Genomic DNA, 44,319 nt, shown 5'->3' with positions numbered 1-44,319 from the left:
GACGCTCCGGCTCTGGCGAAAGGCCAGCCCCTTGCGGGTCGCCGCAAGTACATCCGTGTAGGCTTGGGCGCGGCATCCATGCCGCGCACACCCGCCAGTGGCTAGCCTTCCACCCGCGCTGGAAGCCCCCCACATGGATGTGTTGCAGAGCGTGGCCTGCGCATAGAAAGGTGTCCTACTCTCCGGCTCTGGCGAAAGGCCAGCCTACGAACCAACGCGGTGCGTTGGTTACGAATGATTGCACTCACCGATGTCTTCGTTCCATATATCGGGGCGGGTTGTTATGAAGGTTTTCATCATATCGATGCATTCAGGATCTCGCAGTTCTACCACGTTAACGCCGGCTTCTCTGAGCCAGTCAAGATGGCCGTCGAAGTTAATGGCTTCGCCTACAACCACAGTGCCGATATTGAACTGTCGAATAAGGCCGGAGCAATACCAGCAAGGCGCCAAGGTGGTCACTAGGATTTTATCGCGATACGTTTTTTGCCGCCCTGCTTTACGAAAGGCGTCGGTTTCGCCATGAATAGAGGGGTCGCCTTCTTGTACGCGTCGGTTGCGCCCTTCTCCTAATAGCGTGCCTTGGCTATCAAACATGGCAGCGCCGACAGGTACGCCTCCTTCTTCAAAGCCTTTGCGAGCCTGATCGCGGGCAATTTTCAATAAGGCTTCATAGTTCATGGGCAGTGTCCTCTGGTATTATTTATTAGTTTTATCGTAAAGGCGCTTGGTGCAGTGGTGCGGTGTTCGGGTTATCATAGGGATTATAGCGTCAATAACGGAACGCGGTACGTTGGCGACGTCTATTACCAAGATATGAACCAACGCGATGCGTTGGCTACGTCTATTCCCAAGTCAGCGCGATGCTTTGGCTATTTATTTGATAACAAACAAACAACAATACATTTCTAAAAATCCTGTTATACTGCGCCACCTCTCAAAGATATGAGAGGTAAATGTTGACAGTGGTCCCCTATCTTGCAGGCGCTTACGTCGCCTGACAACACTAAAAACGACGTGTATCACAACACGCTCGTTCATTTGAGAACAGGGTCTAAGGGGCAGTTGTCGGTTGCATGTTTGGTAGTTTAACTATCGATCATGCCAATGCCCAGCCTTGGTCTACCATCGCAATATCGCAGGATGTTGCATGCACATTGCGTGCGCGATTTGTCTACCGAGTCTGATTATTTTGTAGTTTTCCGCCAAATATGGGCGGAGTCTAGATAGTGGGACAAATATGTCTGAATTTAATACTTTCTCTGCTTTGGAATTACCAGAGCCAATCTTACGTGGAATCCAAGAGCTTGGTTTCGACACCCCTACTCCTATTCAACAGCAGGCGATTCCTGCGTTGTTGGAAAAGAAAAACGTTTTAGGTGAAGCGCAAACCGGTACTGGTAAAACAGCTGCGTTCGGCTTACCTGCGTTAGCGAACATTGATACCCGAGTGCGTGGCGCTCAGTTGCTTGTTGTTGCTCCAACGCGTGAGTTGGCGTTACAAGTAGCAGATTCTATTGCTCAAATGGGTAAACATATGAAAGGCCTTAGCGTTGCGACCGTATACGGTGGCGCAGCTTATGGTCCTCAAATTAAGTTATTGCGCGGTGGCGCTCAAGTGGTTGTAGGAACGCCTGGCCGCTTAATGGATCACCTTCGTAAGAACACATTGGATTTAAGCAGCTTGAAAATGGCCGTGCTTGATGAAGCCGACGAGATGCTCAACATGGGCTTCGTTGAAGATATCGAGTGGATCATGGAGCAAGTTCCAGCAACTGCTCAGCGTGCTTTGTTCTCTGCGACTATGCCACCACAAATTCGCAAAATTGCGAACAAGTTCTTGGCAGATCCGGTGCATGTGAAAATTGCATCGACTCAAGCGAATAAAGCAAATATCACGCAGAAAGCGTGGAAAGTTCAAGGTATGACCAAGGATGCGGGTCTCGAGCGCTTGCTTGAAACCATCGAGTATCAACTTGCTTTGATTTTCGTACGTACGCGTCAAGATACCTTAACGGTAGCTGCACACTTGCGTGATCGTGGCTTTAAAGCTGCGGGCTTGAACGGTGATATGAGTCAAGATCAACGTGAAGCGACAGTCACCCAGCTAAAAGCGGGTAAAATCCGCATCTTGGTTGCGACTGATGTTGTTGCACGTGGCTTAGACGTCCCAGGCGTGACTCACGTTATTAACTATGATTTACCGCAAGATGCGGAGTCTTATGTACACCGTATCGGTCGTACTGGCCGTGCAGGTCGCTCAGGTGAAGCGATTTTGTTTGCGCGTCCTCGGGAACTGCATTTGCTGAAGCGCTATGAGCGTGCCACCAACGGTACTATCGAGATGATCGAAGTTCCACAAGGGCGTGAATTATCTAAATTACGGATTCAGCAGTTCCAAGGTAAGCTCGTTGAGCGTGCCGAAGGTACAGATTTATCTTCAATGCGTAGCCTGATTACGCAAATGGCAGAAGCAACTGAAATGTCGGTTGAAGACATTGCTGCGGCACTCTTGTTTGAAGCGCAGCAAGCACGTCCGTTAATCGTAAAAGAAGAGCCGAAGCCGAAGTTTGACCGTAAAGAGCGTCCAGCTCGCGCGGAGCGCAGTGATCGCTTTGATCGCGGTGCACGAGGCGGTAAGCGTGCCGATCGTAACGATCGTGGCGGCGACCGCAGCGAACGACGTGAGCGCAAGCCACGCCGTGATGCAGGTATCGAGTTTGACACCTATCGATTAGCGGTAGGTACTGAACACGGTGCCCGTCCAGGTGATGTGGTTGGTGCAATTGCAAACGAAGCAGATATCGATTCGCGCTACATTGGTGAAATCCAGTTGTTTGCAACTCATACAACGGTACAGCTACCGAAAGGTATGCCGCCACAAACGTTGCGTAAGCTGGCAAAAGCACGCATTCGTCAACAACCTATGGCGATTAGCCCAGTTTCTGATAAGCTTAACTCCTAAACATAGGAGGTAAGGCATGAAATTGAAATCATTGATTACTGCCGCTTCTGCGGCAGTTTTTTTAACTGCATGTAGCGGTGATCACGATGCTCACAACGTCCACGCCGAAGGCGAGCACATTGGTGAGCGCTCATTCAGTGCCATTCTCGAACCTACTGAAGGTAACGAAGGCGTACACGGATTCGTTATGTTTGAAGACACGCCAGAAGGTGTCTTTGTTCTCGCTCATGTAGAAGGGCTAGAGCCAGGTGGGGTACATGGATTCCATGTCCATGAATATGGCGATTGCAGTGCTCCAGACGCAACCTCGGCCGGTGGTCACTTCGACCCACATGGTCGCGATCATGGCGGGCCAGATAGCCACGAGCGTCATGCCGGTGATTTAGGTAATTTACAGGCTGACGATGCAGGCATGGCTCATCTTGAAATGATTGATACCAAGCTTGAGTTGAGCGGTCCCTATAGCATTTTGGGGAAAGCGGTTATTGTCCATGCGCAAGCCGATGATTTGGAATCGCAGCCAACCGGTGATGCCGGTCCGCGTATCTTGTGTGGTGTGATTGCTGATGCCGATGTGGATGAGCATCACGGCCACTAAAATATTTCATTTAAAAAGCCCCAGTAGACATGTGAAGTGACCCCCAATAGTTGGACATCCAATTACTGGGGCTTTTTTTATGTTGAATTATAAGCGGCCTAAACTACCGCTCAATGGTGTAAAACAGGTCAGCACCGCTGCGCTCCCCGCCTGTTTGACTCTCAAAGCTTAGGCTATCGGTTAAGCGGTAACGAATGAAAAATGTGGTCACGGGCTCGATTAAACCAATACCGTATTTCACATACAGCCGCGATGATAAATGCTTACCTATAAATAGACTGGTGTTTTCCAAGTTATCACCGGTGGCATCAAGCATGATCTCGTCAACACCGAGTGCTTGGCCAATTTGCTCACCAATTAGATTTCCACCGCGCATTCCTAACGCTAAGGTTGCCTGCGCAAACGCACTTTGCTCACCGGAGCCTTCCCCTGGGGAACGACCAAGAACAAGGTATGACAGCACCATACTGTCTTGCATAGCGGGTGTTGAGAAAAACGACAAATTGGGTTCGCGTAACGTGCCACCCACACTCGCACCAACCACAACATTCTCGGCCGGAATTCTGCGTGATACCCGCAAATCGAGACCTGGATTGCTAATGACACCACCGGTAAACACTAAGCTTCCGCGCTCAATATCTAGAGGTTGGCCAAAAATTTCATAGCGTCCAGTTGCCACGTTAATGTTGCCGACAGCCGTGGTTTGCTGGCCGGGCTGTTCAATCACGCGCAAGCGACCAGTTAAGCGACCTTCGAAGCCGAAGGCTTCCACGCGGACCTGATCGCCCAAACTCACCTGAACATCTGCATCAATAGGCAGATCACGTTCCTCGAATGCAAATACAGTTTCGTCGCCGCGCACAATGATGGTATCGCGGGAGGAGGTATCAATTTGTTCAATATCAGGAGGCGTGATCCGCGCGCGAGGAACATTCACCTCACCTCGAATCCGCAAACCCTCGGGGGTATAAACGATACGCAAATCTGGGCTTACGGCCACCGCCATATCGCGGGTTTGCATGGCTTGGAAATTACTACCAATCACTTGCAGTTCTGCTCGCGCGTTGAGGAAATCGTACTGACCTTCAAATTCAACCACACCATCGCCAGAACGTGCTGAGGCAACTAAGGTGAAGGGCTCGCCCTCATTACCAGAGCCGAGGATATTTACTTGTAGCTCAGTAACGTTAATACCAGCAGCGGGCACCTCGGCGCCTGCATCTAGCAGTTCTATCTGCCCTTCAATTGCGGGTGATGCGAGGGCTCCTTGATACGTTAATTCGCCCCGCACGCGCCCTACCACGGCCTGAAGTTGTGGCACAAGAATCGAGATAAACCCGAGATTATCGAGAGTAAGGTTGGAGCGTCCTTGAATTTGCGGGTCGTTGAGCGCGTTGGTAATGGTGGCTTGCCCTTCAATACCCCCATCGAGATCATCGGTTAGCAACTGGAACTGAAGGGCTAACTCGCGCTCATTGCCGCGGATACGGAACAATTCACTTTCTCTAAAACGCAGGGCGATATCTTGTTCCGGCAAGAGTACGTCGCTATCTGAAATCGTTACAAAACCGTCAATATCGAAGCGGTCAGGCATAATGTCTAAATTTGCCTGAGCATCGAGCACACCGTTAATTTGAACTTGTTCGGGCATTAATGGCTGTAGCAACGCCAATCGAATGGCTTGTGCATCGGCATTTAGGCGACCAGTATTCGACTCTAAATCCCAATCCATATCTAAACAGAACCCAGCATTTTGGCGAATGCGTTCGATACAAAAACGGGATACCTGAGCCCGTGCCGGACTAAATTGCATGGCACTCTCTCGTGTGGTTCGCCATTCACCGGCATCGGGATGGGTAATGTGAACTCGATGCAAGGTACCATCCCAGTGGTTATTCTCCCAGGTTCCAGACGTTTGCAGGGTAACTTCCGCTGCCTGCCCTGTGCCCATTACATCAAAGCTATAAAGATTGTCTGAACGCTCGGCGCTCAGTGTAAGGGTCTGTAACAGGATGTTCTCGTGCTGTGCTAAATCACGAATCGCGATTGTACCGACCGGAAGTTCATCAATACTCCAATCAATGCGAACATCCGCGTCCATTTCCGCCAAAGTCCAGTCGTCGAAAGCTAAGGAGGAACCATTGATACGGGCTGCGAGTAGGGTCTCCGCTAAATCGAGATCAAGCTCAATGAGCAGTAATGACTCATCCAAGGTCACGCGCAGATCTTGTGTATGCACGCGGTCGCCTTGCCAATTCACGCGCCCACTTGCATCGATGTTTCTGCCATTGACCATCCCGTCGAGGCGTCCAACAATTACCTCGAAGTCACCCTTGTCATGCCATGTTCCTTTGGACATTATTTCCGCTGCAATAATGCCGCTAATATTGTCGTGATAGCTGTCGAGCTGAACGTTTCCTACGATGGCATTGAGATCCCAAGATAAGCCGTCAGCCCAACCGAGGCGCCCAGAAAGGTTAATAGTGCCCTCTTCCGATTCGATGCGAGCTCTGAGGTCCTCTGCACTTTCAAGATCGCCTTGATAATCGAAGCGCACATCAACGGGCGGATAATCACCGTATTTTAGCGATCCGCCCATACTCGCCTGAATCATGCTTATCGTGGTTGTTCCATCGGCTTCTTCGGTGGTGATATCCGCTTGCCCGGTCCAATCGATCAGAAGCCCCAGTTGATCAGCGCGCACATAAAGGGTATCTAACGAGGCGACCTCGTCGGCGTAGTTCGCTTGGGTGTTGGCATTAAACGCACCATACTCATCATGTTCTCCCTCGATCCGCAAGGCACCCTGAAACGATGTCAAGGTTCCGGAGCCACGTAATTCTGCAAGAAAGTATTCGAGGTCTGGCACTGTGGTTTGAGTCCGGCTTTGCATCGCTCGAATGTCGCCTTGCCAACGCAAATCGGATGTTAGCGGATCGGACACTTCTACATTCACATCAGCGCTAATAAAGCCGCTGATGGTTTGCCGCAACTGCAAGGTATGTTGATTGCCGGTGAGCTGGCCTGTGACGGTAACGTCACCTTGTTCTGGTACGTGAAAACGAAGTAAATTGTTGATGCTCACCGCATAGTCACCTTGGGGTGTGAGCGTACCATGCAGTTGTACATGAAAGTCTGGTGTGGTCGCGACAAAGCTATGTAAGTGCAATGTGTCTCCGCGCGTGCGACCGCGCATACTCACACGTTCGACTACAAAGTCTTGCTCGCCTTGGCTTACAACCACGTTGGTTATTAGTGCCTGATCAATGCGCACTTGGAGCGGAAGCGAAATGTCAGGCAGCTGTTCCGGCCATTCAGTGGGCTCGGCTGGCGTTTCACCATCGGTGGCGGGCACAGCAATACGAATGTAGTCAGCGCTAAAGTCGCGAATGTGGAGTTTGCGAGCTAAAAGCTCCCAAGGCCGCCAACGCAAGTGTATATCACCCACTTCAATATCAATATCTTGGTTCGAATCACGATAGCGCACATCGCGCAGGGTAAAATCACGTAGGAGTGCGCCTGAATACTCACCGTATTCAAGCTCACCAGGGACAAAGTGATGCGCTTGGCTTAACAGCGCTCGGTTACCCAACTCGGTGGTTAAAACAAGGGTCATTAAGGTCGCGATAATTAATATCAGCGCGAATAATGTATAGAGTGAACGTTTTAACCATTTCCAGAACGTCATCATAAATCAGGTCCTATGGTTAAATGCAGTCGAACTGTATCTCCTGGTTCGGAAAAGCCATGAGCAAGATCAATGCGAATCGGTCCCACAGGGCTCTGCCAGCGGAGACCGAAACCCGCACCAACTTTAATAGGATCATCTAACTCGTCGAAGGCATTACCGACGTCGGTAAATACCGCGAATCGCCAGTTTGTTCGGAATTCATAATCGGCTTCGATACTGCCTGTAAACAGATGGCGCGCTCCTCGTGCATCACCTAGTTCGGTGCGCGGCCCAATGGAGCGATAGCCGTAGCCGCGCACACTGTTGTCACCGCCAGCGTAAAAGCGCAACGAGGTGGGCACTCGGTCAAAGTTGCCGCTCGCTGTTAAGCCAATCTCGCTGCGACTGAGAATACGTACCCGTTCGCTAAGGCGCGTAACGAATTTCCCGGATAAGGTGCTTTGCAGGAAATCAGTATCAGATAACAGATCGGTAGACGCTCCGCGAACGGTGAAGTTAAGTCGAAATCCACGATCCACATCCAAACGATTATCCGCATGAACCCGTGTCCAAGATGCGCTCGGCAACAAGAAATCGGAGCGTCGAGAAACGCCATCAAGAACATCGCGTTCAGTTTGCCAATCAAGCGCAATTACGCGCTGGGTTCGGGTAAGTTCAGTTTGCCAGCTCACCCCGACACTAAATAACTCAGACTGGGTGCTACTGGTATCTTCGTCGCGATAGAGGGCGCGGATGGCATACTGATCCGTTTGCGGCCGCGCGCCTGGGATAATATAACTTGCACCGACACTGTTAAGAATCTCAGAGAGTTGGATCTGACCATTCACTCGGTGGCCCCGAGAATTTACCCAGCGTTGGTTCACATCGAATCTAATCCGCGGGCCGGTATCGGTACCATACCCGATACCTGTCCGATAGTAGCGCCGTTTATTGGGCTCGAAGTTCACCGCAATAGGGACTTGGTAGTCATCATCGGCTTCGGCCCATAGGGGCTGAACCTCAACGCGGCCAAAATAATCGGTTCCGGCCATGCCTTGCTGCAGTGCAATAATCTCATTGGAGGATACAGGTTGACCTTGCTCGAATGTCACAAAGCGATAGAGTAAATCCTCGTCAAGATGGCCTTCATTAAAGGTAACGCGTCCGTATCGATAGCGAGGACCAGAGTCTAAAACCAACTCTACATGGGCTAAGTAACTATCCAGATCAATACGCAGCTCTTGTTTCACAAAGCGAGCCTGATAATAGCCACGCTCTGCAGCAAGATCGCGAATACGGTTTTTGGCGCTCTCATACTGGCTATGGCGCAATGCAGAACCGGAACGCAAATTCACCCGATTTCGAATATTGCGAAAGGCCTCATCTTCTTGCGCTTCACCCTGAATCTCAATAGATACGGTGCCGATGGGAATCGCGGAACCTAGGCGAATTTCATAGTGCGCATACCAATTGTTGTCGCGCTGCTCAAGGGAACTTTCTAACTCAAATTGATAGTAGCCATAGGGTGTTACGGCACGGCGGATATCACGATGGGCGAGTTCATGTAAATAGCGCACTCGTGCTGCGCCAGGGGCGCTTTGCTCGTGCAGGGCATAAATGCTTAGTAAGCTTCTGACATTATTGGCAACGCGCCCGTCGACACCTTCAATGGATACATAAACATTACCGTTGCTGGCGTTGTTCGCCACGCCAACGGAGGGCGCTAAAAATAGAATCGAGAGAACAAGGAGAGAAGCTAGGTACCGCATAGTTAGCTCCTAGCGCAAATTCGCGGCTTGGCGATAGGCTTGTAGGGCAGTTTCTTTCTGCCCCCCGGCGATGTAGGCATCCCCCAGTAAACGATAGGCAAGTTGTGACGGTTTCATAGAAATTGCTTTTTGCAGTGCCCGTTCAGCTAATCCGTAATCAGATTCTTGCATAGCTAAAACCCCTAACAGAACAAACCAATTGGGATGATCAGGGTGCCGCTTGATCTGTTTTTCAACCTGTTCGCGCAGTGCTTCAGTTTGTCGCCACTCGCGCATTTCAAATTGGAGTAGATCGCTCGCGGTAAACACGTTGAGTTCAAGGCCACGCGTGGCCACTTTGCTGGCGATAGCTCCAAGTCCCCGTTGCGTTAGGACATCAAGATAAGCCATGCGAACCGCAGGAGCCCGTCGAAGTTTCTTGGGTGTGTCTTTCCAGAAACTTAAGAGACGCTCGGAAGCGCTGCCCGCACTTTGATAAAGGGCACGGTAGCTGGCGCGCGTGAATTCTGCTAAACGAGCCCCGGGTACTATGTCCCGATCTTGGATTTGTGGCAGTAATTGCCGTAACGACTCAAAGTGTTGGTGTTTGTAATACGCTTCTGCTGTGGCGCGCAGAACGCCGCCGTGTTTTGGGTGATCTTGCAGCAGCTGTCGTGCGGTTTTTAGTGCCAGCGTACTGTCAGTCATTTGCTCGAGCTGCAGTAAGCGTACGTTTAAATCATCGTTGGCCACGTCGTAGGCAAGCCCTAACACGCGCTTTAACTCGTTCTGGTTACCCAACGCTTGCCATGCCGACGCCGCCAACAAATACCCGTGCTGTGGCTGCTTTAAAGAGGGCGCGGCACGTTCCGCCTGCGTAGCAGCTTCGCGATAATTTTTGGCAAGCCAGTGATGCATGGCCTGAGCCATTTGTTCCTCAGCCTTGCGCTGCTTACGTTTGTAAAACCAACCGAGGGTTACTTGTTTACCCGAGGAGAGTTTTCTGAAAATGGCTTGCAGCGTCCATAACAGGAGCAGCGCGGCGACCACGATCAGGGTTGCAACCACCAGACTCATTTCAATGGAGTAAGGCCCAGCCAGAATTAATACACTCCCAGGGTTACCCGACCACATTGGGCCGACGATAAGACCGAGCGCTAAGATTAGAATCAGAAGCAAAGCTTTGAGCACGTCCGTTTACTCCCCCTGGCTGTTAGAATGCAAATCGCTCACGCGATCTCGCAACATAGCGTGAGAAAGAAGCCGGGTTGGGTAATCGGGTTCTACGGGTAAATCGAGTAATACCGCTACTTCTGCTTTGAATTGGCGAACATCGGTATGCTCGGTGTTGAGATAGGTGTCAATCACCGTAGTTAGATCGCGTAAGGTGTTTCGATAGAGATCACCGTGATGGCGCAACGCGGCTTGTTGGGCGATTTGCAGGGCTAACTCCATTTGTCCCAAAATAAGCGTGCGCTGATCGTGATCGAGTCGCAATGGGAGTTCATCGTGGCGTTGTACTTTAATCATATCTTGACTAAAGCTCGACCAAGCGTTGGCCAAATTCTGGCGCCATTGGCTAATGTCGGAACTAATGTCTGCTTGTGCGTCGTCTTGCAGCTTCGCCGCGAACTCACTGCTAAATGGCAAGCTGCGAACACGAGGTTGTAATCGCTGCACATGGAGGGCGATGGCTTGAGAATCGATGCTAGGCAACTCTTCAAGCAGCTCAATATCATGACCGATTTGACGGATAATCGTTTGATCGCGCTCCGGTGACTGCGTCTCAAGAACCTCACGAGCGGCTTCTAGTAAACGAATGGCACCCACCTTATCGAACTCAAAGCGGAGGCGGTGAACTGCTGCAGTCACTAAGTCATAGGCTTCGAATACGTGTCGGGCCGAACCATGACGCGCATTGCTTGCTCGCAGCTCATCGCTCAGTCGTTGCGTCGTGCGTGCGTTATCATCAATGGCTTGCTGCAAACTCGATTCTGAATCTAAGCGTAACGTATCGATACGTTGCAATCCGCGTTCACGGGCACGCCGCTCTGCTTCAAACTGGCGCGCGATGGTGTCTTGCAGTTCATTAATGTCTTCACTCCAATCGCGGACTTCGGTGCTCGGGCGTTCCGCTTGGGCTAAGCGCGCATTCACATCGGATAATTTTGCTTGCGTCTCCGAGACCCACTTTTGCTGCTCGTGCCATACGAAATAGCCTCCGGCCGCTAACACCAGTACGCTACAAGTAATCACAAAGATAAGAAAACGGCTAAACACACCCAGCTTTGCGGGGCCTGGTTTGTCCGGTGCGGCCGCTTCATTTTTCTTAGTTGCAGACGACGGCGTCTCAGTCGCTTTAGCCGTAGATTGGTCTGGCGTATCCTTTTTCGTCATAGCAGTCGATTTCCTAGCTCTCGTCAACGTCCGAATAATAGAAGGTGGTGCGGCATTTTCTGTCGTTTCAATCTGTGTCGCGTCGATACCTAAACTTACAACAAAATCAGCAATTCGGCCTTTCGGGACAACCCAAGTACAGTTTTTTGCCCATGCTTGCCCATCGTCACTTAAATGCTCCCAGAAAAGGCGAGCCTGCTCAACACTGGAGACCACAATAGTTTCGACGCTTTGCAACCACTTAGGTTCCTCATCGGGCAAGGTATTTACCCGCGGAACACGTTTATATATCTCGGCTGTAGTTACCTGCGCGCCGCGCTTAGAAAGCGTATCGGCCAAAAGGCTACGGCCATTCTCACCGGTGATAATAAGCCACTGCTGCTCAGCGCATTGCTGTAACTCGGGCAGTTCTAATAGACCTTCGCTAGTAAACTCGCCGGCAGGGTAATGCACAGGTTGAGCAGCTGCTGCTGCGAGTGTCTCGGCGGTGCCAGCACCTACAGTATAGTAGTGCTTGGCTGATGGCCACGGCGCATTGTTGCGCTGCTTGTCGAAACAACGCACCGCATTCGGGCTAATGGCCACTACTCCGTCCCAGTGGGTATTACACCATTCATCGATTTGTTCGGCGGAAACGGGCAGTGGTTGAATTTCAATGATTGCGAATTTATACACCGGCACGCCACGATCGCGCAGGGCTAACTCAATCGGATCTGCGGTTTGGTCGGGACGAATGAGCAAAGTACCGGTGCGCATCGTTTACTCCTCTGCGTTTTGATAAACCGCAGCTAGAATCTGGCCGGCTCCGGCGGCGAGTAACTGCTCGGCAAGTTGCTGCCCTAGTTGTTCGTAATCAGCGGCGTTCCCTTGTATTTCGTCACGCAGTACGCGCGTACCGTTCGGGTCGCCCACCAAACCGCGTAAATGAATACGGCCTTCATGCAGTTCTGCATAGGCGCCGATGGGCACTTGGCAACCGCCTTCAAGGCGCCGATTCATTGCGCGTTCCGCTAATACGCATGCGCGAGTGACATCATCTTCCAAAGGTTTTAACAGCGCTTTTACACGGTTGTCATCGCTGCGACACTCAATGCCTAGCGCACCCTGACCATTGGCTGGAAGAGATAACTCGACCGGCATGCATGCGGTAATGCGCTCAGTCAGCTCTAATCGTTTTAAGCCGGAGGCAGCAAGGATAATGGCATCGAACTCGCCCTCATCAAGCTTACGCAGGCGTGTTTGCACATTCCCGCGTAAATCTTTAATTACGAGATCAGGAAATTGCTCCGCAACTTGGCAGCGACGCCGCAGGCTGCACGTACCAACAATACTTCCTGCGGGCATCTCGGCTAAACTTTGATAGGCATTGGAAACGAACGCGTCACGAGGGTCTTCACGGGTGCAAATGGTAGCTAACTCAAGACCGTCTGGAAACTCAACAGGCACATCTTTCATGGAGTGCACGGCAATATCTGCTCTCCCTTCAAGCATGGCCACTTCGAGCTCTTTCACGAATAGTCCTTTACCACCAATTTTCGCCAATGGCGTATCTAAAATAACATCGCCGCGTGTCGACATCGGTAACAGCGACACAGATAGCCCCGGATGCAAGGATTCTAAACGCGCTTTAATGTGCTCTGCTTGCCAGAGTGCCAATGCACTTTTGCGGGTTGCGATGGTGAGAGTGTTGCTGGTCATGATGCTCCCTGAGAGTCGAATCGGATCTAAAAGCTGTTTCGTTGTGCAGAAAATGCTACGAATCGAGCCCGTTCACACCCCTTTCGGGTGACAAATTGGCACGTGAATGCGATTATATGGAACTTTAATACTCAAGTGTAACGTGACTCATGAGAAAACGCACGAAGACCATTATGTTAGCGCTCACAACCTTGCTAGTTTTAGCGGGCTGTGGTCAGAAAGGACCGCTTTATTTGCCCGAGGAGCCGGAGCAAACCGAACCGGAAGCGCAAGCGCAGGTTGAGCGTTTACCATCTCACATTTCAGTTTAAACAGGTTGTTCATGTCAGAATTTGCGACTCGCAGTGGTGTACTGCACGTTGAAGATATCTCCTTAACCGACATTGCGGCGCGCTTTGGCACGCCTTGCTATGTCTATTCACGTGCGGGGATTGTGCGCCAGTGGCAGGCGTTTGAGGCTCATATGCCCGCACCACATAAAGTGTGTTATGCGGTAAAGGCGAACTCTAATCTTGCCGTGTTGCAAGTGTTAGCGGAACTGGGCGCCGGCTTTGATGTGGTCTCGGGGGGCGAAATCGCGCGGGTATTGCGAGCGGGTGGCCGGGCACAGGACATCGTTTTTTCCGGTGTTGGCAAATCCGATGCAGAGATTCGTTATGCGCTTGCCCAAGATATCGGTCAATTTAACGTAGAGAGCGACGCGGAACTGGATCGAATATCTGAGATCGCTACGGAGATGGATTGTGTTGCACGCATTTCATTTCGAGTGAATCCGGATGTGGATGCGAAAACCCACCCCTATATTGCGACCGGTTTAGAAGCGAATAAATTCGGTATTCCCATGAAAGATGCGATGGCAACCTACTTACGGGCGGCTCAGCTACCTGCAGTCGAGATTGTTGGCGCGGATTGTCATATCGGCTCACAGCTGACAGAAACACAGCCATTTCTTGATGCATTAGATCGCATGTTAGTTTTGGTGGATGCTCTAGAGAACGAGGGCATAACGCTGAAGCATTTGGATATGGGTGGCGGATTAGGTGTTACTTACGCCAATGAAACACCACCACCGATTGGCGAATACCTTCAAGCGATGCATGCACGCTTAGCGGATTACCCTCATTTAGCTTTGTACCTTGAGCCGGGGCGCGCTATTGTCGCTAATGCAGGTGTTCTGTTAACTCGCGTTGAATATTTAAAGGCGAATCGCAGTAAGCATTTTGTGATGGTTGATGCGGGAATGAACGATTTATTGCGGCCCTCGTTATATCAAGCACATCACGATATTGTGAATGTGGTTGAATCAAGCGCACCTGAAGTGAGTGGTGATATCGTCGGCCCCGTGTGTGAAACTGGCGACTTCTTGGGTCAGAATCGGACACTGCGAGTTGCCGCTGGTGATTTGCTTGCGGTAAAAAGTGCGGGCGCTTACGGCTTTGCAATGAGCTCGAATTACAATTCTCGACCGCGGCCACCGGAAGTGATGGTCAATGGCGATCACGCATATTTAATTCGAGCGCGGGAAACGCTTGAAGATGTATGGCGTGGAGAATCATTGATTCCAAACTCGAATTCACAGTAAAGGAATAAGCGATACAATCATGCTGGTTCATTTTTCTAAAATGCACGGTCTTGGGAATGATTTTGTGGTGATCGATAACGTCACGCAAAACATTTTCTTAAGTCGTGAGCAAATTGCCACCTTGGCAGACCGGCACCGCGGTATTGGCTTCGACCAACTATTGATGGTGGAAGCGCCCTATGATCCGGATGTGGATTTCCATTATCGGATTTTTAATGCCGACGGCTCAGAAGTGGAACAGTGTGGTAATGGCGCACGCTGCTTTGGCCGCTTCGTGCGTATGAAAGGCTTAACCAATAAGCAAGAAGTGACGGTGAGTACCAAAAAAGGCACCATTCGCATTCGTTTGGAAGCAGATGGTCAAGTCAATGTGGATATGGGTAAGCCAGTTCTTGAGCCTTCAGAGATTCCGTTTCGAGCGAACAAGCAAGAAATCACCTACATTGTAAGAGCGCAGGAACAAACCTTTTTGATCGGCGCGGTGAGCATGGGCAATCCCCATTGTGTGTTACTCGTTGACGATGTAAATACAGCACCAGTGAACGAAGTTGGCGGACTACTGACCCGCTACGAGCGATTCTCGGAAGGGGCCAATGTAGGCTTTTTACAGATTACCGGAGAGAAAAGCGCCAAGCTGCGTGTTTATGAACGCGGCGTTGGTGAAACCCAGGCGTGTGGCACAGGTGCCTGTGCCGCCGCGGTATGGGGTATGATACAAGAGAAACTCGCCTCGCCGGCCACAATCGAGTTACCTGGCGGAAACCTCGAAATTACGTGGCAACCGGGAGAATCGCTGTGGATGCGTGGCCCAGCTGAACATGTTTTTGATGGACAATTTGTAATATGAGCAAAGATAAAGTGCTAGCCACTGAACTTGATACAACGCAACTGGATGCGGACATGGTTGCGGATTTCCTGCGTGCGAACCCAGATTTTTTTGAGCACTATCCAAACGTTTTGGTGCGCATGAATTTGCGGCACCAACAGGAAGGCTCGGTATCCTTAATGGAGCGTCAGCAACGAGCGCTGCGGGAAAAAGTCGCCACACTTGAAGATGAAATTACGGCGCTGATGACGCAAGCTCGCCGCAATGAGCAAATTTTTAAAGGGTACAGTTTGCTGTACCGCAAGCTTCTTAAGTGCGACAGCCTCGATTCGGTCATTGAAAACTTACAAGAAACCTTCCGCGAGCAGCTTGCTTTACCGGAACTGTCTTTAAAATTTTTCGATAGCCCGGTGGCGCTGCCAGAGCAGTTTACCTTCTCAGCAGATACGCATAAGCAGCTCTTGTCACGTCGCTTTGAAGATGAAAAAGTTTATTTAGGCCGATTGCCGAAAGATGAGTTAAAACTCCTGTTTCGGGAAGAAGAACATATTCAATCGGTGGCACTGGTGTTGCTCGGACAAGAAGGTGAGCTTGGAATGCTCGCAGTAGGAAGTAAAGACCCCCTGCATTTCGACCCTACCATGGATTACCTCCTTATTACGCAACTTCAAGATGTACTTGCTGTTGTGCTACCGCGGGTTTTGGGAGCACATCGGAGCCCTGAATAATGGCTAAAGACGCATTGCAGCAGGAAGTGGCGAGCTTCGCCGATTATCTGCTGCGCGTACGTGGTTATGCGTCACGCAGCGTCGAAAGCTACCATCGACAGCTTACCCATTGCGTCCATGATTTACAGAATATGGCCATTTCTCGGTGGCAAGATGTCACCGTGACGACGATTGAACAGATGTTAATTGCCTGGCGTCGGGCTGGCGCAGGGCCGGCCAATATTCATCAGCGATTATCTGCACTACGTACTTTTTTTACCGTTCAAATAGAGCGTGGCCAACTTACCACCAATCCAGCACGTGTCGTGAAAGCGCCGAAAGCGCCCAAACGGCTACCGAAAAACCTCGATGTGGATAGCATGATTCAACTTCTGGAAATCCCTCCCGATGATTGGTTGGCCATTCGCGATCGTGCCATGTTCGAACTGCTCTACAGCAGCGGGTTGCGGTTAGCGGAACTGGTGTCGCTCGATGTTAGCCATATTCAGTCTGATCAAGAATTACGCATTGTTGGAAAAGGTAGCAAGATGCGCATCGTTCCCTATGGTCGCGAAGCCGCCATTTGGTTGCAGCGTTGGCTTGAACAACGGGCTCAGTTACCGGGGAATGAACACGCTGCTCTGTTTTTGGGACAGCGAGGTACCCGTCTTAGTGCTCGCTCCGTGCAGTTAAGACTGAAGAAGTGGGGATTACAGCAAGGGTTGTTTGATAACTTGCATCCGCACAAACTACGCCATAGTTTTGCCACCCATATGCTGGAATCGAGTCAGGATTTGCGGGCGGTGCAGGAATTGCTCGGCCATGCCAATTTAAGCACCACACAGATTTATACCCACTTGGATTTTCAGCGCTTAGCCCAAGTGTATGATGCAGCGCATCCACGCGCGCGGCGGAAGAAATAACAGCAGTTTTAAGAGAATTTTTATGTGGCATTTTCACCAACGTTTGCACCCATTCACCGCAATTAGCTTTGATCTAGATGATACGCTTTATGATAATGAGCCGGTCATTCAGCGCGCAGAGAAGTTATTGGCAGAATACATCGCACAAGCATGGCCGGCGGTGAGCGATCTCGATGCTCAGGCGTGGCGGCAGCTGCGCGATCATGTTGCCGCAGAAGATGCGGAGTTGGCGAGCGACATGACGGCATTGCGGATTGCCACGCTCACGCGCGGATTAACCCAACGCGGCGTGTCGGAAAGGCAAGCAAAAGCAATGGCCGATGAAGGTATGGAGCGATTTCTACAAGCACGCAATGATGTACGCATTGCCCCAGAGGTGCATCAATTGCTTGCCGATTTAGGCACGCAGTTTCGCTTAGTCGCGGTAAGTAACGGTAATGCGGATATTTATCGTTTGGGATTGGGTGATTATTTTGAAATGGCCTTTCATCCAAAACTCGGGCAACGGGGTAAACCCTATGCTGATCTATTTGCGGCTGCCAGCAGCCATTTAGGGCTAGCGCGCCCGCAGCAACTTGTGCACGTGGGTGATCACCCCATAAGTGATGTACAAGGGGCACTAAACTTTGGCGCACAAGCTATTTGGTTTGCTCCAAAAGCCCCACCGGTGGCGATGACACGCTTGCCTCATGCCACCATTAAAGACCTCAACGCATTGCGAGAGCTACTGTAAAAACCGACGTGCTTTAGCGTCGTTGCCTACTGGTTTTATGTACAGTATCATGGGCGCGTATTCTTTGACATTTCTAACCCAGAGGGATCACCATGGATGTTTCTTATTTGCTCGACGGCCTAAATGAACGGCAACGTGCAGCCGTAAGTGCCGGCGAGCAAGACATGTTGGTTCTCGCTGGCGCGGGAAGTGGCAAAACACGGGTATTGGTGCACCGCATAGCGTGGCTAATTCAAGTAATGAATTACTCGCCATTCTCGATTCTGGCCGTCACATTTACCAACAAAGCGGCTGCGGAAATGCGCGGGCGCGTAGAAAAACTGTTGGGTCGTGATGTTCAGCGGATGTGGATCGGCACCTTTCATGGCTTGGCACATCGTTTGTTGCGCGCACATTACCAAGACGCTCGCCTGCCTCAGAACTTCCAAATTCTCGATAGTGACGACCAAACCCGATTATTAAAGCGCACCATTAAAGCGCTTAACTTAGATGAAAAGCAATGGCCGGCAAAGCAAGCGGGCTGGTATATCAATGCCAAAAAAGATGATGGCTTGCGCCCTCAGCATATTGAAACCTGGGATCCAGCAGAGAAAACATTTTTGCAGATTTATCAGGCTTACCAAGAGGCTTGTGATCGTTCTGGTTTAGTCGATTTTGCCGAGCTGTTATTACGCGCTCATGAATTATTGCGTGATAACAAACATGTGCGTGAACATTACCAAAAACGCTTTCGTCATATTCTGGTGGATGAGTTTCAGGATACCAACCAAATTCAATACGCTTGGGTACGCTTGCTAGCGGGGAGCGATAATCATGTTGCCATCGTTGGTGATGACGATCAGTCTATTTATGGTTGGCGTGGTGCTCAGGTGGAAAACTTGCAGCATTTTTTACGTGATTTTCCGCGTGCGGATACTATTCGTCTCGAGCAAAACTATCGATCCACCAGCACCATTCTAAAAGCTGCGAATCAGGTCATTTCCAATAATAGCGATCGGTTGGGTAAAGACTTATGGACCGATGGTGTCGATGGTGAACCCATTACCCTGTATTCCGCATTCAACGAACAGGAAGAAGCCCGCTATATTGTTGCGCAAATCAAACAGTGGCACGAGCAAGGTGGCGCCTTAAGTGATGTGGCCTTGCTGTATCGAAATAATGCCCAATCACGGGTGCTTGAGGAATCGCTCCTATATGCAAGTCTGCCGTATCGTATTTATGGCGGCTTACGCTTCTTTGATCGACAAGAAGTAAAAGATGCGGTGGCCTATTTGCGCTTAGTGAGTAATCGGCAAGATGACGCGGCTTTTGAGCGGGTCGTAAATACTCCCAGTCGCGGCATTGGCGAGCGCACGCTCAGTTTGGTGCGCGAGTTAGCGCGGAACGAGCAAACCACGATGTGGAATGCAGCACGCAAAATGGTCGGTGAATCGATGCTATCTGGGCGCGCTCGAAATGCGGTGGCATCGTTTCTTGAACTTATTGAGCAGCTTGAAGACGCTTGCATTGATCAACCGTTATCAAAGCAGACAGATCGCGTGTTAAAAGACAGCGGATTACTCGCCATGTATCAGGCGGAGCAAAGTGACAAAGCGGAAACGCGGGTGGAAAACTTACAAGAACTCGTCAGTGCAACCGAGTCGTTTATGCCTTCGGGTGAAGAAGATATGACGCCGTTAGCCGAGTTTTTAGCCCATGCGGCACTTGAAGCGGGTGATGAGCAGGCCGACGCTTATCAAGACGCAGTGCAGTTAATGACATTGCACAGCGCTAAAGGTTTGGAATTTCCGTTAGTGTTTATGACAGGTATGGAAGAGGGAACCTTTCCCTCGCAAATGTCGTCAGGCGAGCCTGGGCGCATAGAGGAAGAACGCCGGTTGTGCTATGTAGGCATGACGCGTGCCATGGAAAAATTGGTGATGAGCTATGCTGAGAGTCGTCGTTTATATGGCCAAGAAAACTTCCATCGGCCGAGTCGCTTTATTGCCGAGATTCCATCTGAACTTCTCGCCGAAGTGCGGGTGCAAACCCGCATTGAACAACCATCGGCGCGGCGAAGCCGGTTCCATAGCGGCGCTTCCCACGAAGCGTTTAGCGAAACAGGGTTTCAGTTGGGGCAGCGCGTATTGCATCAAACCTTTGGTGAAGGAACGGTGCTCAATTACGAGGGAACGGGCCCGCAAAGTCGAATTCAGGTGAACTTTGACGATGCGGGAAGCAAGTGGTTGGTGGTTGCCTACGCAAAGCTGACACCATTGCGCTAGTGCAAACTCACACCTTATTTAATCGCTGCGGCTCTGGCGGCTTTCGCCGCCTGCCGTGTTTGCCGGTGCATCCTCGCTGCGTCAAACGAATAAATGCCAAGCGCGGTCCAGATAATCGCAAAGGTTATCATTTTATCGAGTTCCAATGGCTCGCCGTATAAGAAGACAGCGAGAATAAACATCAGGCTAGGTCCGATGTATTGGAAGAACCCGAGCGTGGAATAACGAATGCGTTTTGCCGCGCCGGTGAAAAATAACAGCGGTACCGTGGTAACCACCCCTGCCATCACCAAGAGCACATTTAAACTCCAGTCATTTGCAAACATATTGCTGGCATCACTGTTTGCGAACATAAAGAAGTAAATCAGAATGGCCGGTAATAGAATCAAGACTTCAAGCCACAAGCCGGTTAAAGAATCGAAGGGCAAATGTTTACGTATCGCACCGTAGGTAGCAAAGGATGCTGCAAGCGTAAGGGCAATCCAAGGCACCGAGCCGAAGGTGATGATTTGAATGGCCACGCCGGTGAAGGCTAATCCTACCGCCCATATTTGCAATCTGCGCAGGCGCTCGCCAAAAAATAGCATTCCAATGGCGACATTGAGTAATGGATTAATGTAGTACCCGAGGCTGGCATCAAGAATGAAGTCGTTGGCTATTGCCCAGATAAACAAAAACCAATTGAATCCCACGAGCACAGCGGCAATGGCTAGTCGAAAGAGTAGTTTTGGTTGTTTAAATGCCGCCGCGACCCTTGAAAGTTTTCCGGTCATAGCGAGCAGTACAAATACCAGTATAAACGCCCACATAATCCTGTGCGCCAGAATCTCGAAGGCGGGAACATGGGCAACCGATTTAAAATAGATCGGGGCGACACCCCAAATCGTATAGGCGGCGATGGCAAAGATAACGCCTTGTTGCGCTTGTCGATCTGCCTCTGCTGTTCCGGGTAATGGAGCCGGTGGATTCACGTGGTTATCCTACAATGTAAGTGCCGGTACCAAAGGCGATGAGCATTCCTTCGTTATTGTGCATTTCCATGCGTGCTACTGCGACCTTGTTGCCGGAACGAATAATGGTGGCGGTTGTAATGAATTCTTCGCCACGGCCTGGCCGTACGTAATCTACGCGCAAATCAATGGTGCCGCAGCGGGCGATACGTTGAACAATTTCTTCAGGACCGAGCTCTTTGTTTAAACGCTCGATCACACTGGCCATAATGACGACGCCGCCGGCAGTATCAAGCGCGGTTGCTGTAGCGCCCCCATGGAGAATTTGCATGGGGGCATTGCCCACAAGCTCATCTTTCCAACGAAAACGAACCTCAGATTGCTGCGCATCGAAACGAGTCACCACAATTCCCAAATACTGTTGAAATGGGATCTGCTCATTCATAAAGCTAGAAATTTGCTCGAGTAACGAAGAAGAAGACATATGCTCATGGTTATCTGTGGCTGGGACGCTTACAATAGTGAGCATCGATCAGAGAGTCAACAACACATCAGGCCATTTAACCAGAACTTACGACCACGGTGATTTTAGCAGTGCAATCTCTATCCACAGCCCATGCCACCCCAGATTCTCGACTTGTCGAGGCGAAAGCAAAGCTGCGTGATGTTTTCGGTTACGATGCCTTTCGATTTGGTCAAGAGGCCATTATTCGTGCCGTTCTCACACGTCAAGATACCTTAGCGCTGCTCCCTACCGGGGCGGGAAAATCACTCTGCTACCAGTTACCTGCCTTAATGCTGCCTGGCGTTACCTTAGTCATTTCGCCGTTAGTATCACTGATGGACGATCAGGTCGCAGCAATGCAGGAATTAGGCATTGCTGCTGGTGCGGTGCATTCCGGTATGCAGCCTGCGGACGTGATGGATACGTTTCGCAAACTGCATCGCGGCGAACTGAAGGTGTTGTATCTGGCGCCGGAGCGTTTAATGCAAGCGAACTTCAGAGAACGCTTAGCAGAACTGGACGTTTCCCTTATCGCGGTTGATGAAGCCCATTGTATTTCCCAATGGGGCCACGATTTTCGTCCTGAGTATGGTCAGCTCGGCCAAATTCGCGAGTGGCTTCCGGGTACACCGGTGCTGGCGCTCACCGCAACCGCGGATGCGGTGACCCGCCACGATATTATCGAACGTTTGCATCTGCATACGCCTGAGCTTGTGCAAGGTTCCTTTGATCGGGCGAATATTCGCTACTTAGTGCAGGAGAAATTCAAGCCGCGCGAGCAAGTCCTGGCGTACGTGAAACGGCAGAAGGGCGCATCCGGCATCGTTTATTGTGGTAGCAGGAAAAAAACCGAAGAAATTGCCGAGTCACTTATGCGCAATGGGGTGCGGGCAGCGCCCTACCATGCAGGTTTGCCCCATGAGCAGCGTCACAGCACCCTTAAGCGCTTTTTACGCGATGATGTTGACGTGGTGGTCGCCACAGTGGCCTTTGGCATGGGGATTAATAAACCCAACGTGCGCTTTGTTATGCACTTTGATATTCCGCGCAGTGTTGAATCCTACTATCAGGAAACGGGCCGGGCCGGGCGCGATGGAGCACCGGCGGAAGCAGTCATGTTGTACGAACCCAATGATTCGAACTGGATTTGGCGGCTGTTAGATGAGCAAGAAAATAGTCCCCGTGCCCGTGTGGAAAAACAAAAATTCTCCGCTATGACGTCGTTTGCCGAAGCGCAAACCTGTCGTCGCATCGTGCTGTTGAATTATTTTAACGAGTATCGGGAACATGCGTGCGGTAATTGTGACCTATGTTTGCAACCACCGCGTTCATACGATGGCACAGTAGATGCACAAAAAGCGCTCAGTTGTGTTTATCGAACCGGTCAGCAATTTGGATTGCACTATATCGTTGAAGTGCTGCGCGGGGCACAAACACAAAAAGTAAAACAATATCGGCATGATGAACTCAGCACATGGGGAATTGGCAAAGAGCAAAGCCAAGAGCATTGGACTTCAGTACTTAGACAACTCATTCATCGCGGCTTACTAATACAAGACATTCGGCGCCATAGCGCCTTAATTATTACCGAGGAAGCCCGTCCGGTTCTGCGTGGAGAAATCGCATTGACCCTCGCAGTGCCACGCGTACAGACGGTCACACAAAGCGAGACGGTGACCGACCGTGGCCAGCACGACAAGGCGCTATTTAAACGTTTACGAGTCTTGCGAAAAGCCATTGCAGAGCGAGAGGAGAAGCCGCCCTTCGTCGTGTTCAGTGATGTAACCCTTCAGGAAATGGCGCTGATGCTCCCCACCACCCCCGAGGCGATGTTGCGGATCTCCGGAGTGGGGCAAGTGAAGCTAGAACGCTACGCTGATGCGTTTATTGCAGAAATAAAGGAATATTTGGGAAATTAGACAAGCGCACGCTGAGTATCAGCGTGCGTTTGTTGGTATGGTGGCTGAAACCCGCGTCAGTGTAATAGACGCAGCCCAGCGGTAAAAAAAGCCCACACAGAAAAAGTTTAACAACTTCTATGCTAATTGATTAATTATTCAACTAGATCTTGTAATTATTTTGTCATACAGTTTGACTAATATATAATCAAACAAAATCGATGTAGCTACATATTGATAACAAAAAAGCGGCTAAATTGGGCAAAAAATCGGTGAAACTGTCTCTTATTTGTAATAGAATTCGCGCGTTTCGTTCATGCGATAGTCATTGGATTGTCACAATCCAAGGGTATCGTTACGCGTCCAAGCTACTCTTAAATCTCTCACACACTAACTATGCAGGAAATTCGGCATGACTAAAACGACGAAACTGACTCGCATTGCTGCGGCAGTAGCGCTTACGTTGGGAATGTCTGGTGTTGCGATGGCGGAAACTGCTTCCTCCATGCGTGGCCAGATAGTTGGACCACAAGGTGAAGTGGTTGCCAATACTCGCGTTATCATTCAGCACGTTCCATCAGGTACTGTAGTTACAACAACAACCAACAATTCCGGTATCTTTACCGCGTCTGGTCTGCGTGTTGGCGGTCCTTACATTGTAATGATCGACTCTGAAGTATACGAAGGTAAAACCCTGGAAGATATCTTCCTGCAGTTGGGTGACACATACCGTGTAAACGCACAACTTGATGCTCGTCAAGAGCGTTATGAGCGTATCACTGTAACTGGCCGCGCGATTAACACCACGTCGTTGCAAGCTGGCTCTTCTAGCACCTGGGGTGCGCAAGAGATTCAGAACATGCCAACGTTTGACCGCGACCTAAAAGATGTTGTGCGTCAAAACCCGTTAGCTGCCGACTTGGGTGACGATAACCGTTCACTCACGGTAGGTGGTAATAACCCACGTTATAACAGTATTACTGTTGACGGTATCGGCCAGAATGATGACTTCGGTCTGAACTCAGGCGGTTACCCAACGAACCGTTCACCTATCTCAATCGATGCGATTGAGCAGGTATCAATTCAAACGGTTCCATTTAACGCCCGTTACTCTGGCTTCTCAGGTGCACGTATCAATGCGGTAACTCGCTCTGGTACCAACGAACTGAGCGGCTCTTTCTTCTATGAGTACGCGTCAGATGACATCGCTGGCAATCCAAAATCAAGCCGTATTTTGGGTGGCGCGCGTCCAAATCTTGATTACAAAGAAGAAACCTATGGTTTCAGCTTAGGCGGTCCAATCATCAAAGATCGCTTGTTCTTCTTTGTTAACTACGAAAACTACAGTGAGCCGACTTCAGTAGATCAAGGCCCTATGGGTTCTGCGGCGGTTGAGCAAAAACTGATCGACCCAACGGTTGTATCTCGCGTACAGCAAATCGCACGCGATGTGTACGGCGTTGACGCGGGTGACTGGAACGTTCAGCCAGACCAAAAAGACGAGAAGTTACTCGTGAAATTGGACTGGAACATCACCAACGAGCACCGTGCATCATTTACCTATCAGCGTGCTGATGATGAAGCGGCGAATAATACGCGTACCGGTGGTACTACTAACTTGAACCTTAATTCACGTTGGTACACGCGTACTCAGACCATGGATAACTTCGCGTTGCAGTTGTATTCAAACTGGTCACCAAATTTGAGTACTGAATTCAAAGCGTCTGTGAAAGATGTAACCACGGGTCAGGATCCTTCACTGGGTCTGAATATGGGTCAGGTAGATGTGCGCTTTACTGCGGATGAGAACCCAGCAGGCGCTGGCGGTACCATCAATATCGGTCCAGACCGTTCACGTCACGCCAACCATCTAGAAACCACGACTACTGAACTGCAATTGCATGCTGAGTACCTGTTAGGTGAGCATCAAATCCAGTTCGGTGCAGAATATCAAAACATCGATGTATTCAACTTGTTCGTACAGAACGCGTTGGGTGTTTACACCTTCGATAGCATCGACGATTTTGAGAACCAGTTTGCAGCACAAATTCAATACCAAAACGCATTTACCAATAACGTAAATGACGGTGCTGCTGAGTTTGCCTATGGCACCATGGCTGCATATTTGCAAAACACATGGGATGTGAACTGGGATCTAACGTTGAACTTCGGTGTTCGCTACGAGCGCTTCCAGTCCAATGATCGTCCTGCGTTCAACCAAAACTTCCAAGACCGTTATGGTTTTGATAACACCACGAACATGGATGGCTTGGATCTGATTCTTCCACGTTTCAGCTTCAACTATGAGTGGACTGATAACATTACTGTTCGCGGTGGTGTAGGTCGCTTCTCTGGTGGTCGCCCCAATGTTTGGATTTCAAACGCATATTCAAACGATGGTGTAACAATCGTTGCAGCGCCAAACTTGAACAACGTTCAGGACGCGGATATTACCTCTGTGCCTCAGCAAATGCGTGATGCGTTGCAAGCAGGCGACGGTAACACCACGCCAATCGATCCAAACTTCAAAATGCCTTACGACACGCGTTATGCGTTAGCGTTAGACTACTCAGACCTAAGCATCCCATTATTGGGTGATGGTTGGTTTGCGTCAGCGGAAGTTGTGTATACGCAAAAAGATCGTGAAGTTGCGTGGACTAACTTAGCGAAAGCTGCATTGCTTGACGACAATGGTAACCATGTCACTTCAATGGGCGGACGTCCTCTGTATGTGGGTTGGGATCCATTGGCTGGACCACGTCCAGACACCATCGGTGGCTTTAACACGAACCGTTACGATATTTTGTTAACGAACGTTTCTGGTGGTCGCTCAGTGGTATCAACTTTCAGTATTGGTAACAACTGGGACAACGGCTTAGGCTTCCGTTTCAGCTATGCTAACCAAGACGTAAAAGACATCACTTCTGGTGGTTCTTCAACAGCGCACTCAAACTACAACTTCCAAACGGCGATCGACAAACAGCACCCAACTGTGGGCGTTGCATCGTATGAAGTGAAGCATCGTTTGATGGCGTCATTGAACTACCGTACAGAAATCTTTGCGGGTTACGCGTCTAACTTCAACCTGTTCTGGGAGCGCATGTCTGGTCGTCCATACAGCTACGCATTGGATACCTTCCGCTTCCGTGGATTTGGTGACGGTTCACAGCAAAACTTGTGGTCTTCTACCAACTACTTGCCATATATCCCAAGCGGCCCGAACGATCCAAACGTTCGCTATGCTGGCGGCTTAACCTATGCGCAATTAGCTGAGTGGTTAGAAGGTGCAAACCTGAGCCAGTACGCTGGTGGCTACGCGGTACGTAACGAAGGTAACCGTGGTCCTTGGTTGACGAACCTAGACTTCCGCTTTGAGCAGGAAATCCCAGGATTGTTCAACGACCATCGCGGTGCTATCTACGTAGATATCCGTAACGTATTGGCGATGATTGACAACAACCAGCGTCACACAGTGAGCTTCTCGGATACCGGTGTTCGCTTTGCCGCGGTACAGGTAGACCCAGACACTGGACAGTACATCTACAGCCCTCCTTTCGGTGGCTTCGGTACTCAAGCTGATGCAGTGCGTTACAACGCGCGCGGTTCAACTTGGAACGCGAAAATCGGTGTTCGCTACCGCTTCTAAGCCTCCAAGTTAAGAAGAAAGCAATTGATAAACGGCCACTATTTAAGTGGCCGTTTTTTTGTGCTCGAAACTTCTGCTAAAGTCTAATCTGTTTTCAATGGCGCTCGTGCTAGTGTCAAACCCGACGTATTCTGGCATTGAAACCTAACAAAAAAATGGACGCACAGAATGAATGCAATTTTTGTTTTGCTTGCAGGTATTGGCGCCATGGCGCTGGGTTATGTGGTGTATTCCAAGTTCATCGCTGAACGAATTTACAAACTCGACCCTCACTTTCGTACTCCCGCCCATGAGTTTGAAGATGGTATCGACTTTGTCCCCACCAACAAATTTGTGCTGTGGGGCCATCACTTTACCTCGGTCGCTGGCGCAGCGCCCATTATTGGGCCGGCTATCGCGGTAATTTGGGGTTGGGTCCCTGCGTTCTTATGGGTCATTCTCGGTACCATTTTCTTTGCTGGGGTACACGATGCGGGTGCCATTTGGGCCAGTAATCGCAATAAGGCCAAGTCTATTGGCGCCCTCACTGGGGATGTAGTGGGCGCACGCGCCCGTAGCCTATTTATGATTGTTATCTTCCTCGTGTTGCTAATGGTCAATGCGGTGTTTGCGGTCGTGATTGCCGGTCTGTTGGTTGACTTTAACAGCGCTGTAATACCGGTTTGGGGCGCAATTTTCGTGGCCCTAATTATCGGTCAGCTGATTTATCGAAAACTTGTCGGCTTATTGGCGGTATCTATTATTGGTGTTATCGCGCTGTATAGCTTGATTGGGCTCGGCCCGGTATTTCCGTTGGCGCTGCCAGAAACCTTCATTGGTCTGTCAGATCGAGCGCAATGGATTATTATTTTGTTCGGCTATGCCGCCATTGCATCGTTACTTCCGGTGTGGGTATTGCTACAACCGCGGGATTACATCAATGGTTTGCAGCTTTTTATCGGATTGATATTGCTGTATGCGGCGGTGCTCTTGGCAGGGCCTGACATGGTGGCACCAGCGTTCAATACAGAATTGCCCGAAGGGACACCCTCAATGGTGCCCTTACTGTTTGTGACCATCGCCTGCGGCGCTATTAGTGGCTTCCATGGTTTAGTGGCCGGCGGCACCACGGCGAAACAACTGGATAAAGAAACCGATGCCCGTTTTGTTGGCTATTTTGGCGCAGTTGGTGAGGGCTCACTTGCGCTAGCAGCTATCATAGCTGCGGCAGCAGGCTTTGCGACCTTAGCCGACTGGCAGGCGGTGTATCATAGTTTTGGGCAAGGAGGCGTGAACGCTTTTGTAAGTGGTGGCGCGAGTATTTTAAGTAATGGGATCGGCTTAAATGAAAGTTTGGCGCAAACCTTACTCACCGTAATGGCAGTGCTTTTTGCCGGTACCACCATGGATACGGGGTTACGTTTACAGCGTTATATTTTCCAAGAATGGGGCCAGATTTATAATATTCACTGGATGCAACGGGTGCTTCCGGCGACGTTGCTGGCGGTGGGGGCCTGCCTACTTCTAGCCTTTGGCGCCGGTGGTGCCGATGGTGCGGGTGGTCTGCTCATTTGGCCGTTGTTCGGAACCACCAATCAGTTGCTCGCGGGCTTAACGCTGTTAGTGATTACCGTGTTACTAGTACGTTATGGTCGACCCATGTACGTTACCTTAATCCCGCTTTTATTTTTGTTGGTGATGACGGTCGCCGCACTTATTCTGCAATTGCGAACTTTCTATCAGCAACAAGACTGGTTCTTATTCGGGCTTGATATTGTGGTGCTCGTTGCCGCCATTCTCATTGCACTGGAATGCGGTTCCACGCTAACGCGACTGCGCAAGCAGCAAGGAAAAGAGAGCGTCGCTGATGACACGACTGGGTAAGATTAAAGCACTTTGGCGCAAGGCCAATGCGTTTGCGGAGGAGGCGTATAACGCCCCCTACCGTGCCGCAATTGCACGGGCAAAGCGTGATCATGACGATTTATTTATGCTTATGGTCTACTCAGAGTTAATGGGGATTCCAAACCCGGCCAGTTTCTACACCTTGGAGTTACAACCCCTCATGCTTGAGCGTTTTCACGATTGGCACAAGCGTATGGGGATGGAACATTCGCCGTTAGATAACATACGCTGTTGCTAGATACGCTCATTTCGTTCTTGTTTAATCCGCAGCACGATCCAGATTGCGGCACTGACGAATGCACCGACGATGAGGCTATAAACGGGTGACCACACCACGACTGCGTTATACATGTCGTCGTTACTGCGAATGGATTGAATATCAAATAGTAAGGCGAGTTGGAAATGCATATGTAAAAGCAGGGTGAAACCAGCTCCGATAACGCAAACCCAGCGCCATAAACGAGAGACGCGTGAGTACACCATGATTAGGGATATGGCGACCACCAGGGGCACCATGTTCAAACTGAATGCAAACGCCGAGGGGAAATGGTTGAGATAGATCACTCCCCCGCAAAGTACGAGCAGGATACCGCTGATGATGAGGGTCTTGCGCATGGTTTTCTCCTTGCCGACTTCTGCAGTATGGCAGATGAATCACATCGATGCCCTGAGAGTAATGATATGACTTGGACTGATTTTTCGATCACCGCGCAGGCCACGCTACTTTCCCGACGTTTGCTTTTAGTCGGTGGTAAAGGTGGCGTGGGCAAAACCACCATCTCCTCAGCGTTAGCGTTGCGGTCGGCATCGCTGGGAAAGAAGACGTTACTGGTATCCACGGATCCGGCACACAACTTAGGGGACATATTTGATTGCCAGATTGGGAGCAAGATCCAAAAAATAGGCGAGTACTTAGATGCGCTAGAAATTGATCCTGAAGCGGAGCAACAGGCGCACTTGGCACGTATTATTGGGCAAATGAAACAGTTTTTGCATCCTGATATGCATAGGGAAGCGGAGCGGCAACTGCGGTTATCAACCCATTCTCCAGGGGCGCAAGAAGCGGCGCTGCTTGAACGCATTTGCCGTGAGATCGAGCATGGCCTAGCGCACTATGATGTCGTCATCTTTGATACCGCCCCTACTGGCCACACATTACGCTTACTGAGTTTGCCAGAAGTGATGGCGGCCTGGACGCAAGGGATGCTAAACCATGAAAAGAAATCGTCTGAGTTAAGTGGTGTATTGGCGCACTTAAGTCCGAAAGCAGGCAAAGATGTGGATAATCCATTGGGCGCGCCGGACACTCTCTCAAGCGCCGGTTTTAGCGATCGTAGCCGAGGTATCGCAGAAACCTTGATCAACCGGCAGCGGCTGTTTCAGCGCACGCGAAGGCTGTTAAAAGATGCCGAGCAAACCGCATTGGTGTACGTCTTGGTGCCTGAGAAGCTACCTATCCTTGAAACCACAAGGGCGGTTACAACGTTGCGCGAGGAAAAGCTTCCAGTGGCCGGTTTATTTGTGAATCGAGTTCTGCCGGAAACTGCAGATGGTGAGTTTCTTGCCGAGCGGCGTCGCCAAGAAGCGCAACGACTCGCAGAAATTGAGCAGCTATTTGCCGCTTATCCTTTGTATCGCGTGCCGTTGCAGGCAACCGATATTCAGGGAATTGAGCAATTAGAGCGGGTGTTGTAAAACAAAGGCGTTGAACTATCCCAGGATAGAACAACGCCTTTGCCGACACGTGCTTAACGAATGTCGTCGCCGCGCGGCGCTGACATAGGCTGTGCTTCCAACGTTGGCCGCGGTGACTCCTCAAGCAGTTCATGCAATAAAGAGATCGCTCGCTCAAGCTGGGCATCGCTTCCTTGGAAGGTGGCGAAAGGCAGATTATCCACTTCGATATCTGGCTTCACACCGCTCCCCTCCACAATCCAGCGCCCATCCATGGCAAAGACAGGCAGTTCGGCAACGCGAGCAATGCCGCGGTCAGCCAATTGATTGCGTCCGGTGAGCCACACGCCCGCCCCGGCAGTTTGTTTTCCGACAACAGGACCTAACTCAAGGGCGCGAACGCCTGCGGTAAAGGTTTCACCATCGGAGTAGGTGAGCTGATCGGCCAGAACCACTAATTGCCCGGTAAAGGTTTGCTGCATATTGGTAAAGGCATCACTGTCACCTCGGGGCTGCCAGAACATCCAAGCGCGGCGCAGTAATTTTTCAATAATCCAGCTATCAATGTTGCCGCCACGATTGCGGCGCACATCAATAATGAGTCCGTCTTTTTGGAAGTTGGCGTAAAACTCGCGAGCGAAGCTGCTCACATCGTTGGCGCCCATTGCATACAAATGGAGGTAGCCATAACGACCGTCGCTTGCTTCATCTACTTTGGCGCGATTTTGCTGCACCCAAGTTTCATAGCGTAAGCGATGATCACGGCCACCGTTTACTGGTGTAACGACTGTGTTTAGTGTCTCACCATCACGTCGTAGTGTGAGTAACACTTGTTTACCAGAGGTGCCGCGCAACATGTGTGCGACATCGCCGGGATGCGCTACAACACGACCATTAATATGCGTGATGACGTCCCCTTGCTGAGCGTTCACGCCAGGAGCTGCTAGCGGAGCCGCGTGATGAGGCAACTCTGGATCGACTTGATAAATGGTCACAATACGCACACCTTCCGCCACGGTTTCTAATTGGGCGCCTAAGGTTGCGGCACTGGCTCGTTCACTTGGGGCTACGTAATCGCCTCCGCGCACTTGTGAATGCAGCGCATTAAGTTCACTAAGGAGTTGTGAAAACACATCGTCCAGCTCGTGCCGATCCGTGAGTCGTTCTAGCAATGGTTCATAACGGGCACGCATAGCACTCCAGTCGATACCACGCATATTGGCGTCAAAGAATTGCTCTCGATGCATGAGCCAGGCATCGCGAAACATTTGCTGCCACTCTTGTTGCGGGGCAAAGGCCAATTGCCAGTCGCGGGTGGCAATGCGTGCATTACTGGTATCACTGGGGGCACTTGCATTGGCGGCGACAACGAACATATTGTGAGCGCCAGGTTGTTGATAAAACAGACGCTTGCCGTCATGTGAGAGCGCGTAGCGCAATACATTCGCGGCAAAGGTTTCGGTTTTCACATCGGTATTACGAAGAGCGATGCTATGCAATACCGGCATGTTGCCCTGGCCAGGCGCGCGGGTTTGCACGTACAGGCGTTCGTTGTTCATCGCTAGATTAAAGTAGTTATCTGCCGACACCGGAACCTGCCAAAGACGGCTCGCTAAACCACTCAAATCGATCGGTTGCTCTTTTGCTTTGTCCTCGTCGCAGATGGCGACTTCTACATCAGGCGCAAAAGGGAAACATGCGTCGGGTTTGAGAGATACCGCATAAATTTGGGTACGCTCGTTAAACATGGGGCCCATATTACGGTCACCCCAAGGTGAACCTGGCGTCGGGCTAAACTCCCGATCGGAAAGGAAATAGAGCCAATGGCCGTCTGGGCTAAAGGCTGGTGAATACGACTCATATTTATCCGAAGTAACCACCGTATGGGCATTGTCGTTGAGGCTGTAAACGACAACTTGCTGGCGTTGCGGCTCGTTGCGCGATTGCATGGTCACACTGAGGAGACTGGAATCGGCAGCCCAATGGATATCTGGGTAGCCACTGCCAGGCGCTTGCCCGGAAAGTGCTTTGCGATTGTCTCCAGTTTCGAGGTCGAGTAGATAAAGATCGCCGTGATTATCATGATGGGCTAAATAGCGTCCGTTTGGAGATAAACTTAACCCCCAACGTAGGGTATTGCCATCGTCGGTAAGCTGTTCACCGCCGGCGCTGCCATCGGCAGGGAAACGCCAAATCTCATTCTCACCGCTGTGATCATTGACCGCATACACCCATTCTCCGTCGTGACTAATTAAGCCAAAACGGCTACGCGATGCTTCAGGCGTTTGCACTTGCACCACGCGACGTGGGCTGGTGGTGGCTACCGCAATTTGGCTGCGCGCCGTCAGCACGACTTGATCATCACCACCGAATTGGACGTCAGTTAAGTAATCCAATGGGTTTTCCAGCCAACGCTCCTGACGTTGAGTAAAGTCACTGACAATTTCGATGTCGAGCGTAGTTGATGCGCCGTTAGCGATGTTATAGACATGCAGGTCGGCGCCACGCTGATAGACAATGCGACCTTGGTGAAGGTTGGCGTCCCACACTTGCCAGTCGTTATACTGGGTGTGCTGACGGAAATCTGCGCCGGTGCCACTCATCGACCACAGATTCGGTGTGCCGTCGGCATCGCTGATAAAGTACACCCGACCTTGCCAGAACATGGGGCGTTTTACGGAGCCTTCGTGGCTGTCTGTTAACAACGTCGCTTCTTGCTCTGAACCCAGCGTATAGCGCCAAATTTGACCTTTGGCACCGCCCCGATAAACCCGTGCATTGTCACCGGTGGCCTGTAAACCAAAGCGTGTAAAGTACAAATGATGACCATCGTCACTGACGACCCCTTCAATGGCGTCTGTCAGAGGAATCGTGTGTGTCGCTAATGTATCTGGATGCACCTGCCGCAAAACCCATTGATTGGCAGGCCCCACCACATTGTCGGTGCTGTAAATTACACGACCATCGGCACTCCAGCCTTGCATGCGTACGCGACTATTCTCAAAGCTCACGCGCTTTGGCACGCCGCCCCGAAGGGGCATCACATAGATTTCCGGCTCACCGTCATAATTTGCAACGTAACCTACATATTGACCGTCCGGTGAAATGCGGGCGCCCAATTCCTCTGTAGCGTGGCTGGTTAACCGTCGGGTATTTTGCGTTTGCAAATCAGTTTTCCAGAGGTCCCCTTCGGCCGTGAAAATCACGGTGTCTTGGTGGATGGCTGGGGCACGGTAATAGCCTTGGGAAGCGCCTACACTGGCACAAGAGAACACTGCAATCAGGGCGCCGAAGGCCGTGATTGAGCGGCGGTTAAAATAGGTCATATTATGTTTCCGTAGTCATTGAGCGTCAGGGTGCCAAACATACAGGTGCGGTTTATGGGTATTCCTGTTTTTAGCCCGCTTTCGGGGCCTTCGATTTTCCTAAACCACCACTTAAAACCAGCTGCAGGGCTTCTGCAGGCTTCATATCAATGTTGCGCGTGCACGATTTGGGAACAATGATGGTGTATCCGCCAACGTTATACGCCATAGGCAAAAACACAGCCAATTGCTCTTCGTCCATGAGCGACGACATCTGATCGTCTTTTATACCGCCTTTCTTAGTCACGATTCCAATCAATTCAACGTCCGATTGTGGGAGTTTAACGATTACAACGCTTTCTTCTTCGAAGTTCTTACCCGACATGAGCTCCATGAGATCTTGCAAAAGGCCGTAAATCTGACGGGCACCTGGAATTCTTAAAAGGATTCTGCCGGGTATATCCCACAACCACGAGAAGCTGCGCCACCGCGCTGTAAATCCCACCAATACACAGAGCAACAGGAAGCTAATGAGTGCCATACCTGGGTAATACCAGTCATTCTTTAGGGCAACTTGCAAAATAGGCGCCAGAGAACCCTCAATGGTAGACAATAACCAGCGAACAATCTCAAACGTAATAATCAGGGGTAGGATAATACCGAGCCCTCTAATAAGGCTCTGAATAATGAGTTTCATGGCTTGCTGTCTCCATAAACAAAGGATGGAGACAGCCTACCATGATTTTGGTTTGGATAAACGGCTATACAGGCCTATATTGAACGCTGTGGCTAGCTAAACAGCGCGACAAAGCCCAGAATAATGACGCCAATATTGGCAAACCAACTAAACATAAAAAAGTAGCTACGCGGGCTCGGGTTTTTCTCCGTAGCGATGCCATAATACAGCAGCATGTGAGCGATACGCGCTACCACCATAATTGCCATGAGTGCCTGCAGCCATACCGGGTTCGCGCCCGCCATGATGGCAAATATAGCACCGCCCACCATGGTGCCGGTGTTTTCTAAGGTATTTTGGTGAGTACGCCAAGCACGAAATGTAAAACTACGGTGCGCTGCGTCACGTGGTGGTAGCCCAGGGATAGATCCAGGCTGCCGTGCTTTTGCCATGCTGGCAATAAACCACTGCAACATAATGGTGGCAAGTAATATGCCTAACCATACGAGCGACGTATGGTAATCCTGAATTAAAAAGCTATGGCCTTGCATGGTTTGTCCCCTTTTGATGGCGTTTTAATTTATAAACTTGCGTTCGGTGACTGGTGACAGGCATTCTTTGGGAATACATTGGGTGGTTCAACGGTTTATAGAGAACCAATCACACTATCGCTTACTTTAGCGTACAGAGGGTCAAAGGATGAAGTTCTTCGCTGAAAAGTTTTTCTTAGGTCGGCAACTATTCGTTGTGGGCGTCGCTGCCTTGGTGGTTTTGCCCACCTCAGCAAATACCATAGACGATGCCGTGAGTGCCAGAATTAGTGGCGATATGTCGGGGGCCTGCATCGCGGCGGCACGAATTCAACCCGATAGCAGTGGCGCATTGGTTTCCGAACGGAGCTTTGTTTGTGCGAATCAAGACGACGCGCTGCCTGATGCTGATAGTCGTTTTGAAATTGGCTCGGTGAGCAAAACCATGTTGGGTGCCGTGTTAGCGCACATGGTACGCAACGACTTAATCGATATTGATACGCCGGTGTCGGAATTGTTACCAAACGATGTAAGTATGCCGGTATTAGATCAACCGATGCGGGTGCGCCATTTGTTAACACATACCTCTGGCTTGCCGCGACTTCCTGCCAACCTGACACCTGACGACGTGACCGACCCTTATGCGGATTATACGCCTGAGCAATTATGGCAGGCGGTTGCTGAAGCTCAATTGGGCGCACCTCCAGGGGAGCAATTTGGTTATTCTAATTTCGCCTACATGCTGCTTTCCATGTTAGTAGCGAATCGAAACGACACATCTCTTGAAGCGCTGTTTCAAACTTGGCTGTATGAGCCGCTAGAAATGACGTCGGCTTCGTTTAGCGGGGCAACGATGCCTCCTTTAAACGCCGATGCAACACCCGTGAGTAACTGGAACTTTCCGACGAACATGGAAGGGGTCGGCGGCGTACGTGCCAGCCTGCGTGATATGGAAGCGTATGTGAAAGGGCATTTAGGGGAAGCCCCGGAAGACGTATACGCCGCTTTGAAATTAAGTCAGAACACCTTGGAAACACCTGCCGGTCGACCACTAGGTTGGGGCTGGATGCAGGTGCCCGTGGGTGATACCACATATATTAGCCATGGTGGCGGCACCGGAGGTTTCACCACTATGGTGACATTTGATCCAGAGAGCCGCCGAGGCGCGGTGGTCATGGCCAATGGTGCCTTATACCAAACCGGCGATATTCAGGCGTTGGCATTGCATTTATTGGAGCCGGAAATCGGTCCGGGAGAACCCTATCGTTTGGTAGAGCGCCCAGATCAGGTAGACTTGTCGGATTACTACGGATCTTACCCTTTATTTGCTGGCTTTGCCGTGCGGGTATTTAGTGAGCAAGGCGAACTAATGATTCAGGGAACGAATCAACCGGCAGCGGCGGTGCAGTATGTGGAAGCGGATACGTTTGAAAACCGACAGTTTGGTGCACGCTTTGTGTTTAGCCGAAATAGTGAAGGCGTGGTCGACGCCATGACCTTATTCCAAGGCGGACAAGAGCTCAAAGGTGAACGTCTGCCGCTGGAAGATTAATCAACGGCCGATTTTTGAAACACCACCACATCACGGCCCCGATGCACTATCGGGGCCTTTAAATGTCGACTCATCCAATCGAATGTGGCGTCCCGATAAAAAGTGATGTGTGTTGGATCTAAACAATATTGCCAGCGGGAAAACGCCTCTTTCGTAGTGGGCTTTTGGGTCATGATTGCCAACACCCCGGAAGGCGCTAAGCAGTGAAATAGCTGTGTGAGTACCGCATGCGGATGCGCGAGATGCTCAAACACTTCCGTGGCGGTAATAAAGTCGTAGGTTGCTGCTAACCGTTCAGGAACAGGATCAAAATACACATCGTAGGTAGTGCAGGGAAACCCGTGTTCTTGAAACATCAGATGGAGTGTCGGCCCCGGGCCACTGCCAAAGTCTAGACCGCTTGCCTGTGCGGGTAAGTGAGGAACAACAGCGTTAAGCGTTCGACCGAGAAACTTCCGATAGCCGGGATCATTGGGATTATTCTCGTGCTGCTGATAAATGGTTTGCTCAGCCAAGGAATCAAGATGAAATGGCTCGGGCACGAAGACAGCTTGGCATACGAAACAACGATGAAACTCGCGACCGATTAACGGCTTTCGGGTTTCCGTATGCCACAAGGTGGTTTGCGGTGATTGGCATACAGGGCAAGGGTATCGCGGCTGCACCTTTGAGCTCCAAAATGTGGGCTGCGGTTACGGATAAAAACTAAACGATTTGACCGCGGCTTATGGTAAGGTAAATTTCATAAACTTTGCTTTAATGTTCGCAACAATAACAAATAAAAAGGCTCGCGTGCATGCTTCCGGTCAGTCTGGTCATTCTGACAGCATTTCTTTACCTAGCGCTCTTGTTTTCAATCGCCTCGCGCGGGGAACGTAAAAAACAAACGGGCCCACGGCCATGGCGGTATTCGTTGGCGTTGGGAGTGCACTGCACTACCTGGGCGTTTTACGGAACGGTTACGCAAGCGGCCCACTATGGGTGGTGGTTTGCACCCACTTATGCTGGCGGCATTTTAGTTTTCCTATTTGCCCATCAATTGATGATGAAGTTATTGATGGTGGTCAAACAGCAAAACCTTACCTCGATTGCTGACTTAATCGGCTCGCGTTATGGCAAATCTCATGGGCTTTCCGCCGGCGTTGCACTTATTGCGCTAGTGGCTCTGGTTCCCTATATTTCACTGCAGTTGCGGGCAATTACCGCCAGTTTCTCTGCAGTAACCGGTTTAGATAGTGCCCGTATCCCTTGGTTTACTGATGTTGCGGCGGGTGTCGCGCTGGCCATGATTGGCTTTGCTATTCTATTTGGTGCCCGGCGCTTAAGTTTATCGGAAAAGCATCCAGGATTAATGGATGTGGTGGCTTTTGAGTCGGTTGTGAAGCTAGTCGCGTTTATGATTGTCGGCGTGTTCTGCGTGTATCAGCTATTCGATGGCTTCAACGATTTAATTATGCAGGCGGCGGTTAACCCAGTGACCCAAGAGATGCTGCGGTCGCCGCCAGAAGGTATCTATATTTATCTGACGCACATGGTGTTGGGGGCATTGGCGATGTTCCTATTACCACGGCAGTTTCAGGTAAATTTCATCGAAAACACCCACCCGGATGAACTGCGCACAGCGCGCTGGGCTTTCCCTTTATATTTATTCGCCATTAATCTGTTTATTTTGCCCATTGCTCTGGCAGGCGGAATTTTGGTGCCTGACTATGCGCAAACCGATATGTTTCTGTTGGCCCTGCCGGTATTTAGTGAGCGCCCAGATATCAGCTTGATCGCCTTTATCGGTGGGCTTTCGGCGGCGACTAGCATGGTCATCGTGGCCACCCTAGCCTTGAGTATAATGATGTCGAACGACGTTATTACGCCCCTATGGTTACGCCTAAAACAAGCACGACAAACCGGCATGCAACTTACACCCCGCTTGGTTCTTAATATCCGTCGCCTGGTTATGGTTTTTATTATTGTACTGGCGTACCTCTACCATGAAGCGACCCAAGCGGGGGTAACGCTGGTGAGTAATGGCCTCATTGCCATGGCATTGTTGGCGCAGCTAGGGCCTGCCATGCTCGGTGGCTTGCTATGGCAGCGTCCAAGCCGACTCGCTGCGGTATCTGGGATTGTTGCGGGAACTCTTATCTGGCTTTACCTACTGCTCCTGCCGTCGTTAAATGCGTCCAACCAATTAACCGATTTAGCGATTAGCCACGGCGTCGTGGTGAGCCTGTCGGTGAATATTATCTTGTATTTGCTGGTTTCCTGGCTTAAACCTGCTCGCGGTACAGAGTATATGCACGGTCAACGCTACGTATTTCCGGAGCGCGAGCAAGTGGACGCAGCGGGGACACAACAAGTGACCTGGGGACGGCTACGAAGTCTATTGGCGCGATTTATTGATGAAAAGGATACCCATCAGCTCGATCGCCGATTGGGGCTGACGTTGGCAGCAGCCCCGGCCGATGGTTTAGTTCCACCTGGCTTACTGCAACGGATCGAACGGGAACTTGCCGGTGCCGTTGGCAGTGCGGCAAGTCGCTTGATTTTACGCGGACTCGCGGCGCAAGAGCATGTCACTGTGGACACTATGGCAGATTGGGCGTCTGAGGCTTCGCGGCTGTATCGATTCAATCGCGAATTGTTGCAAGCATCGGTTGAGAACATTCCGCAAGGTATTAGCGTTATCGATGAAGATTTACGCCTGGTTGCTTGGAATTCGCGCTACTTGGAGATCTTTAATTATCCCGATGGATTTATTCGTGCCGGAATGCCCGTGGTTGAACTGCTTCGCTATAACGCCGAGCGGGGTTTATTTGGGCAGCCGGATGCCGACATTCAAGAAGAGATTCAAAAGCGATTACGTTATTTGAAAGCGGGCAGCAGCTATCGCTACCAGCGCCGTCAGCATGATGGTCACATTATTGAGTTGCAAGGTAGCCCTATGCCGGAGGGCGGCTTTGTAACCACGTACACCGATATTACCGAGTTGGTTCGCGCACAAGAAGAATTACACCTTATTAACCAAGAGCTGGAACTCAGGGTACGCGATCGCACATTGGCCCTCACCGATGCAAATCGACAAATGGAGCAAGCAAAGCAAGCCGCAGAACAAGCGCACTTGAGTAAATCCAAGTTCTTTGCGGCGGCCGGCCATGATTTGATGCAGCCATTTAATGCCGCGTCGTTATTCTGTGAGATGTTGCATCAACGGCTGCAGCGCGCCAATCAAGTGGAAGATGAGCAACTCGCTCGGCAGCTTCAGCAATCGCTACAAAGTGCCGAAGAGCTTCTCACCATGCTTTTGGAAATGACCAAGCTGGAATCAGGCAATCTCAAGCCAGAACTGAGACCGATTCCTTTAACAGAAGTGTTGCAGCCGTTAGCGGAGTCGTTTCAATTCCTAGCGCGGGAAAAAGATTTAAGGTTAACCATCCGCACACCTGCGGTCACCGTGTATACGGATAAACGACTACTGAGTCGGGTCATCCAGAATCTGCTCTCCAATGCCATTCGTTATACCCATTCCGGGCGCGTACTGTGCGGCGTGCGGCGGCGAGGCATGCACCATCTAGAACTCCAAGTGTGGGACACTGGTAAAGGGATTCCGGAAGATAAACAAACGGACATTTTTGAGGAGTTTCATCAACTTGAGCGCAATACGGATCAGCCAGGATTGGGCTTAGGCCTGGCCATTGTTGACCGCATGTGCCGATTGCTTGATATCCCCATTACCCTGCGTTCAACCGTGGGCAAGGGTACGGTGTTTTCGATTCGGCTACCGGTTTATGCATGGAACGAACAGCCGCGCCGTCCGGTGAGCGCACAAAATGAAGCTCTCAGCGGTTGGCTGTCGGGAATTCATGTGTTGTTAGTCGATAATGACGAGCCTTTGCGCGGTGCATTAACATCACTGTTTCGTGATTGGGGCGCGAGCGTCGATTCCTGCCATCGGGTTGAGGATGCCCTGACGTGTGCACATCAACCAGATTTGCTTGTGGTCGATTATCATTTAGATGATCAGGAAATTGGCACTGACGGCATTCAAACCCTACGGGCGCACTGGAACGCTGATATTCCAGCTATTCTGTCTACTGCCGATCCCGATGAGAGCATTCGCGAACAGGTAGTGGAAAGTAAGGCTGCTTTCTTGCCGAAGCCGTTAAAGCAGGCGGCGCTGCGGCGAACCATCAAACGCCTGCTACGAATGTGAGTCAGTTTGTGATGGATCGTCGACTTTCAGCATGTCGTGGAAAATCACCCCAGCTTGGGTTCGATTAATCACACCAAGTTTGCGTAAAATTGCAGACACATGCTGTTTTATGGTGGTTTCCTGCACCTCCAACTCGTACGCAATTTGCTTGTTTAGTTTGCCATCGGCAATACCCGCAAGCACTTTAAACTGTTGCGGTGTGAGCTGTTCCAGCCGATGGGCGAACTCTCGATAATGTGATTGCGAGGTGTCGGTCACTGTATCGAGCAAATGTTCGGGCAGCCAACTGTCACCGTCTAGTACGGCATCCACAGCCAACATCAATGTGGGCAAAGGTGCCGATTTGGGAATATAGGCGCTGGCCCCGTAATCGATTGCCCGCTGAATTACATCAATATCTTCGTTGGCAGAGACAATCAATACCAGAATATCTGGGAATTGATTACGAATAGTTGTTAGCCCCGTTAAACCGCGATTTCCAGGCATGTTGAGGTCGAGAAATAGTAGCTCAATTTGGCGTTCTTGCTGCAATAAAGTGAGCAAATCAGGAAAGTTTTCAGCTTCAAGAACATCACTTCCAAGCGTGTTAGATAGCGCTTGGCGCAAGGCACTTCGGAACAACGGATGGTCATCTGCAATTATTGCGCGGGCCATATTCCCAGTCTTTAACATGTGCGTGGTCCTCGAGTTGTACCTGATGTGGTGCACCCTTGCAAGTTTCCTCTACGGAGAAAAAAGCCACCGGCACTTTCGTGACGGTGGCAATAGTTTATCCAGAGAAAACAAGGTCTTTCTAGAAACGATAACCCACTGTCAGCGATACAGTGCGCGGAGCACCATAGTAGCCAATCAGCGTGGTATCACCACCCAAGCCTGGTAAGAACTGGCCCGGATTGTTTGGATCTGGGGCTACGAATGAGTAGTTACCCACCAGATATTCTTCACTGGTTAAGTTCTTACCATGCAAGCCAACAGTCCAACTGCCATTCGGGCTGTACCAGTTCACGCCCAGATTCAAGATGCCGTAGGCACTCTGGGTTAACAGGTTATTGAGCTCTACAACATCGTAACTGCCGCGATAGGCGTAGTTACCGACAAAGCGCAGTGAGCCATTGTCGACATCAAAGTCGTAGGTGAAGCCTAAGTTTGCTGTTGTGCTCGGTGTATTGGTAATCGAGAACTGGTCCGTAATGTCGATCTGACCTTCATTCGGGTCAAAACTGAATACGTTCTTAAAGTTTGCATCGATTAAGCCAACATTACCGTAGATACGCAGATCATCCATAGCCAACCAAACGAACTCTAATTCCAAGCCCGTGGCATCAGAGCGACCGACGTTACCCAAGCGTTGGTTCAGTGCAGTCGCATCGTTCGGATCTGGGAATACCGAGATGTACTGACGGTTCTTATGATCCAAATAGAATGCAGTCGCGTTCAAGCGGAAGGTATCGGTGAGATCAGTTTTTACACCAATTTCATAGCTGTATACATCTTCCGGATCCGCTGCAGGTTCTGCAACTTCAGCACGCGGGTTAAAGGTACCCGATTTAAAGCCTTGGCCGAAGCTCGCATAGAACATGGTGTCAGGACTGTGGCGATATTCCACACCAAGTTTCGGCGTTAGCTTGGTCCAACGCGCTTTGTCGTCTAACACAACCGGCGTACCCACATTTGGGCCACGCACATAGCCAGGAATCCAACCGCTTTCAGGGTATACGGTGTCGAAAATGAGGCCGTTACGAACCAGGGCTTCTTTTTCGTCACGGGTATAACGTAAGCCCGCAGTCACTGACCATTTGTCGTCGATATAGTAGGTACCTTGCGAGTAAATGGCAGAACTCGTGCTATTACTGCATCCAGATACTTCACGGGTTAACCCCGGAAGTCCTAAAGATTTACCAAACTCTTCTAAGATCGCATCAAACATACCGCAGCTTTCGGCATCGTAATAATACAGCCCTGATACCAGACTGAGGTTGTCAGTACGGTAGTTCATTTGGAACTCTTGGGTGAACCATTCATCTTCATAAATGGCCGGTACATCAAAGATACGCAAAGGCGTGTTATCAAAGTCGATATTTACCGGTGAGTAGTTCTCACGTTGTGCGGTAATTGAACGGAAGGTTGTGGTGTCGCTGTATTCCCACTCTGCTAACAAGCTCCAGCCGTCAGTTTCAACACGATTCCATGTTGGCAAACTGGTGTAAGAATCGTACACACTGTTAGGAACAGGCGCGTTTGTCAGGATACTTGGCAACAAACGATAACCACCTTTTGAATTCGACTTATCATCGGTGTTGTCGTAGCTCAAGCGGAAGAAAACGTCATCGTTTGGACGCCATTCCAAGGTTGCACGATAGGCCACAACGTCTTTGTTGTAGTTATTCATGTCTTGATTGGGCAAGTCACTAATTAAAAACTGCCCATACCCATTGCGCTGCATGTTGGCATAACCAAAACCAAAGTATAAATGGTCTTTCACCAACGGAAGCTGGCCCGTCGCTTTAACGTCGAACTGGTTGTAGCTTCCACGCGTGGCGCTGATATCAAACTCTCTATCACCGCTCATGCTCTTGGTGACATATTTAACCGCACCACCAATGGTATTCTTGCCGTATAGCGTGCCTTGTGGGCCGCGGAGTACCTCAATACGTTCTACGTTAAGGATATCCAAAACCGCACCCTGTGGGCGGGCAACATAGACATCATCAATGTAGATACCAACACCTGGCTCATAACCCCATAACGGATCTTCTTGGCCCACACCACGAATAAACGCAGTAATAGTCGAGTTGGTAGCTCGGCTCTGTTGCAGCGTTGTATTTGGCGAGAACTGACTAATTTCGAGAATGGTATCAATACCGCGCTCTACTAACTCAGCTTCACTTAAGGAAGTTACCGCTACCGGCACTTCTTGTAGGTTTTCAACAGTTCTTCGCGCAGTGACTTGAATGCGCTCAAGACGCCGTGTTTCTTCGGTTACCTCTGCAGTTTCCGCTTCTTCGGCTTCTTGTGCCAATGTTGGCATACTACTTAAACCGAGCAGAGCGGCACTTACTGCTGCCGCGCAAAGGCTATGGCGAAAACGCCATGGTGTTGCATTGGTTGTACTCATGTGTGCTTCCCCCGAGGGTTTATTCGCTTTAAAGCAAACGTTATTTTTTTGTTTCCCGATGCAACATTAGCGTAACTTGGGTAATTTGTGACCTGTACCATAGTACAGTGCATCGAAATTAAAACTTAGTGAACAATAAGAGCAGTCGAGAAATTCATCGTGAGCGCACGAATGATAACAACAAAAAGAGGTGACGCATGCTGAGCATGATTGGATTAGTTGGGGGGTTGGTGCTACTTATCGTGCTAACACTGCGCGGTTGGAAC

32 protein-coding genes (1 of these 32 cut by a window edge) are annotated in these 44,319 nt (G+C 50.4%); 17 read left to right on the top strand and 15 right to left on the bottom strand.

Annotated elements, in window-relative coordinates; translation table 11 throughout:
- Positions 1 to 228 precede the first annotated feature (228 nt).
- Complete coding sequence (locus HXZ99_RS11550) at positions 229 to 681, bottom strand: nucleoside deaminase (RefSeq protein ID WP_194757445.1); 453 nt, start codon at positions 679 to 681, stop codon at positions 229 to 231.
- A gap of 559 nt (positions 682 to 1,240) precedes the next feature.
- Between HXZ99_RS11550 and HXZ99_RS11545 the strand changes: the two genes are divergently transcribed.
- Positions 1,241 to 2,965, top strand: coding sequence for a DEAD/DEAH box helicase (locus HXZ99_RS11545; RefSeq protein ID WP_194757444.1), 1,725 nt, complete (start codon positions 1,241 to 1,243; stop codon positions 2,963 to 2,965).
- Positions 2,966 to 2,981: 16 nt separating this feature from the next.
- Positions 2,982 to 3,563, top strand: a complete 582-nt coding sequence (locus tag HXZ99_RS11540; protein ID WP_194757443.1) for a superoxide dismutase family protein — start codon at positions 2,982 to 2,984, stop codon at positions 3,561 to 3,563.
- A gap of 103 nt (positions 3,564 to 3,666) precedes the next feature.
- On the opposite strand, the gene HXZ99_RS11535 is transcribed toward HXZ99_RS11540, so the two are convergent.
- The 5 genes from HXZ99_RS11535 to hemC are packed head-to-tail and all read right to left on the bottom strand — an operon-like array spanning position 3,667 to position 13,076.
- A complete protein-coding gene (locus HXZ99_RS11535; RefSeq protein WP_194757442.1) occupies positions 3,667 to 7,254 on the bottom strand; it encodes a translocation/assembly module TamB domain-containing protein in 3,588 nt (1,195 codons plus the stop codon).
- A complete protein-coding gene (locus tag HXZ99_RS11530) occupies positions 7,251 to 9,002 on the bottom strand; it encodes an autotransporter assembly complex protein TamA (protein WP_194757441.1) in 1,752 nt (583 codons plus the stop codon). Before HXZ99_RS11530 ends, HXZ99_RS11535 begins: the two co-directional genes overlap by 4 nt.
- A 9-nt stretch (positions 9,003 to 9,011) precedes the next feature.
- On the bottom strand, positions 9,012 to 10,172 hold the full coding sequence (locus HXZ99_RS11525; RefSeq protein ID WP_194757440.1) for a heme biosynthesis HemY N-terminal domain-containing protein: 1,161 nt from the start codon (positions 10,170 to 10,172) through the stop codon (positions 9,012 to 9,014).
- A 6-nt stretch (positions 10,173 to 10,178) separates the two neighbouring features.
- A complete protein-coding gene (locus tag HXZ99_RS11520; protein WP_194757439.1) occupies positions 10,179 to 12,134 on the bottom strand; it encodes a uroporphyrinogen-III synthase in 1,956 nt (651 codons plus the stop codon).
- A 3-nt stretch (positions 12,135 to 12,137) separates the two neighbouring features.
- On the bottom strand, positions 12,138 to 13,076 hold the full coding sequence (gene hemC, locus HXZ99_RS11515) for a hydroxymethylbilane synthase (RefSeq protein WP_194757438.1): 939 nt from the start codon (positions 13,074 to 13,076) through the stop codon (positions 12,138 to 12,140).
- 149 nt (positions 13,077 to 13,225) lie between these two features.
- On the opposite strand from hemC, the gene lptM reads away from it, so the two are divergent.
- From lptM to uvrD, 7 genes are all read left to right on the top strand, one after another.
- The gene (lptM, locus tag HXZ99_RS11510; RefSeq protein WP_194757437.1) at positions 13,226 to 13,387 is read left to right on the top strand and encodes an LPS translocon maturation chaperone LptM; all 162 of its coding nucleotides are present in this window, start codon (positions 13,226 to 13,228) and stop codon (positions 13,385 to 13,387) included.
- An 11-nt stretch (positions 13,388 to 13,398) separates the two neighbouring features.
- A complete protein-coding gene (gene lysA / locus HXZ99_RS11505) occupies positions 13,399 to 14,658 on the top strand; it encodes a diaminopimelate decarboxylase (RefSeq protein WP_194757436.1) in 1,260 nt (419 codons plus the stop codon).
- Between the two features lie 19 nt (positions 14,659 to 14,677).
- The gene (gene dapF / locus HXZ99_RS11500; RefSeq protein ID WP_194757435.1) at positions 14,678 to 15,505 is read left to right on the top strand and encodes a diaminopimelate epimerase; all 828 of its coding nucleotides are present in this window, start codon (positions 14,678 to 14,680) and stop codon (positions 15,503 to 15,505) included.
- Complete coding sequence (locus HXZ99_RS11495) at positions 15,502 to 16,212, top strand: DUF484 family protein (RefSeq protein WP_194757434.1); 711 nt, start codon at positions 15,502 to 15,504, stop codon at positions 16,210 to 16,212. The genes dapF and HXZ99_RS11495 overlap by 4 nt, the downstream gene beginning before the upstream one ends.
- Entirely contained in the window at positions 16,212 to 17,114 is a 903-nt protein-coding gene (gene xerC / locus HXZ99_RS11490) for a tyrosine recombinase XerC (protein ID WP_194757433.1), read from the top strand. Before HXZ99_RS11495 ends, xerC begins: the two co-directional genes overlap by 1 nt.
- Positions 17,115 to 17,136: 22 nt before the next feature.
- On the top strand, positions 17,137 to 17,847 hold the full coding sequence (locus HXZ99_RS11485; RefSeq protein ID WP_194757432.1) for an HAD-IA family hydrolase: 711 nt from the start codon (positions 17,137 to 17,139) through the stop codon (positions 17,845 to 17,847).
- A gap of 92 nt (positions 17,848 to 17,939) precedes the next feature.
- On the top strand, positions 17,940 to 20,111 hold the full coding sequence (gene uvrD / locus HXZ99_RS11480) for a DNA helicase II (RefSeq protein WP_194757431.1): 2,172 nt from the start codon (positions 17,940 to 17,942) through the stop codon (positions 20,109 to 20,111).
- A 14-nt stretch (positions 20,112 to 20,125) separates the two neighbouring features.
- Here uvrD and rarD read toward each other — a convergent pair whose 3' ends face one another.
- Together rarD and HXZ99_RS11470 are read right to left on the bottom strand one after the other, a co-directional pair.
- Positions 20,126 to 21,082, bottom strand: a complete 957-nt coding sequence (gene rarD, locus HXZ99_RS11475; RefSeq protein ID WP_194757430.1) for an EamA family transporter RarD — start codon at positions 21,080 to 21,082, stop codon at positions 20,126 to 20,128.
- A gap of 4 nt (positions 21,083 to 21,086) precedes the next feature.
- Complete coding sequence (locus tag HXZ99_RS11470) at positions 21,087 to 21,545, bottom strand: thioesterase family protein (protein ID WP_194757429.1); 459 nt, start codon at positions 21,543 to 21,545, stop codon at positions 21,087 to 21,089.
- Between the two features lie 110 nt (positions 21,546 to 21,655).
- Here HXZ99_RS11470 and recQ point away from each other — a divergent pair, with 110 nt between their 5' ends.
- The 4 genes from recQ (at position 21,656) to HXZ99_RS11450 (ending at position 29,232) form a co-directional block, all read left to right on the top strand.
- Complete coding sequence (recQ, locus tag HXZ99_RS11465; RefSeq protein WP_194757428.1) at positions 21,656 to 23,485, top strand: DNA helicase RecQ; 1,830 nt, start codon at positions 21,656 to 21,658, stop codon at positions 23,483 to 23,485.
- A gap of 391 nt (positions 23,486 to 23,876) precedes the next feature.
- On the top strand, positions 23,877 to 27,110 hold the full coding sequence (locus HXZ99_RS11460; protein ID WP_194757427.1) for a TonB-dependent receptor: 3,234 nt from the start codon (positions 23,877 to 23,879) through the stop codon (positions 27,108 to 27,110).
- 168 nt (positions 27,111 to 27,278) lie between these two features.
- Positions 27,279 to 28,973 (top strand): carbon starvation CstA family protein, encoded by a 1,695-nt coding sequence (locus tag HXZ99_RS11455; RefSeq protein WP_194757426.1) that lies wholly within the window; start codon positions 27,279 to 27,281, stop codon positions 28,971 to 28,973.
- Complete coding sequence (locus tag HXZ99_RS11450) at positions 28,957 to 29,232, top strand: cory-CC-star protein (protein ID WP_194757425.1); 276 nt, start codon at positions 28,957 to 28,959, stop codon at positions 29,230 to 29,232. The genes HXZ99_RS11455 and HXZ99_RS11450 overlap by 17 nt, the downstream gene beginning before the upstream one ends.
- Here HXZ99_RS11450 and HXZ99_RS11445 read toward each other — a convergent pair.
- Entirely contained in the window at positions 29,229 to 29,609 is a 381-nt protein-coding gene (locus tag HXZ99_RS11445) for a hypothetical protein (protein WP_194757424.1), read from the bottom strand. The two genes, HXZ99_RS11450 and HXZ99_RS11445, sit on opposite strands and share 4 nt — an antisense overlap.
- 66 nt (positions 29,610 to 29,675) lie before the next feature.
- Between HXZ99_RS11445 and HXZ99_RS11440 the strand changes: the two genes are divergently transcribed.
- Positions 29,676 to 30,689 (top strand): ArsA family ATPase, encoded by a 1,014-nt coding sequence (locus HXZ99_RS11440; protein ID WP_194757423.1) that lies wholly within the window; start codon positions 29,676 to 29,678, stop codon positions 30,687 to 30,689.
- Between the two features lie 53 nt (positions 30,690 to 30,742).
- Here the strand turns inward: HXZ99_RS11440 and HXZ99_RS11435 are convergent, their stop codons facing one another.
- The 3 genes from HXZ99_RS11435 to HXZ99_RS11425 all read right to left on the bottom strand — a co-directional run bounded on the left by HXZ99_RS11435 (position 30,743) and on the right by HXZ99_RS11425 (position 35,200).
- Positions 30,743 to 33,994, bottom strand: a complete 3,252-nt coding sequence (locus HXZ99_RS11435) for a S41 family peptidase (RefSeq protein ID WP_194757422.1) — start codon at positions 33,992 to 33,994, stop codon at positions 30,743 to 30,745.
- A gap of 70 nt (positions 33,995 to 34,064) precedes the next feature.
- Positions 34,065 to 34,670 (bottom strand): DUF502 domain-containing protein, encoded by a 606-nt coding sequence (locus HXZ99_RS11430; protein ID WP_194757421.1) that lies wholly within the window; start codon positions 34,668 to 34,670, stop codon positions 34,065 to 34,067.
- 92 nt (positions 34,671 to 34,762) lie between these two features.
- Positions 34,763 to 35,200: an MAPEG family protein gene (locus HXZ99_RS11425; protein WP_194757420.1), complete on the bottom strand. Its 438-nt coding sequence runs from the start codon at positions 35,198 to 35,200 to the stop codon at positions 34,763 to 34,765.
- A 148-nt stretch (positions 35,201 to 35,348) separates the two neighbouring features.
- Between HXZ99_RS11425 and HXZ99_RS11420 the strand changes: the two genes are divergently transcribed.
- Positions 35,349 to 36,731, top strand: a complete 1,383-nt coding sequence (locus HXZ99_RS11420) for a serine hydrolase domain-containing protein (RefSeq protein ID WP_194757419.1) — start codon at positions 35,349 to 35,351, stop codon at positions 36,729 to 36,731.
- Here the strand turns inward: HXZ99_RS11420 and HXZ99_RS11415 are convergent.
- The gene (locus HXZ99_RS11415) at positions 36,728 to 37,396 is read right to left on the bottom strand and encodes a class I SAM-dependent methyltransferase (RefSeq protein WP_194757418.1); all 669 of its coding nucleotides are present in this window, start codon (positions 37,394 to 37,396) and stop codon (positions 36,728 to 36,730) included. The two genes, HXZ99_RS11420 and HXZ99_RS11415, sit on opposite strands and share 4 nt — an antisense overlap.
- 131 nt (positions 37,397 to 37,527) lie before the next feature.
- Here HXZ99_RS11415 and HXZ99_RS11410 point away from each other — a divergent pair, with 131 nt between their 5' ends.
- Positions 37,528 to 40,938 (top strand): hybrid sensor histidine kinase/response regulator, encoded by a 3,411-nt coding sequence (locus HXZ99_RS11410; RefSeq protein ID WP_194757417.1) that lies wholly within the window; start codon positions 37,528 to 37,530, stop codon positions 40,936 to 40,938.
- Here the strand turns inward: HXZ99_RS11410 and HXZ99_RS11405 are convergent.
- Both HXZ99_RS11405 and HXZ99_RS11400 read right to left on the bottom strand, forming a co-directional pair.
- A complete protein-coding gene (locus tag HXZ99_RS11405) occupies positions 40,927 to 41,610 on the bottom strand; it encodes a response regulator transcription factor (RefSeq protein WP_228517963.1) in 684 nt (227 codons plus the stop codon). The genes HXZ99_RS11410 and HXZ99_RS11405 overlap by 12 nt on opposite strands.
- 121 nt (positions 41,611 to 41,731) lie before the next feature.
- Complete coding sequence (locus HXZ99_RS11400; protein ID WP_194757416.1) at positions 41,732 to 44,053, bottom strand: TonB-dependent receptor; 2,322 nt, start codon at positions 44,051 to 44,053, stop codon at positions 41,732 to 41,734.
- A gap of 197 nt (positions 44,054 to 44,250) precedes the next feature.
- On the opposite strand from HXZ99_RS11400, the gene HXZ99_RS11395 reads away from it, so the two are divergent.
- On the top strand, positions 44,251 to 44,319 hold the 5' end (the start) of the coding sequence (locus HXZ99_RS11395) for a GntP family permease (protein WP_194757415.1). Its footprint extends 1,227 nt past the window's final position; the window shows 69 of its 1,296 coding nt (coding positions 1-69); its start codon is at positions 44,251 to 44,253; its stop codon lies off the right edge, out of view.

Origin of the sequence: Aliidiomarina indica (genome assembly GCF_015354615.1) — a bacterium.
GTDB classification, from domain to species: Bacteria; Pseudomonadota; Gammaproteobacteria; order Enterobacterales; family Alteromonadaceae; genus Aliidiomarina; species Aliidiomarina indica.
Note: the sequence above shows the minus strand (reverse complement) of the source record. Positions and strands in the feature narration are given on the sequence as shown.

Excerpts from the sequence above, each read along its gene's own strand:
- HXZ99_RS11550 (WP_194757445.1), bottom strand. The coding sequence starts at position 681 with ATGAACTATGAAGCCTTATTGAAAATTGCCCGCGATCAGGCTCGCAAA.
- HXZ99_RS11545 (WP_194757444.1), top strand. The coding sequence starts at position 1,241 with ATGTCTGAATTTAATACTTTCTCTGCTTTGGAATTACCAGAGCCAATC.
- HXZ99_RS11540 (WP_194757443.1), top strand. The coding sequence starts at position 2,982 with ATGAAATTGAAATCATTGATTACTGCCGCTTCTGCGGCAGTTTTTTTA.
- HXZ99_RS11535 (WP_194757442.1), bottom strand. The coding sequence starts at position 7,254 with ATGATGACGTTCTGGAAATGGTTAAAACGTTCACTCTATACATTATTC.
- HXZ99_RS11530 (WP_194757441.1), bottom strand. The coding sequence starts at position 9,002 with ATGCGGTACCTAGCTTCTCTCCTTGTTCTCTCGATTCTATTTTTAGCG.
- HXZ99_RS11520 (WP_194757439.1), bottom strand. The coding sequence starts at position 12,134 with ATGCGCACCGGTACTTTGCTCATTCGTCCCGACCAAACCGCAGATCCG.
- hemC (WP_194757438.1), bottom strand. The coding sequence starts at position 13,076 with ATGACCAGCAACACTCTCACCATCGCAACCCGCAAAAGTGCATTGGCA.
- lptM (WP_194757437.1), top strand. The coding sequence starts at position 13,226 with ATGAGAAAACGCACGAAGACCATTATGTTAGCGCTCACAACCTTGCTA.
- lysA (WP_194757436.1), top strand. The coding sequence starts at position 13,399 with ATGTCAGAATTTGCGACTCGCAGTGGTGTACTGCACGTTGAAGATATC.
- dapF (WP_194757435.1), top strand. The coding sequence starts at position 14,678 with ATGCTGGTTCATTTTTCTAAAATGCACGGTCTTGGGAATGATTTTGTG.
- HXZ99_RS11495 (WP_194757434.1), top strand. The coding sequence starts at position 15,502 with ATGAGCAAAGATAAAGTGCTAGCCACTGAACTTGATACAACGCAACTG.
- xerC (WP_194757433.1), top strand. The coding sequence starts at position 16,212 with ATGGCTAAAGACGCATTGCAGCAGGAAGTGGCGAGCTTCGCCGATTAT.
- HXZ99_RS11485 (WP_194757432.1), top strand. The coding sequence starts at position 17,137 with ATGTGGCATTTTCACCAACGTTTGCACCCATTCACCGCAATTAGCTTT.
- uvrD (WP_194757431.1), top strand. The coding sequence starts at position 17,940 with ATGGATGTTTCTTATTTGCTCGACGGCCTAAATGAACGGCAACGTGCA.
- HXZ99_RS11470 (WP_194757429.1), bottom strand. The coding sequence starts at position 21,545 with ATGTCTTCTTCTTCGTTACTCGAGCAAATTTCTAGCTTTATGAATGAG.
- HXZ99_RS11460 (WP_194757427.1), top strand. The coding sequence starts at position 23,877 with ATGACTAAAACGACGAAACTGACTCGCATTGCTGCGGCAGTAGCGCTT.
- HXZ99_RS11455 (WP_194757426.1), top strand. The coding sequence starts at position 27,279 with ATGAATGCAATTTTTGTTTTGCTTGCAGGTATTGGCGCCATGGCGCTG.
- HXZ99_RS11450 (WP_194757425.1), top strand. The coding sequence starts at position 28,957 with ATGACACGACTGGGTAAGATTAAAGCACTTTGGCGCAAGGCCAATGCG.
- HXZ99_RS11445 (WP_194757424.1), bottom strand. The coding sequence starts at position 29,609 with ATGCGCAAGACCCTCATCATCAGCGGTATCCTGCTCGTACTTTGCGGG.
- HXZ99_RS11440 (WP_194757423.1), top strand. The coding sequence starts at position 29,676 with ATGACTTGGACTGATTTTTCGATCACCGCGCAGGCCACGCTACTTTCC.
- HXZ99_RS11435 (WP_194757422.1), bottom strand. The coding sequence starts at position 33,994 with ATGACCTATTTTAACCGCCGCTCAATCACGGCCTTCGGCGCCCTGATT.
- HXZ99_RS11430 (WP_194757421.1), bottom strand. The coding sequence starts at position 34,670 with ATGAAACTCATTATTCAGAGCCTTATTAGAGGGCTCGGTATTATCCTA.
- HXZ99_RS11425 (WP_194757420.1), bottom strand. The coding sequence starts at position 35,200 with ATGCAAGGCCATAGCTTTTTAATTCAGGATTACCATACGTCGCTCGTA.
- HXZ99_RS11420 (WP_194757419.1), top strand. The coding sequence starts at position 35,349 with ATGAAGTTCTTCGCTGAAAAGTTTTTCTTAGGTCGGCAACTATTCGTT.
- HXZ99_RS11410 (WP_194757417.1), top strand. The coding sequence starts at position 37,528 with ATGCTTCCGGTCAGTCTGGTCATTCTGACAGCATTTCTTTACCTAGCG.
- HXZ99_RS11405 (WP_228517963.1), bottom strand. The coding sequence starts at position 41,610 with ATGTTAAAGACTGGGAATATGGCCCGCGCAATAATTGCAGATGACCAT.
- HXZ99_RS11400 (WP_194757416.1), bottom strand. The coding sequence starts at position 44,053 with ATGAGTACAACCAATGCAACACCATGGCGTTTTCGCCATAGCCTTTGC.